The following is a 56,853-nucleotide window of genomic DNA, read 5'->3' on the forward strand; positions in this document are numbered from 1 at the left end:
CCCGGCCGCGGTGGGGAAATCCAGCTGACCGACGCCCTTGAGGTCCTGGCCGCCGGTGAAGGTGAAGGCTACGGCGTCTACGGCGTGGTCTTCCGTGGCCGTCGCTACGACACCGGCGACAAACTGAGCTACCTCAAGGCCTGCATTGAGCTGGCCTGCGACCGTGAGGACCTCGGTCCCGAGCTGCGTGAGTGGCTGCCGAACTTCACTGCCACGCTTCCCCAGTAACACGGATGTACGGCCCTGCGATCTGGCCGGTAACGCTGGAGTGCGGAGACCTGGCACTTCGGCCCATCCGCTATCGCGACAAGAGGGAATGGTCGGAAGTCCGTTCCCGGAACAGTGACTGGCTGGCGCCATGGGAGGCGTCCAACCCGGCCCCGGGTGGCCGCCTCCCCAGCTATCGCCAAATGGTGGGTTCCCTCAATGAACAGGCGCGCCAGTCCACTGCCCTGCCATTCGTGATCGTCGAACGCACTGCAGGAGCCCGCGAACCCGCAATCGTCGGGCAGCTTACTGTCTCCTCGATTCTCTGGGGATCGGCGATGATGGCCACATTGGGCTATTGGGTGGACAAGGACCGTGCTGGGCGCGGCATCGCGCCCACAGCCGTGGCCATGGCCACCGATCATTGCTTCAACGTGCTGGGCCTTCACCGGATGGAGATCAACATCCGTCCAGAAAACGGACCAAGCCTGCGGGTCGTGGAGAAGCTCGGATTCCGTGACGAGGGCTACCGGGAACGCTATTTGCACATCAATGGCCAGTGGGCTGATCACCGCTCTTTTGCCTTGACGTCGGAGGAAGTCCCGGAGGGTCTGCTGAACAGGTGGCTTAGAGGGCAAACGGGCAGGTCATAGGGCATTTCGGCCTTATCTCCAGTCATTTGCGGACTCGGCCACGACACACCGGCCGCAATGCCGCCACCCCCGGTGATTTGCTTCTACGGTTTTGAATGTGGACTTCCCTCTCAGCAGCTCAGTGATACTTGTGGTCACTGTCGCGCTGTGGATGGTCTGGGTGGCGCCGTACGTTCTGCGGAACAGGCGCCAACAAGTCCAAGCGGCCGCTGTTCCAGCAGAGGCTTTCGACGACGAACCAGACGAACCGCAGGCAGGGGTGGTACTGACTTTGGCACCTCAGCAGGAGAAACCGATGGAGACCATGCACAGCAAAGCACAGGCGTCGCCCCAGGAATCCCCCGTGGTCGAGTCGTCTCCGGGCAAGCCGCCCACAACCCCGTTTACCATCCGCTACGCGCGGCTCACGCTGGCTGTGTCCGGGCTGGTCCTGCTGGTGACAGCGCTGGTTTCCGGAATTCTGCGTCTTTTCGGCACCGGATCCGTCTGGTTGCCTTTGGTATCGCTGGTTGGTGCGGTGGTCGCCGTCGTGGTTTTGCGGAAGCTGGCCCTCCGCGACCTCCGTGAACGGCGCGCCCGTCGCGCTGCACAGGCGTCGCCCATCCCTACGCCTGCGCGCTACCTGCCCAAAGAGCCTCGTACTGAGGCGAAAGAGACTTCGGTTTTTGATGCCGAGGCCAGCAGCCGTGAAGCCGCCCGCTTGTCGGCGGCGGAACTGCGCCAGGCAGCGTTGGCCGTCGCGGTTGCCGCCGGAGACCAGTCAGCCCAGGTCGCCGAAGACTCGAGAGGTGCCAGCTGGCAGCCTGTTGAGGTTCCGAAGCCCACCTACGTGGACGCAGCGAAGGCCCAGCGTCCCGCGCCTGAACCGCTGGACTTGCCTGAGGCGCCGAAACCCGTGGGCAAGCCGGTCTTGAAGCAAGCTGCCGGACAAGCTGAAGCAGCGGCAGCTACGCCAAAGAGCCAAAGCGCCCTGAGCAACCTGGACGATGTCCTGCAGCGACGCCGCGCCTGAGGCGGCATGAATTCCATCTGTGTTGCCGGCGGTACGGGCCAGGTGGGACGCGAAGTCGTCCGGCTTGCGTTGGATGCCGGGCACCAGGTTTCGGTTCTTAGCCGCCATGTCCCGGGCGCCGGTTCTGCAGGCCATTACGACGGCGCCACTTACTTCGCCGGCGACGTCACCACAGGTGAGGGCCTGGCGGCCGCTGTGGCCGGTGCCGACGTCGTTATTGACTGCCTTGAGGGGCAGTTCGGGAAAGCCCAAAAGCAATTCGCCGACGGCGGCGCACGGCTTCTCGTGGCCGCTCACGCAGGCGGTGTCCGAAGGGCAGTGGCGCTGTCCATTATCAACTGTGATCTCAGCGACTTCGCCTATTACGCTTCGAAAGCGGACAAGGAAGCCAGGTACCTGGGCGCCCCACTGGAAACCGTGGTGGTCAGGGCAACACAGTTCCATAGCTTGGTTGCCGGGATCTTCGCTGCAGGTGCCCGTATCGGTCTGATCCCTGTCTTCAAGGGTGTCGGATTCCAGACGATCGCTCCGGCCGACGTCGCTGCCGTATTGCTGGAGGAAGCCTTGGCTGTCCAGCTCCCTTCGAGGCATCATGCACGGACGGTGGGCGGTCCAGAGGCGGTCCCCATGCGGGCAATGGCCGAGGCCTGGAAGGCTGTGACGGGTGCCCGGGGCATGATTGTCAGCGTGCCGCTGCCCGGGAGCATGGGGGCGTTCCTGCGCTCCGGCCATAACCTGAGTCCGGCCGACGCTGTTGGGACGGAGACGTTCGTGTCGTGGTTGGAAAAGCGCCGGGAAAGTTTGTAGCCTAGGGACACTGGCCGGGGCGGGATACCGGATCCAGGGGCTATAGCTCAGTTGGTAGAGCGCTTCGTTCGCATCGAAGAGGTCAGGAGTTCGAATCTCCTTAGCTCCACAATTTGTTCGACGTTCAAATCCGGTGCCCGACTGTCTCCACGGCCTCGCACGCCTCGTTCGACGCCAGCAGTTGAAGCGCCTCTGCCGCGGGAGATCCTGGGTCGGCTGCGTACATGAGAATCCGGTGGCCCGATTCGTCCGGAGGGGTGAGGACCTCGAAATGGAGTTCGAGGCGTCCGACCTCGGGGTGATGCATGTATTTCAGCCCGGACATGCAGTTTTCAACCGGATGGCGCGCCCAAAGTTTGGCGAATTCTTCGCTGGCCATGGTGAGCTCGCCCACCAACGAGGTCAATTCCGGGTCATCAGTGGACCGTCCGGCAACCAGCCGAAGCGATGACACAGCGCGGGCAGCTTCCTCGCGCCAGTGCGTGTACAGCTCGCGGGTGTGGGCGTCGAGGAACAAAAGCCGGGTCATGTTCGGCCGGGTGGATGGCGTTCGGGGCGCAGCGAAATCCAGATGACCGGCAACAAGCCGGTGACCGACCCGGTTCCATGCCAACACCTCACTCCGGCGCCCCAGAACGACCGCAGGTGTGTTGGGCATCGACTGGATCAGGCGCAGGGTCCCGGGCCGTGCTTTGTCCGGCTTCGTGGCCGCCCGCCGTTTGGCAGTGGCTGGACGTGCAAGGTTGAACAGATGCGCGCGCTCATCCGTGTTCAGGTTCAAGGCCCGGGCGATCGCGTCAATGATGGCCTCGGAGGCATTGTTGCTGTGGCCCTGCTCAAGGCGGGTGTAGTACGTGCTGCTGACCCCTGCGAGCATCGCCAGTTCTTCCCGGCGGAGTCCGGGGACGCGGCGGATTCCATAGTTGAGGAGGCCGACATCCTCCGGCTTCAGCGCAGCCCGCCGGACGCGAAGGAACTCCCCAAGTTCGCTTTGATTACCCATGGTCTCCATTCTGCCGGTCCTCAGGGGTGCTGTCCTGTCCCTGCCAGTGATAGGCAGGAGGGGGTGTGGTTGATGCCGGAGCGATCCGTGACAGTGGAGGTTCAGACGCTGCTCATGTCAGCGGGCACCACCACACAAGAGGACAACATCCATGACTTCGTACCAGGACGTCACCACTGGAACCGGCGGCCCACCGTCTGCCCAAACCATCCATGGAAGCCAATCCCCGGAACGCATGACCGTTCGGCAACGTTTTGCGCTCGTCGTCCTGCTGGCGGCCAGTTTCACGCTCGCAGTGGATTTCTCCATCCTCAACGTCGCACTCCCGGCGATTGGGGCCGATGTCGGCTTCAGCCTGGAGAACCTCCAATGGATCGCGACGGCGTTTGCCTTGTGCGCCGCCGGGCTCACGTTACTGTTTGGGCGTGTCGCAGATATTGCGGGACGCCGCAGGCTGTTCCTCCTTGGGATGGCCCTGCTCGGTGCAGCCTCGCTGGCCGGTGGTCTGGCGGCCGCGCCAGCGGTGCTGCTGATTGCCCGCGTGGGTCAAGGCATTGCGACTGCCATCGTGGTGCCGGCCGCGCTATCCCTGCTGCTTGCCTCGTTTCAGGAAGGACCGCTGAGGGACAAGGCGCTGGGCCTCAACGGTTCCCTTATGGCCGCAGGATTCACCACGGGTGCCATCCTTGGCGGGCTCCTGACCGACCTGCTCAGCTGGAGATGGGCTTTCCTGATCAATGTTCCGGTGGCCCTTGCGGTGCTCATCATCGGTCCGATGGTGCTGCGGGAGAGCAAGCCGGCCACCAAGCTGCGCTTGGATGTGCCGGGTGCCATCACGGTAACGCTGGGTCTTCTGGCTTTGGTCTTCGGACTCACCCACGCCGCTGAGCACTCGTGGAGCGATCCGCTGACGCTGGCTTCCCTTGGGACCGCCGTCGTGCTCTTTGGGGTGTTCGTGGCCGTCGAGCGCCGTGCCGCGTCACCCCTGGTGCCGCTGGACATCCTGAAGCGGTCCACTGTGGCGTGGGGGAATATCGCGGGCATCCTGGCGTTCGTCACGGAGACGTCCTTGGTTTTCCTCCTGACCCTGTACCTGCAGCAGGTCTTGGGCTATACGCCTCTCGGTGCTGGCCTGGCCTTCGCTGTCCTGGGTGTCGGTACTGTCTTGGGCGGCATCCTTGGGCCCAAGGTCATCGGCAAGTTCGGGAACAAGAAGGCGATCGTTTACGGATTCATTGTCCAAGCCATTGCCACGGGCCTGCTGGTGCTGCTCAGTACTGATCCTGCGTCCATCGGCCTGCTCTTGGTGGCAACGGTCATCGGGGGTGTCGCGAACCTCGTGGTCATTGTCGGTTTCATGGTCACGGCAACGTCCGGCCTGCCCGATGCCGAGCAGGGGTTGGCCACGGGACTGGCAACGATGAGCCAGCAGATAGGAATCACCATGGGCATACCGGTGATGAGCGCGATTTTCACCGCGCGTGTTCTTGTCCTCGGCAACCACGAAGCCCCTGCGGTGCTCAGCGGCGTGACCACCGCCATTTGGGTCAACGCCGGGCTGTGCCTGGTGACGGCCCTGTTGGTTGCAGTGTTCCTACCGAAACCGTCCCGGTTACCGGCGATCGGCTGACTTCCTCCTGCGCCTGACGCTCCGAACAACGAGCCAGCCCACGAAAACCGCCACGGCCGCGTACACCGCGTAATTGAGGAACCGCGAGTACTGGTCGATCAGGTGATACTGGGTGCCGAGCAATGCCCCCAGACCGATCAGCACGGCGTTCCAGAGGCCGGCTCCGGCAATTGTGAAGATGGAGAACGTCACGAGGTTCATCCGTTCCGCACCGGCGGGCAAGGAAATGAGACTGCGCACACCGGGCAGCAGCCTGCCAAAGAAGATCGCCGACTTGCCGTGGCGTTCGAACCATGAGGAGGCTTTCTCGAAGTCCTCCCTGTCAACCAGGGGTAGCTTCGATAGCAGCGTGATGGACCTCTCCAGGCCCACCTTTAAGCCGAGCCAGTACAAGAACAACGCGCCTGCGTATGCGCCGAGGGTGCTGGTGGCGAACACCAAGACGACGTTCATGCTTCCCTGCTGGGTGAGGAATCCCGCCAGTGGCAGTATTACCTCGCTGGGGATTGGGGGAAATACGGTCTCCAGGAACGTCATCAGGCCTACACCCCATTCGCCCAGGGCATCGATCACCTGGGCGGCGATCCCCACAAGGCCGGTCAATTCTTCGGTCGAACCTTGGGCTCTCAGTACACTGATCAACTCTTCGCCCTCTCATTGACTTCGCCACCGTAAACGCTATTGCCATGAGCCCTATCGGGCAAAGCAGCCCCATGTGCGCTGAGCCTTGCAGCCCGAATCCCAACGCCAAGCCATGCTCTTTGCGGGCCCCGGGGGATCGACAAGGATGAATAGGACACCCTGCCGTGCCAGAAGGAGCATCGAACATACCCTCAGACGACGCAGCTTGAAGGTGGCTATTCCGTCTTGGAGTTGCCCACTTACGACGCTGCGCTGGAATGGGCTGCCAGGATTGCCGCAGCCTGCCGTTGTGCGCAGGAGGTCAGGGCCTTTCAGTACGATCCTGCCAGCTGATTCCCATTGTCTTGGCTCCGAACCGGCTATATCGTTGACTATATCGTTCAGTATCGTTCGCAACCTCCAGAGGTGAGCTTGATGCACAATTCATTTCCTTCCAGCGGATTCATGGGCAACAACTTCGACGGCATGTGGCAAGCCGTGGAAGAGTTTCGATCACGGTTTGAGAAGCGCGCCGGCAGTAGGGCGGGCCGCGGCGAGTTGAGGACAGCCATTCTTGCCCTCCTGGCCGAACGCCCCATGCACGGCTACCAGATCATCCGGGAGATCGAGGAGCGCAGTGGCGGAAATTGGAAGCCCAGCGCGGGTTCGGTGTACCCCACGCTGCAACTGCTCTCGGATGAGGGGTTCGTCAGTTCGGAGGAATCCAGTGGACGCAAAATCTATTCACTGACCGAGGCCGGCAGGGAAGACGTGGCCAGTTCCGAGACGTCCGCGCCGTGGGGCTCAGTGGGTGCTTCGTCGGGGCCGGGGTTCGCGGCGTTGCCCAAGGCCGGGGTGGAACTCGCCCAGGCCGCAGCCCAGGTGGGCCGGACCGGGACGCCCCAGCAGGTGCAGGAAGCGGTGGCGGTGCTGGCCGAGGCCCGCCGTCGGCTGTACTCGATCCTCGCCAAGGACTAAAGGGTGACGTCGGTTCGACTCGATCAGGCACAGCACACCCCAGCCGCTGTGGGCGCCAGCGCCCGCTACCGCCGCATCCTCCGGTTCGCCGCTTGGCATCTTGCGGTGACATGGTGGTTTGAGCTTTTCCTGCCGCGGCTGGGCCTGCGGCGGCTTACTGAACGCAGTCGTTCCCGGCGCATGAGGCGTTTTGCCCAACGCTTCCACCAGCTGGCGGTCGAACTTGGCGGCCTGATGATCAAAGTGGGCCAGTTCATGTCCTCCCGGCTCGACGTCCTGCCTCCGGAAATCACCGCGGAGCTGGAAGGCCTGCAGGATGAAGTGCCACCCGTTCCGTTTCCGGCCATCCGCAAGCTTGCAGAGGCAGAATTGGGGGCGCCCCTGGAGTCGGTGTTTGCCTCGATTGAGGAGGCGCCCATTGCTGCCGCCTCCCTCGGGCAGGCCCACCGCGCCAAGCTCCTGCCGGGCAACGCGGAAGATACCGGCCTGAGCAGCGTGGTGTTCAAAGTCCAGCGGCCAGGTATCAACACCATTGTCGATACCGACCTGGCCGCGCTGCGGAAGGTTGGAGGGTGGCTTAGCCGAATCCGTATCGTGTCCAACCGGGCGGACGTCCCCGCGTTGATCAAGGAGTTCGCCCAGACCAGCCTGGAGGAGATCGATTACCTTAACGAAGCAGCGAATTCCGAGCGGTTCGCCGCCGACTTTGCCCACGACCCCCGGGTGACGGTACCGGGGGTGGTGTGGGAGCGGACCACGCGCCGTGTACTCACACTCGAAGACGTCACTGCCATCAAAATCACTGATGCTGACGCGCTGCGTTTGGCCGGTATCGATCCCTCGGCTGTCGCACCCGTCTTTGCGTCCGTGATGTTTGACCAGCTGTTCTCCAATGGCTTCTTCCACGCTGACCCGCACCCCGGCAACATCTTCGTCACGCCCAACGCCGGAACGTCGGAGCATCCTTGGAAATTGACCTTCATCGACTTCGGGATGATGGGTGAGGTTCCACCCAAGACCAGATCCGGACTTCGGAAGCTCCTGATCGCGGCAGCTGCCCGGGACGGAAAAGGACTGGTCTCCGCCATCAGCGATGTCGGAGTCCTGATGCCCTCGGCCGACACCGCCGAACTGGAACGGGCCATGACCCAGCTTTTTGCACGCTTTGGAGGCATGGGCTTTGCCGAGTTGCGTGATGTGGACCAACGGGAGTTCCGCGATTTCGCGGTTGAATTCGGAAGCGTCATCCGCTCACTGCCTTTCCAGCTACCCGAGAACTTCCTGCTTGTCATCCGTGCCATGTCCCTGACATCCGGAGTCTGCAGTTCCCTGGATGCCCGGTTCAATCTCTGGGATTCCGTAGAGCCGTATGCGGCACAGCTGCTTCGTGATGAGCGCGGCAACCTGGTCAGTGACATCACCGCCCAGGCAATCGACGCCGCGACGCTGGCTTTTCGCCTGCCAAAACGGGTTGATGCGCTGATCACCCGTGTAGAGGATGGCTCGCTGCAAGTATCCAACCGTCGGATGGAACGCCAATTGGCGCGCCTCATTCGGCTGGCACGGGCGGCAGTGGCGGCATTGATGTTCGGGGCCCTGCTGATCGCAGGTTCCGTGGTCCGGGGCGGCGACGAGGTGCTCGGCAATGTGCTGATGGTGGTCTCCTTGGTCCCTTTGCTTGGAGCGATGCTGACGGGACGCGGGCGCAGCCATTGAGTCGACGCGGCCATTGAGCGGACACAGCCATCGGGCGGAAGCAGCCATTGATCTGGGGCGCCGTAGAATTGCCCTGTGACTGAGACCCCCGCCCGCCGTGAGGTATCCGGCGGCATGAACGGACCGCTTCTGGTAGGAGTCATGCCGGGGCAGCACCCGGCAGTGGTGGAGCAAGCAGCGTTGGTGGCTGCCCGCGGGGAACTGCCTCTCGTGTTCGCCTACGCCGATGTCACTGTTTACCCTGTGGACGGAACCACTGGAGGACCGGCCGCTCCGATTGATCCTGACGGTCTTGACGGCGACGACGACCAAGCCGGCGAAACCCTCGAAAAGTTGTCCGAAACCATTGCCGGACAACTTCAGGGCACCGACCTCCAATGGACCGTAGTGCCGCTGGCGGGAGAGCCTGCCAAAGCCTTGGCCCGCGAGGCCCAGGAGATTGGTGCGTCCATGATTGTGGTGGGTACCCGAGGACATGGCTTAACGGCCACGCTCAAGGAAGTCACGGCCGGTTCCGTGGCACGCCATCTGTTTCACAGGCAGAGCCGCCCAGTGTTGGTGGTCCCCGTGAACCCACGGGTTCCGGAGAACGATGACGACGGGTAACGCCAAACGCCCGATACACCTGCACTGGGGATTCATGGGGATCGTTGCCGCAGGAGGAGTGCTGGGGGCGATGACACGTTACGGCATGGGGCTGGTGATTCCCGCACCTGATGCCTGGCCCCTGCCCACCTTGGTCATCAACCTTACCGGGGCGTTGGCGCTCGGCGCTGTTCTGGAGGGCCTCTCCCGCAGGGGGCCCGACGTCGGAAGTCGCCGGGTGGTGCGGCTCGCGTTGGGTACGGGGTTCCTGGGCGCCTACACCACCTACAGCACTTTGGCGGTGGACGCTGTGCACCTACTCGCTGCGAATGCGGTTCCTGCAGCTGTGGGCTACCTGGCCGCGAGCCTTCTGGGTGGTGCCGTTGCCACCATCACAGGAATATGGCTGGGAGCGTGGCATCACAGGTTCACCTCACGGAGGGTATCGTGACGGTACTCCTGCTGGGCCTGGCCGGGGGAGTGGGCGCAACCGCCAGGTTCATGCTGGATGGTTTCATCCGTTCCAAGCTGAAGACCGCACTTCCGTGGGCCACCATTCTCATCAATGTTTCCGGTTCCCTGGTCCTCGGTTTCCTGGCAGGGTTGATGATGCGCGGCGCGGCGCCCGAGTCAGCGTACCTTGTTCTGGGCACCGGTTTCCTTGGCGGCTACACAACGTTCAGCACTGCGAGCCTGGAGACTATCCGGTTGATCCAAAGCGGCAGGACGGGGCTGGCGCTCCTCAACGGATTGGGATCAATGGCCGCCAGCGTCTTCGCCGCCGCTGCCGGGATGGGGCTCACTGCTCTCCTGCCGTGAGCTGTGGCGAAGCTCACCAAGGGACGCATTGCCCCGGTTGTAGGATCGAGCCATGGCTAACAAGACTTTCAATGAACTGTTGTCCGCCCAGGTTGCCAATGAGTTTGCAGCCTCCCAGCAGTACATCGCCGTGGCTGTGTACTTTGACGGTGAAGACTTGCCGCAGCTTGCCCGGCACTTCTACCGGCAGTCCCTGGAGGAACGCAACCACGCCATGATGATGGTGCAGTACATGCTGGACCGCAACGTGCACGTGGAAATCCCGGGCATCGCACCTGTGCGGAACAACTTCACCAACGCCAAGGAGCCGATCGCGCTGGCCCTCGAGCAGGAGAAGGAAGTTACGCGCAACATTGAGGAGATGTTCCGTGCTGCCCGCGCCGAGGGCGACGCACTCGGTGAGCAGTTCATGCTGTGGTTCCTGAAGGAGCAGGTTGAAGAGGTCGCCTCCATGACCACATTGCTCAACATCACCGAGCGCGCTGAGAACTTGTTCGACATTGAAAACTATGTGGCACGCGAAGCAGTTGGCGACGGCGGACACGACGCCAGCGCCCCCTCCGCGGCCGGCGGCGCCATCTAGACGCAACAACTTCATCGAGAGGTCGTCGGAAGCTCAGCTTCCGGCGACCTCTTCGCGTGTCGGGTCGTCGTCCTGGTGGGAGCGGCCAAGCAAGGACAGGCGGCTTGCGATGCGGGCGAGGTCCACCGGGAGGCCGCTGCCCGCGGCCTCCACGTCCCAATCCAGGGGACCGCGGCCAATGAGGAACAAGGTGATGTCCTGATCGTGCAGCACGTCCACCACGTTGCTGAACCGTTGCCAGGCCGGCGCGGATGCTGCGGTGGCCTCCGCAGGTGAGGGGACGCCGTCGATCACCCAGGTAGTGAACGTTTCTGCCAACGCCAGATAGTCCGACGTCGACGTCAGGCCCCCGCACAACTCCTCGAAGGAAACCCAGAGGAGGTCGGGATCTGAGTTCTTGACGACGATCGGCTGGGTGGTGGGAGTCAGCACCCGGCTTTGTGAGGCTGACGGGATGAACAGGCCCAGGCGCCCAAGCTGCCGGGGCGTGCCGGGCGTCACGATGCGTCCTGCCCGGAAGGATTCGAAACCTTGGGGCGGGGTGGACCCTGCGGCGGGGAAGCGACGGAAATCCTCCGAACCATCGATCTTCACAATGTCCATCATCTCCTTGATCGCCTCGATGGTGGGCAGGAAATGGTCGTGCCAGAGGGGATTGGGCAGAAGATCGTCAGGGGCGTAGTTCGAGGTGACCGCCAAGGGAATGCGGCGCTGCGCGGCGGTGCGCAGGAGACGGGCAATGAACATGCCGTCACCAACATCATGGACGTGGAACTCGTCAAAGCAGAGGACATCGATGCCGTCCAGGAGCGCATCCACCGACTGCTGGATGGCCGTCGCGGTGCCAGCACTGGATTCATGGGTTCCCACGTGGAGCTTGCGGAAGAAGTCGTGGAAATGGACCCGCCGCTTGCGGACCTCCAGCTGCGCAAAGAAGCTGTCCATCAGCCAGGTCTTTCCGCGTCCCACCGGTCCGTGGAGATAGAGGCCCCGCGGTACTTTCCGGGAAAGAGTCCGACGCCGGACCGTCACCTCCGCGCCCAAGGCCGCCAACCGTGCGGCTGCTTGCTGCTGGCTGTCTTCGAGTACGAAACCTGAGTGCCCGGCGTCGTGGTTTATTCGTTGGAGCAATGCCCGGGCAGTGTCCCGGGCAGCCCGCGGAGTGGGCCTCAAGAGAGGCGTCACAGCCACCCTTTGCGCTTGAAGATCAGGTACATGAGCAGTGCCGCGCCTACCATGAGGCCAATGGCCATGGGGTAGCCGAAGGCCCAGTGGAGCTCGGGCATATGGTCGAAGTTCATCCCATAAACGCCGGCCACGAACGATGGCGCGAAGAGGATGGCAGCCCAGGAGGAGATCTTCTTGACCTGCTCATTTTGGGCGGCACTGGCCTCGTTTTGCCGGTTGGCGGTCAGCGTGCCATCCAACGTCAACGCGTTCTGCAGCAGGTCCCTGAAAGAGTTCACCCGGGAGATGACGCGCTGGACGTGGTCTTCGACATCGCGGAGCGAGCGCTGCAACTCGATGTCGACGCCATACTTCTCAAAGCCCTTCTCCAGAAGCGACATGACGTCGGGGAGGGGTTGGATGGCCCGCTGGAACTGGATCACTTCGCGGGCGAGTTCGTAGATCCTCCTGGATACGGTGCTGTCGCCGCTGAAGAGCTGGTCTTCGATTTCGTCGATGTCGTTCTCCAGGCCGGCCACGACTGGCGCGTAGTCGTCCACCACCTGGTCCAGGAGCGCGTAGAGCACTGCTTCCGGACCGTGGCACAGCAGATCCGGCCGGGCTTCCAACCTGTGGCGGACACGGGCGACTCCGCCGGTTTCAGCGTGGCGGATGGTCACCACGAAGTTGGCGCCAGTGAAGATGTGCAGTTCCCCGAACTCCACGGATTCGGTGTCATCCAGGTACCTCGCCGGCCGCAGGACGGTGAAGAGGTTGCTGTCGTAGCGTTCAATCTTGGGTCGCTGGTGAGCAGAGACGGCGTCCTCCACAGCGAGCCGGTGCAGGCCGAACTCCCGGGCCACCGCAGCCATCTCTTCCTGGGTGGGACGATAGAGGCCGATCCAGGCCATGCCGCCATGTTCGGCCAAGGTCTCGAAGGTTTGCTCGAGGCTGTGCGGGGTGGCTGTGCGGACGCCGTCCACGTAAACGGCGTTGTCGATAATGGTCACAGTTGAACGCTACTGCATGGCCCCGATGATGGCGCCCGCAACAGTCATGGCGACGATGTCGTGGCCCGAATCGATCACCGTCACGGCAGACGGGCGCCCTGCGAAGCCGTTGTGGATCACGTGGCCTCCTGCGCGGAACACCACCGACAGGATCAGGGCGAAGACGCCGGCTGCCCAGAAGGTGTTGAGCTCCAGCGCGCTGACCAGGATGGCCAGGAGGATGCTGGTCACTGCGGCTGCGAGCATCATGGGCACCCAGATCCCAGCGCCGCCTTCGATGTTCTTAAGATCGTCCTCGGTCTTGCCGATTGCCTGCATCCACCTGCGTCCAAGTACGGCCGGCATGTACCAGAGGAAACCGATCACCATGCTTGAAACGAAGGCCAGAAGTACGGCGATCCAGTTGATCTGCGAGATGTGTGAGAGCCAATCCATGCCTAAGATCCTAGTTCGTTCAGGCCTCCGCCCCGGGGCTCTGGGTATCGTTCCTGCTCCGTGTTGGCGCTGCGGCCATCCTGCCAATAAGTGGTTCCGTGCGGTACGGAATGTGCGTGTGGAGGGCCAGCACCGTTTCGGTCCTGATGACCCCCTTGGTCCTAAGGACAGAGCGCAGTGCGGACTGCAGGTTGTGGGTATCGGTCGCCACCACGCGGCACCACAGATCTCCGCGCCCTGAAATTTCATGCACTTCAAGGACCTGGGGGATGAGGCGCAAGGCGCCAATGACGCCGTCGAGTTCGCGGTGGGTGACTTCAATCGTGACGAAAGCGACGACGTCGTAACCCACCTTTTCGAGGTCCACCTCTCGCCCGGCGGCCTGGAGTACGCCGGTGCGGAGCAGGCGCTTAAGCCGGCTTTGGGCGGTATTCCGTGCGATGCCCAATGCGTCGCTCAATTCGGCGATCTGGATGCGGGGGTCCTTGATGAGCTCCAGAAGGATCTTAAGGTCCATGGAGTCGAGGGTGTTCAAATGGTCACTCCGGATCACTCGGTTGATGCATCTTTGAGTATTCTGCTCAATCCTCGCACCCTTTTGGCTCGCAATAATCAGTAGTCCTGCATTCTATTGCCATCAATACTTAGCCGGATCTGCGCTTCCCATAAGGAAACCGTGTCCGGAAACCGAGTCCGAAGGCATGGAAATGACTGTCTTGAGCGAACTCCGCATGCGTCCGGCCACCGCCGGGCGCTGGGGATGGGATGCCTCCACCACGGCCAGGCTGGTCCTGGCCGGAGTTGTGATCTTTACGTTGCTGGTTGGCGCAAACCTCGCCACCCCGCTGTACCCCCTGCTCCAGGCCAGGATCGGCCTGTCATCGCTGGACGTGACCGCGGCCTTTTCCAGCTACGTGCTGGCGCTGGTCGCGGTGCTGATGGTGGCGGGCCACTGGTCGGACCATATCGGGCGCCGTGCAGCGTTGGTGCTTGCAGTCCTGGTTGGCCTGGTGGGCGGAGCGATCTTCGCCAACGCAGATTCGCTGCTTTCCCTGTCCGCGGGCAGGGCCCTTCAGGGAGTCGCGGTAGGACTCGCCACGGGGGCCAGTTCCGCAGCTTTGCGCGAGTTGCTGCCCACGCGGCCTGAATGGGCCTCCCGGTTCACACTGCTTTCCTCAGCCGGAGGTGTGGCTGCGGGTCCCGCGATTGGTGGTCTTTTGTCCCTCTTGCCCGAACCCACCCGCTCGCCCTACTACGTCCATTCGGCAGTGCTGCTGGCAACGCTCATTCCACTGTGGCTGCTGAAAGCCCGGCCGGCGATCGCACCTGCGGAGGGGCCCAGGGCCCACAAGGTCCTTGCCCCTCGGAAGCCATCGATCTCCAAGGATGCCCGGGGCGCTTTTTGGATGGCCGCGGCCACTGGATTCCTGAGCTTTGCCGTGTTCGGTTTTTGCCTGTCGCTGGCGCCCGGATACTTCGCAACGGTGGTTCACGCAGACTCCCGGCCGTTGATCGGCCTTCTTGCCGGCGTCACTTTGGGTGCCTCGGCCCTTAGCCAGTTGCTGGGTGTCCGTGGCCGCTTTGTTGTCCCTGCTGCGCTCGCCGTCTTGGGCGTGTCCGTGGTCCTGGTGGGAGCTGCCGCGGCCTGGTCGAGTCCGGGGCTCCTGGTAGCTGCGAGCATCACGGCCGGTATGGGCCAGGGCATTGCTTTCCGGCAAGTATTCAATGAAGTGGCCGGAAAAGTGGAGGCCGCCCGCCACGCGCAAGTGATCAGCACGGTTTACGTCATCACGTACTTGGGAAGCGCAGTTCCGGTGATTGGGCTGGGAATCGCGGTCACGGCACTGGGCCTGCAGGCCGCCGTCGTAGGTTTCACCGTGCTGTGCGGGGTGGCGGCGCTCACGCTGGCCGCCGTGTCCATGAGGAGTGCCCTGCGGGCCTGATGGCCGCAGGGCCGCTGCAGCTTCTGTGGGGTTACTCGGGCAGCGGTCCCCGGTTGCCGGGGATGTGCTGGAACACCATGGTGGTCTCGGTGTGTCCCACCACCGGGTCCGTGGCGAGGTTGTCCAGGAGCCAGTTGCGGAGGTCGTCCGTATTGGCGACGGCGATGTGCAGCAGGTAGTCGACGGAACCGGTGGTGTGGAACGTCGAGATGACGGCCGGCAGCTTGGGGACGCGCGCTGTAAAGCGGTCGATCTGGTCCCGGTCGTGCGCCCGGAGACGCACAGCGATCAATGCCTGCACGGAGCGTCCAATAGCCGGCAGGCTCAGCACGGCTTCGAAACCTTCAATGATGCCGCGCTCGGACAGGGCCCGGGTGCGCATCAGAGCTGTGGACGGAGCGATCCCCACGAGCTCCGCCAGCTGTTTGTTGGAGATGCGGGCGTCATCGACCAAGGCTGCGAGGATTCGCTCATCGATCGCGTCCAACGGCTCTGCGCTGCCCGTGCTTGACCGAACATTCTTCGTGGGGTTGCTCACGGATCCTCCTGAAATTGCCTTTCACCCATCCTAAGCGGTGAATTCTTCAGGTGACTATCGTTTTGCGGGCTTGCTGTGGACCCTCCGCCGGTCCAACCGCTGGAGCGGCTCGCTGAGCAACATCAGCAGCAGGGGGAGGTTTCCCGCCGAGGGAACCACAAGGGCGACAAGCAGCGCAGCGAGGAAAAGCCCGGCGACGATGGCGCCCGCCCGGATTCCGGAACGCATCTCCTCAGGGTCCATGTCGTGGAGCTCCGGATGTGCCTTGAGGTAAACGCGTGCCAGGAGAAGGGTCAGGCTGGTGCCAAACAGCGTTCCGATGTAGACCAGGGGCTGGGACCAGTCGGCGTCCAGCTGGGTGGAGAGCGACGTGGACACGGGCATCACCACAATGAAGAACATCCAGGCCACGGTCAGCCACAACAAACCCGGATCGATCTGCCGGACGTTGCGGAAAAGCCTGTGGTGGTGCATCCAGAACACGGCAATAAGAAGGAAGCTGAGGCCAAAGCCCAGGAGCGCGTACTGCTCCTCGGCAAGCCATTGAGCCGTGGTTCCGTGATGGTCAGACAATTCCCCAACACTTTCCATGAGGGGAAGGATCAGCAGGGTCAGGGCAATCGCCACCACGGCGTCGGTAAACGCCTGCAAACGCTCAGGCGAGGACAACTGCCGTGATTTCGCGGGCTGCGTCATGCCTCCGATTGTAGGACCAGGGGGCCGGATCAGTGGGATTTGCCCGGCGGGCGGTGCACTGCCAAGGTGACGGCCGCCGTCGTGCAGGAAAGGGCGATGACCGCCAGGGCCAAAGCGGTCCAGCCGAACCCTTGAAATAGCAGGCCTCCAGCCCAGCCGATAACGCTGGAACCCAGGTAGTAGGAGAGGTTGTACAGCGAAGCCGCCTGTGCCCGACCGGTGGTGGCGATGGCACCGGTCCACCCGGAACCAACTGAGTGGGCCGCGAAGAAGCCACCGGTGAAAATGACCAGTCCGGCCAAGATGGCTGCGAGATTCTCCACCAAGGTCAGGGCCAGCCCTGCCGAGAGGATCACGATGCCGGCTACCAAAACGTTGCGCCGGCCAAATCTTGTGGTGAGCCCGGCTGCCCATCGGGAAGACACGGTGCCGGACAAGTACGCCAGGAAAATGAGGCTCACAGCGGTGGCGGGCAGGACAAACGGCGCAGCATGCAGCCTGAACCCAAGGTAGTTGTACACCGCAACGAAGCCGCCCATCAGCAGGAACGCCTGGAGGTACAAGGACACAAGTTTCGGATTTCGGGAGTGTCCGCCCAACGTACGGAGGGCGCCGCGGAAACCCATGGCCGGGGCAGGCGTAAAGCGGCGTTGCTTGGGAACAAGCACCAGGAACAGTACAGCCGAGACGGTGCCCAGGAGGGAGACGGCCAGCGCTGCCGCGCGCCAGCCCCACAATTCGCCAACCGGGCCCGCCACCAAACGGCCGGCGAGACCACCCAGTGTAGTGCCGGCAACGTAGCTCCCCGCAGCCAGGGCGGTGTGGATCTTGGTTACTTCCTCGTTGAGGTAGGCGATGGCGATGGCGGGAATGCCGCCCAGGGCCATGCCTTCCAGCATCCGCAGACCCAACAGGACGGGCACAGTCGGGGCCAGTGGAACCAGCAAACCCAGGAGTGTCGCAGCAGCAATGCCGATGGCCATGGCCCGGACCCTGCCGATCCTGTCGGCAACAAAGGACCACGGAAGCACAGTGGCCGCGAGTCCGACAGTCGCCAGCGAGATGCTCAGCGCGGCCTCTGCGGCCGTGATGTGGAGATCGACGGCCATGAGCGGCAGCACCGCCTGCGTGGAATAGAGCTGGGCGAATGTCGCGACGCCGGCAAGCGCCAACGCCGCAAGCACGCGACGGTAGCCGGGGGACCCTTTGGCGTGTCCGTCCCAGGTCTCGGTTGCCGGGTCAAGGCTCGTTCTGCTCACCGGCCCAGACTAGGGCTACCGCAACTATCCATTCCAATGCATGGGTTACCTATGATTGATGCAGAATTGCATGAGTAGGCACACTGATCAGGTCACTGATCAGACACACTGAGGGGAATCTTCGTGGAACCGGAGCACCAGCAGCTCGTCCAGCTCCTGCCGCTCCTTCCGGTCCTTGCGGAACTGGGGCGCACGGAACACATGACCGAAACCGCGGAGATACTCGGTGTGCCGCAGTCGACGGTCAGCCGTGCCGTGGCCAGGGCCAGTGCGATTGTGGGTATGGACCTGTTGGTACGCGATGGGCGCGGCATCCGGCTCACTGCCGCGGCAAAGGCCCTGCTTCCCTACATCGACGCCGCGCTGGAGGACTTCCAAGCAGGCCTGGACCGGGTACGCCACGAATCGGACGTCGTGCGCGGGCGGATCGGAATTTCGTTCCAGCACACCTTTGGGGAAGCCACCCTCCCTCTCCTGATCAGCGCGTTCCGCGGCCGCCATCCCCACGCAGCGTTCGATCTTTGGCAAGGGCCACGCGACGATTGCCTGCAGCAATTGGTCGGCGGAGAAATGGATTTCGCCTTGACCGCACCCATCGCGCCGGAGGGCAGGGGTATCCGCTCCCACCCGCTGTACCGTGAGCCGCTCAGGGCTGTCCTGCACTACCGGCATCCCTTCGCCGGCCGGAGCAGCGTGCACCTTTCGGAACTGCGGCACGATCCCTATGTGACGCTCCCGTCCGGAGTCGGCTTGCGGGCACTGGGGGAGGCCCTGCTCCGCGAAGCAGGATTCCGGCCACGGATTGCCTTCGAGGTCCAGGAATCCACCTCAGCCCGCGGGCTCGTCTCCGCAGGTCTGGGGTTCAGCATCCTTCCTCCGGCCGGGCCAGGGTCCGGCACGGGACAATTCCTGCCCGAGGCCGAACTGGGGCTCGTTGAAGTGCCTATCGAATCGGACCTGGCATTCCGGCAGATTGGCATTGCGTGGCGGGAGCGGAACTTCGAGCCCGATGCCGTCCGGTTGTTCCGCGAGCTGGTGGTTGCAGAAGGTGGGGAACTGCTGGCTGAGCTCGTCAGAGCCCGCTCAGGAACTCCATAACCACATCCCGTGCCGAACCCGTCCGCGCCTGGCGCCAGCCAGTGCCTGCCCACAAGTTGAGTCGGTGCGGGTCGCCGGCGGCCGAAGCGGCAGCGCGGACCGGAGCGGTGAGGTGGTGGATGGCAGGGTACCCCTCAGGCGCTTCCTGGTGATCCAGCACGAATTCGTTCACCAATGAGCGTGCCTGGCGACCCGTGAAAGCGCGGGTCAACGCGGTCCTGGTGAAAGCAGGATCTCCGAGGGCGTCCTTGTGGGTCTGCCGTGCTCCGCTCTCTTCGGTGCGGACCAGGGCAGTGCCAACCTGGGCGGCTATCGCGCCGGCGTCGAGCACCCCGCGCAGCGCGCTGCTGTCCATGATCGCGCCTGCTGCTATCAGCGGAAGCCCGACGGCGGCACGCACCTGGGCGACCAGCTCCGCCGTCGTACTGGCTGCCGGGGTAGTGGCCCCCGCGGTGCCCGCTGCCGCGGTGCCCGGTAGGAAGGCCGCACTGTGCGCCCCTGCCGAGGAGTGCTGGACGGTCAGGGCATCGGGTCCCTCCTCGGCGGCAGCCAGGGCTTCCTGGACGCTGGTGACGCTGGTGATGACGAGTGTTCCGGCCTTGTGCAGGGATTCAACCACTGCACGCCCTGGGAGGCCGAAGGCGAAGCTCACCACCTCCACAGGGTCTGTCACGAGTGCATCGATTTTGCCTTGCCAGGCGTCGTCGTCGTCGAGGCGAAGCGGAGGCAACGTCACGCCGTACCGGGCCGCTTCCGGCTCCAATTCCGCTCGGTACGCCTCCAGCCGCGCCCGCGTCCCGGGGCCCGGTGAGAGCGCACCGCGGTCAGGAACAAAGACGTTCATGCCGAACCGGACTCCCAAGGCCCTTGTGGCGGCGATCTCCGCGGCCATTGCCTCGGGACTCTTGTACCCGGCAGCGAGGAAACCCAGGCCTCCGGCCTCATCAACGGCTTGCACCAACGACGGCGTGGATGTTCCTCCAGCCATGGGGGCCGCAATAAACGGTGTGCCAAAAAGGGATTCGGGCATGGTCGGTTCCTCCTCCGGACGCTCCAAGCTAGTCTTTCACGGTGAACAATCATGACTCTGCCCTGCATTCCCATGCCCCCTCCGTGGCCGCGAGCGGCACCGTCATCGGGCTCGACATCGGCGGCACCAAAACCCGCGGTGTGAGGTTTGAAGACAATGAGCCGGTCCGCGACGAGACCGCAGGCAGTTCCAATGTCCAGAACGTCAGCCGGGAACAGGCCGCTGCCAACCTTGCCGAGTTATTCGGGAAAATCGGCGGGGGCAGGATCGACCAGGTGTATGCGGGTGCTGGTGGCATCGATACGGACGAAGACGCCCAGGCGCTCGCGGACCTGATCGCCCCGCACGTGCCGGGGGCGCGCATTACCGTCGTGCACGATTCGAGGCTGCTGTTGGCCGCCGGGGGAGCGAGCTCAGGCGTGGCCGTGATCGCCGGGACAGGTTCCGCGGCGTGGGGGAAGAACGACGCCGGCGAGGAAGCCAGGGCAGGTGGCTGGGGCTACCTCCTGGGAGATGAAGGAAGCGGCTACTGGCTCGGACGCGAGGCCGTACGCCACAGCTTGCGGCGGATGAACCAGGGCCTGGAGCCTGACCTTCTGAGCCGCTCGCTCCTTGACTCGTGCGGGGTGGACGAGCCGGGCAAGCTGATCGCGCTCTTCCACTCACCGGATACCGGCCGCCGCTTCTGGGCGCAGCAAGCCCGGCTCGTGGTGGAGGCAGCCGACGCAGGCGATGAAGCGAGCCAGGCCATGGTGGCGCAGGCGGGCCGGGACCTGGCCGATCTGGCCGGCCAGGCCGTCCGCCAGCTGGGCCTGGACGGCCCGGTGATTCTGGGCAGCGGGCTGGGAATGAACGTTGTCCGTTTGCAGGAGGCCTTCAAATCCTCGTTGGCTGAACAAGGGATCGCGGATGTCCGTATTCTCCAGCAGGACCCCGTGTTCGGCGTTCCCCGGCTGGTAGCTGAGCAGTCCCCCTGATGGAGTTTTTGTACACCTAATGACCTTTAGACGCCCTTTTAGGGGCATTAGGTGTACAAAAACTCAGGCGCGGGTCCGGGGGCGGAGCTTCACGCCCGGAAGCGGAGGAGCCGGGATCCGGCCGGCCTCCGGTCCGGCGTCGGGTCCGTGGCCGTGAACGAAGCCGAAACGTGAGCTGGCGGCGGCGTCGTCGTCGTCGAGCAGTCCTTCGGCTTCCCACTCTTCGCGGGCCTGTTCCACTTCCTCGTGGGTCCGGCCAACAAAGTTCCACCACATGAGCAGGTCTTCGCCGAAGGGCTCTCCACCCAGGAGCATGAAACGGGTGTCCGGTTGCGCCTGCACCACGAGGCTGGTCCGCCCGGCGCCAAGGTAGGCCAGTGGCCCTGCCTCAACGTCCTGGCCATCGATAACCAGGTGCCCGTCGAGGACCAGCACGGCGTGCTCAAAGTCCGGCCGCAACGGAAGTTCCAGCAGGCCCGAGCCCACGATGTCAGCGCCGACAATCGGGCTGAACATCGTGGCGGGGGAGCTCCGCCCCGCGAATTCGCCCACCATTACAGTTGCGGTGAAACCTTCGCCGACAGCCACGGGAAGGTCGCGGACCTGCTCAAAGGAAGGCGCGCGGTGGCGGTGCTCATCCGGAAGAGCAACCCAGAGCTGCAGTCCCCGTGAAACCGGCAATTCCTCAACCAGCGGCTGTGGGCCGTTTCCGGAGCTCGCCGGAAGGACTGAGAACTCCGAGTGGGAAATGCCATTGCCGGCAGTCATGATGTTCAGCTCGCCGGGCCGGACCACCACATCGCTGCCGACGCTGTCACGGTGCCGGACGGCGCCTTCCAGCGGCCAAGTGACTGTCTGCAAGCCACAATGCGGGTGGGGAAGGACGCTCATGGCCACCCGGTCCGGGCCGAAGCTGTCCAGGAAGCACCACGCGCCGACGGTCGGAAGTCCCCGCTGCGGCAATGTCCGCATGACGTTCATGGCCCGGACGCCACCCAAGGGAACTTCGCGCTCCGGCCACAGCTGGACGCACGGACCCTGGCCTTCGTGGGCCGCCGGGCAGACTTCCTGGGCGGGGGAAGTTTCAAGATTGGTCACGTGTCATCACCTGTGCATAAATGTTGGAAATTGAGCTAATCTGTTCCGTGTGAACAACGCCCTCTTGAGCTACCACGACGCTGTCCTTTACCGTTCGGGTGAACCGTATCGCATCTTCGCCGGGGCCATCCACTACTTCCGGGTTCACCCTGACCTATGGCGGGACCGGCTGCGCAAACTCAAGGCTATGGGCGCCAACACCGTTGACACCTACGTTGCCTGGAACTTCCACCAGCCCAGGCGCGAAGAAGCGCCGGACTTCACCGGATGGCGGGACGTAGGGCACTTTATCGACCTCGCAGCTGAGGAAGGCCTCGACGTCATCGTCCGCCCAGGCCCCTACATCTGCGCCGAATGGGACAACGGGGGCTTCCCATCATGGCTGACAGGTATTCCGGGCATCGGCCTGCGTTGCATGGACCCGGTCTTCACAGCCGCTATTGAGGAGTGGTTCGATCATCTCCTGCCGATTGTGGCTTCCCGGCAAGCCTCCGCGGGCGGCCCGGTGGTGGCGGTGCAGATCGAGAACGAATACGGCAGCTACGGCGATGACCACGACTACATCCGGTGGAACCGGCGGGTGCTCGAGGAGCGCGGCATCACGGAACTGCTGTTTACTGCCGACGGCGGCACGGACTACTTCCTCGACGGCGGCTCCGTGGAAGGCACCTGGGCCACCGCGACCCTGGGCAGCCGGGGCGATGAAGCCGTGGAAACCTGGAAGCGGCGCCGGCCGGACGAACCGTTCTTCAACGTGGAGTTCTGGGGTGGTTGGTTCGATCATTGGGGTGAACACCACCACCGCCGCGATGCCGCCGATGCCGCGCTCGAAGCACGCAAGATGCTTGACCTTGGCGGCTCGGTCTGTGTGTACATGGCCCACGGCGGAACCAACTTCGGCCTCGGCTCCGGCAGCAACCATGACGGCTCCCGACTGCAGCCCACCGTCACAAGCTATGACTCCGACGCTCCCATCGCCGAGAACGGCGCACTGACGCCGAAATTCCATGCGTTCCGCGAGGAATTCTTCCGTGCCCAGGGCATCAAGGACCTGCCCCAGCTCCCTGCAGAACTGCTCGCGGACCCACCTGTCATCCCAGCACAGTCGCTGCCGCTTTCCGCGGGTCCGGAACTGCTGGAGCTGGCCCGGAAGGCCGGCACTCCGGTCCGGAGCGTCAGGCCACTCACCTTCGAGCAGTTGGGGCTCGACGGCGGCATGGTCCTGTATGCGGCCGAGGCCATCCTGCCGGGACGCCGCGATGCCCCCGGCCAGAGCAAGCTGAAGATCCACGGTTTGAATGACCGTGCCTACATCTGGGTGGATGGGATCTTCGCTGGGGTCCTTGACGATGCCACCGGGGCCGACGGGTTGCCAGTGACAGGCACCGGAGCTCCCGCCAAGCTGGAGATCCTGGTGGAGAACCTTGGCCGCATCAACTACGGGCCCCTGACCGGCCAAGGCAAGGGCATCCTGGGTGGCGTCCTCATCAACCAGCGCTACACCTTCCACTGGACGCAGATCCCGGTAGCCCTCGCCGGGTGGGGGAGCGAAGAGCTGGAGCAGCTGGCCGGCGCTGACTTCGAAATCACGGAGCCGGCCGATACCTACATAGCCTTGCCCGACTCCGGGAAGGGCTTCGTGTGGCTCAATGGCTTCCTTCTGGGACGGTACTGGGACAAGGGACCGCAGGTAACCCTGTACGCTCCGGCGCCCTTGCTGAATCCGGGCCTCAACCGCATCAAGGTTCTTGAGCTCGGTAAGCCCGGCACCGTCGTCGAACTTCGTGAACAACCGGACCTTGGCCCCCAAGAGGCAGGACCCATTGCGGCGGCCGAGCTGCCGTAGGGACCAGGCCATGGGAATTATGCTGGCACGATGAGCCCGCAGTTCGATACCCGCCCCGCAGCTTACGCCGTCATCGTCAAGGAAGGGCGGATCCTGCTGGCCTACTGGAAGCAGGACGACAAGGAAGGCTGGACGCTGCCCGGCGGCGGGCTGGACTTTGGCGAACATCCCGTGGACGGGTGCCTGCGTGAAGTCATGGAGGAGACCGGTTATGAGGCGAGGATTGACCGGATGTTGGGGATCGACGTCGGACACTGGCTTGGTGAGGCGGGTCCGGACGGCTCCGTGAGGGGTTTCGAGGCCCTCCGTATCGTGTTTGAGGCCACCGTGGTGGGCGGAGAACTGACGTATGAGGTGGATGGCAGCACCACCCACGCTGCGTGGATCCCTTTGGAGGACATCGGGAAGCTCAACCGGGTGTCGTTGGTGGATACCGCCCTGCGCCTCCACAAGGAGCGGCCCGCGGATGGCAAGCCCAGCGCAGAGAGCTAACCGAGCAAAACTGGCAAAAGACAGCTAGCCAAGCTGCCCGCAGTTGGCTAGGCTGGGCATCGTTGCCGGCCACTCAGAGCCGGCCTGGATGCCCAAGGAGGTGGATTTGATGATTGCCATAACTTCGCGCGCCCCGCACGCGGCGGCGCACCCTCATCACACCACCCATCCTGTCCCGGCATCCGCCCGCCACTAGCAGGCAGCCGGGCCTCAGTAGAGGCATCCCATTTTGAACATTTACGCTTCTTCAAGCGACCCTTCAGCCAGCACCACCATGCCACTCCGCGGACCTGTGGAATACGGCTTTACAGAAAAAACAGCAGCACTCTTCAGCGCCAACACTGCGCCCGGCAACCAGCATGACGCCAGCCCGGGAAGGGTGGTCCGCCTGGACCGCAACCGGGTGCTCGTCGCAGCGGCTGACGGGCTCCTTCACTTGCCCTACCCTGCCCACGGACTGGTACCTGCCACAGGGGACTGGGTATGGCTCGGCCACAACGGCGCTGGTGAGCCGGCCGTCGTCGACGTCTTGCCTCGTTTTTCGGCGCTTAGCCGGAAGCGGGCCTTCGAAGCATCCTCCGAGGAACAAATCCTTGGCAGCAACATCGACATCGTGGCGGTTGTAGTCCCGGTGGACCGTCCACTCACCCACAACCGACTGGAACGGACCTTGGTAGCGGCGTGGGATTCCGGGGCCACGCCCTTGGTGGTCATCACCAAGGCAGACCTGGCCTACCTTGCGGACGACGTCGTGGGGGAGGTCATCAAGCAGGCGGCCGGCGTGGAGGTGGTCACCACCTCGGCCGAACACGGAGACGGCCTGGATGAACTCATGCTGCACGTCCCAGACGGGGCCACCCTGGTGTTCCTGGGACCCTCCGGGGCAGGAAAATCAACACTCATCAACGCCCTCGCTGGCCACGCTGTCCAGCAGACCGGCGCTGTCCGGGCCGGAGACGGCAAGGGCAAGCACACAACAACGGCCCGGGAACTGGTGCCGCTGGGCGGTGGAGCCGTCCTGATGGACACCCCCGGAGTGCGCGGGTTCGGACTTTTTGACGCAGAGGACGGGATGGAGGAGATGTTCGGCGACCTTGAGGAGCTCTTCGCCCATTGCCGCTTTGCCGACTGCGCCCACCAGGCGGAGCCGGGCTGCGCCGTGCAGCAGGCGCTCGCGGAGGAGGCCCTGGACCAGCGGCGATGGGCCAGCTACCTGAAACTGCAACGCGAACTGGCCGCGCTGAACCGGAAACACGACGCCGCGGCCCGCCGCGCCTACCAGCGCGAATGGCACCAGAAGGTCATGTCGGCAGACAGGGGACAACGCGCCGTCGAACGCTACAAGCACGACCAAGCTGCGGAACGGTCCGGCAAGGGAGGAAAACGACGGAAAATGTGAAACATTGCCGATTGATTACGGAAATCGTGCCACCGCTGACATCGTCGGCGGTGCTGGCTACGCTGGGTGAAGATTGCTTTGCAGCCACGTAATAAGAGTGCATATGATCATCAGGCTCTACCGATGTTCTCGACCACAGATAGGTAAGCCCGGGTATGGCCGAAGCCATGATTGAGTTCCAGAGCGTAACCAAGCAATACCAGGGCGGGCAACCGGCGGTGGACGCTCTCACCATGTCCATCGACAAGGGTGCAATCACCGTGTTCGTGGGGCCTTCGGGCTGCGGCAAGACCACATCCCTGCGCATGATCAACCGGATGGTGGAGCCCAGCAGCGGAACCATCACGGTCGACGGCGAGGACGTATCGCAGGTTCCGGCGGCCAAGCTTCGCCGCTCCATGGGATACGTCATGCAGTCATCGGGCCTGTTGCCGCATCGCTCGGTACTGGACAACATTGCCACCGTTCCCCGGCTTAACGGCGTGCCCAAGGCAGCGGCACGCAAACGCGCGGCGGAACTGCTCGACGTCGTCGGGCTGGCTTCGGTTCTCGGGAAGCGGTACCCGAGCCAACTCTCCGGTGGTCAGCAGCAGCGCGTCGGGGTTGCCCGGGCGCTTGCTGCTGATCCGCCTGTCCTGCTCATGGACGAGCCGTTCAGCGCAGTGGATCCCGTGGTCCGCGACGAACTGCAGCAAGAGTTGCTGCGCCTGCAGCGCGAACTGGCCAAGACCATCGTGTTCGTCACCCACGACATCGACGAAGCCACCGTGCTGGGCGACAAAGTGGCGGTGTTCGCCGTGGGCGGCAAGCTGGCCCAGTACGCGGCCCCGGAGGAGATCCTCAGGGCACCCGCGAATGACTTTGTTGCCTCGTTCGTGGGCCGTGACCGCGGATTCCGGCACCTTGCCTTCAACGCAGCAGACGCCGTGACCTTGCACCCGGTAACAATGGTCGGGCCCAACGACGGCCACAGTGCCGGCCGCAGCTCGGGCGAATGGGCTTTGGTGGTGGACGCGGACTCGCGTCCCTTGGGCTGGTCCTCGCCCCGGGATGGTGCGGGCCTTATTCCGGGCGGTTCCCTCTTCCGCAAGGGGGACACGCTGCGCCGTGCGCTGGATGCGGCGTTGTCGTCGCCGTCGGGCCTTGGGGTGGCAGTGGACGACGACGGCCGGGTAGCCGGAGTCCTGAAGGCGCCGGAGGTCCTGGCCCTGATTGAGGAAGTTCGCCACCACAGGGAGGACGCCACCTGATGGAGTGGTTCCTTGCCAACAGCGCAATGGTCCTGGGACTGGCCGGACAGCACCTGGTGCTTGCGATCATTCCCATGGTTCTCGGTTTGGTGATCTCTGTTCCCCTGGCGCAAGTTGCCCGGCGCAACAGCACACTCCGTTCGGTGGTGGCTACCGCAACGTCACTGCTTTACACCATTCCGTCGCTGGCCCTGTTCATCATCCTTCCCACCATCCTGGGGACGCGGATCCTGGATCCCCTCAACGTGGTGGTGGCCTTGACCATCTACGCGGTGGCCCTGTTGGTTCGCGCGGCCATGGATGCTTTCGACTCGGTGGACGATGACCTGCGGAACGCCGCGGTTGCCATGGGCTTCAAACCCCTGGCCCGGTTCTTCCAGGTTGACCTGCCGTTGTCCTTGCCCGTGATGTTCGCAGGTCTTCGCGTGGTGTCGGTCAGCAACATTTCCCTTGTGAGCGTCGCGGCGTTGCTTGGCGTTGGAAACCTGGGCGTTCTGTTCACTGACGGGCTGCAGCGGACTTTCGTTACCGAGGTAATAGTGGGCATCATAGCGATCCTGGTCCTGGCTTTGCTGATGGATGCCGTCCTTGTGGTGTTGGAACGGCTCCTGACACCTTGGACCCGTGCGGCAGGCGGCAAATCTTCCACAGCCGATGCCACCACCTTGATCACTGAGCCCAAGACCGCTCCCGGTCTCCAGCACACCGGCCCGCGTCCCGATCCGGGGGCGTCCGCATGAATATCTTTGCCGAGACCATCGCCTGGCTTGTCGACCCCAAACACTGGACCGGCAGCGGCGGCATTCCCACCCGGTTGCTTGAGCATCTTCAGTACAGCGGCCTGGTCCTGCTCATCGCCGCAGTCATTGCGGTGCCGGTAGGTCTCTTCATTGGCCACACGGGCCGGGGCCGCGTTGTTGCTGTCGCCGTGGCCGGCGCCCTCCGGGCCTTGCCCACCCTTGGCTTGTTGGTCCTCTTTGCGTTGCTGGCCGGCAGCGGACTCATGCCGCCGGTCTGGGCGCTGGTCATCCTTACTGTGCCGCCGCTTTTGGCGGGCACCTACGCCGGCATTTCCAGCGTTGACGCCAACGTCGTCGATGCCGCCAGGGCCGTGGGCATGACCGAACTGCAGATCCTCTTCCGGGTGGAACTTCCCAATGGCCTCCAAGTCATGTTCGGTGGCATCCGCACCGCCGTGCTCCAAGTCATCGCTACTGTTTCCGTTGTGGCCTACCTGCCGCTGGGCGGGCTGGGCCGCTACTTGTTCGATGGCCTGGTCCTTCAGGATTTTCCAAGGATGCTCGGCGGCTCGTTGTTGATCGCCGGACTGGCCATCGCCGTGGACCTGATCCTCGCCGCTGTGCAACAGCTGGTCCTCTCACCTGGGCTTACCCTCGACTCAAAAGGCAGCCACAAGGCTGCCGAAGATCTCACAGCCGCGGCTCCAGCCGGGGCTGCCGTTCAAGGAGGTACACCATGAAGAACCCCGTCCCCATGACCCTTACACGCCGTGGCCTCGGTGGCCTTGCAGCAGGTGTAGGTGTGGCCCTTGCCTTGAGCGCGTGCGGCGGCAGCCCCCTGGCCAGTCCCTCCTCCGCGGCGCCCAGTGGCTCCTCCGGAGGAGGTTCCCTGGTGGTCGGTTCCGCTGACTTCCCCGAGAGCCAGGTCATCGCCGAGATCTATGTTGGTGCCCTCAACGCAGCAGGACTAACGGCCACGTCCAAGCCGAACATCGGTTCGCGTGAGATCTACTTCAAGGCAGTGCAGGACGGCTCCATCGACCTCGTCCCGGACTACTCCGGCAACCTCCTTTCCTTCGTGGATACCGAGGCCACGGAGGTTTCAGCCGACGACGTCTACAAGGCCCTCCCTGGCAAGCTTCCCGATGGCCTGGCCGTCCTGGATGCTTCCAAGGCAGAGGACAAGGACGCCATGGTGGTCACCAAGGCCACGGCCGAGAAGTACCAGCTGAAGTCCATCGAGGACCTGGCCAAGGTGTGCAAGGACTTCACCATGGCTGCTCCGGCCACATTCGAGACCCGCTCCTACGGTTTCCCGGGACTGAAGAAGAACTACAACTGCGAGCTCAAGGGATTGCAGCCGTTCAGTGATGGCGGCGGCAACCTGACCCTGCAGGCATTGCTGGAGGACAAGGTCCAGGTGGCCGACATCTACACCACCACGCCCTCCATCGTCGACAACGACCTCGTGGTCCTTGAAGATCCCAAGAACAACTTCAAGGCGCAGCAAGTCCTGCCGCTCTACAGCAAGGCCAAGATGACGGATAAGGCCAAGGAAGCACTGAACAATGTTTCCAAGATCCTCACCACCGAGGACCTGATCAACCTGAACAGGGCCGTCAGCGGCGACCAGAAGCAGTCACCCAAGGACGCCGCAGCGGCGTGGCTCAAGGACAAGGGCATCGTCAAGTAGCACCCGGACAAAACCGCGTACGACGGCGGTGACGGACCCGCGCGGGCCCGTCACCGCCGTCGTCTTTTATGTGAGTCAAGTCTCAGCTGAAGTACATCACCCGTGTGGCATATTTGAGGAATGGCGAATTTCAAGCAGTCCACCAAGCTTCATAATGTCCTCTACGACATCCGTGGACCGATTCTTCAGGCCGCCCAGCAGATGGAGGCGGAGGGTCACAGGATCCTTAAACTGAACATCGGAAACCCGGCACCGTTCGGTTTTGAAGCGCCTGACGCCATTTTGGTGGACATGATCCGCCACCTGCCCAACGCCCAGGGCTACAGCGACTCACGCGGCATTTTCTCCGCGCGGACCGCGGTATCGCAGTACTACCAGACCCGCGGCATTCAGAACATCCACGTGGACGACATCTACTTGGGCAACGGTGTCAGCGAGCTGATCACCATGTCCCTCATGGCCCTGCTGGAAGACGGCGACGAGGTGCTGATCCCTACGCCCGACTACCCGCTCTGGACGGCGTCCGTTTCGCTGGCCGGCGGCCGCCCCGTGCACTACCTCTGCGACGAGGACTCCGGCTGGCAGCCCGATCTCGAGGACCTCGAATCGAAGATCACGCCCCGGACCAAGGGCATCGTGGTGATCAACCCCAACAACCCCACAGGCGCCGTTTACCCGGAAGAGACACTCAAACGGATGGTGGCGCTGGCCGAAAAGCACGGTTTGGTGCTGTTCGCCGATGAGATCTACGAGAAGATCCTTTACGAAGACGCCGTCCACACCAACCTCGCTGCCCTGACGGGCGACGACGTCCTGTGCCTGACGTTCAGTGGATTGTCCAAGGCCTACCGGGTCTGCGGTTACCGCGCGGGCTGGATGGCCATCTCAGGCCCGAAGAAGGACGCTGCTGACTACCTCGAAGGCATCAACCTCCTGGCCAACATGCGGCTGTGCGCCAACGTACCTGCCCAGCACGCCATCCAGACTGCGCTCGGTGGCTACCAGAGCATCAACGACCTCATCCTGCCGGGCGGCAGGCTGCTGGAGCAGCGCAACAAAGCCTACGATCTCCTCAACGCGATCCCCGGAGTCAGCACCCAGCAGGCCAGGGGCGCCCTGTATTTGTTCCCGAAGCTGGACCCCGAGGTCTACCACATCAGGGATGACGAGAAATTTGTCCTTGACCTGTTGAAGGAACAGAAGATCCTGGTCTCGCATGGACGCGCATTCAACTGGGTTCGTCCCGACCACTTCCGGATGGTGACCTTGCCCAACGTCAAGGACATAGAAGAAGCGATTGGTCGCATGGCGGACTTCCTGTCCAGGTACCCGGGCAACTAGCCTGAGGTCATCGCAGCGCCATGAGGGCGCGGCGGGACAGGAGGGTATGCCACATGGCTGCTGCAGTTGAGTTCGCCAAAAGTCCGGCCGAGGTCCTGAAGGTAGGGCCCGGTTTTTCGCTGGCAAGCGTCGATCCCCAATCCACTCCCGGGTACACCGGCGCCAAAGCGGACGGCAAGGCTTTGCTTGCCGCCCAGGACGAGCGTCTGGCCGAACTGCAGGAGCAGCTCTTCGCCGAGGGCAAGTTCGGGAGCCCCAAGAGGCTCCTGCTGATCCTGCAAGCCATGGATACGGCGGGCAAGGGCGGCATCGTGAGTCACGTGGTGGGTGCGATGGACCCACAAGGTGTTCACCTGGCCGCTTTCAAGGCGCCTACGGATGAGGAAAAGTCGCATGACTTCCTGTGGCGGATCGAGAAGCAGGTGCCGGCAGCTGGAATGGTGGGGGTTTTCGACCGCTCCCACTACGAGGACGTCCTGATCCACCGTGTGCATGCCTGGGCAGATGGCAAAGAGCTGGAGCGGCGGTATGCCGCCATCAACGACTTTGAGGCACGCCTGGCCGAGGAGGGGACCACTATCGTCAAGGTCATGCTCAACATCAGCAAGGACGAGCAGAAAGAGCGTCTCATAGCCCGGCTGGACGATCCCGCCAAGCACTGGAAGTACAGCCGGGGCGACCTCGCCGAACGCGCCTACTGGGACGACTACATGGCGGCCTACAGCATCGCCTTTGAGAAGACCTCAACGGATGTGGCGCCATGGCATGTGGTGCCGGCAAACAAGAAGTGGTACGCAAGGATCGCTGTTCAACAGCTGCTGCTGGATGCCTTGGAAGGCCTGGATTTGAAGTGGCCCAAGGCCGATTTCGACGTTGCTGCCGAACGTGCGCTCGTGGCGGAATCCTAGGGATTACGACTGCTGGCCGGCTCCCGGGGCCGTGCCGGCGTCGTTTTCTGCGTCCCGGGCGGTGGCCAAGCGCTTGCGGGCGCCTTCCAGCCATTCCTCACAGCGTTTGGCGAGGGCCTCGCCGCGCTCCCAGAGGGCCAGGGATTCCTCGAGGCTGGCTCCTCCGGCCTCGAGCCGGCTGACCACGGCCACCAGTTGTTCGCGGGCTTCCTCGTAGCTCAAGGAGTCGAGTGATTCCGGCCCGCCGGGTGCTGGGTTGGTGTCGGTCATGATGTCCTTTACGTGTCTGTTGGGTGGTTGGCGGGCTCAGGGATCGAGGAGTTCCCCGTGCCCTGCGGAGAGGGCTTTGAACCGTCCGTGGGCTACCCGAATGGCGAGTGCTGTTCCGTCCGGTGCCTCGTCAGGGCTGCTGACGACGTGGTGCCCTGTCTGGTCCTCGCCAATGAGCTGGACTACGGCATAGCCGCGGTCCAGTGTCTTCTGCGGTGACAGTGCGCGGACCTGGGCGCGGAGGTGGTGCACCTGATCCAAGGCGCGGACCACGGCTGTGCTGACCGCCGAGTGGGTCCTGCGTTGGAGCCTGTGAATGTCTTCCGCGCGGGCGTCCACCATGGAGGCTGGTGCCGCCAGGACGGGCCGGGATTTCAAGGAATGGAGCCTGTCAGTTTCCCGGTCCACCAGGCGGCTGATCCCACGGCGGAGGTGTTCCCTTGCTTGCCGGACCATGGCCAATTCTTCGGCGACATCCGGGACGATGCGTTTGGCGGCATCCGTGGGGGTAGATGCCCGGAGGTCCGCCACATCATCCAGGATGGGACGATCGGCTTCGTGTCCGATGGCGCTGACCACGGGCGTGGTGGCTGCCGATACAGCCCTGATCAGGTCCTCATTGCTGAACGGGAGTAGATCTTCCAAGGCCCCACCGCCGCGGGCGAGCACAATGACGTCCACATGCGGGTCAGCATCAAGCTTCTTCAAGGCGGCGATGATTTGGGAAACGGCTGTGTTGCCCTGGACAGCGACTTCGCGGACGTCGAAGTCAACTGCAGGCCATCTCAAGGCAGCGTTCCGCATGACGTCCTTCTTGGCGTCGGAGTCCCTGCCTGTGATCAAGCCAATGCGGTGGGGGAGCAGGGGCAGTTTCCGCTTCCGTGAGTCGGCGAACAAACCCTCTGCGGCCAGCGCCTGGCGCAGCCTCTCGATCCTTACCAGCAGGTCGCCCAGCCCCACCGGGCGGATGTCCTTGACCGACATGTTCAGGCGTCCCGTTTTGACCCAGAAGTCCGCCTTGACCAGTGCCACCACGCGGGATCCCCGTTCCAAAGGAATCTTCTGCCGGTCAAGCACCGTGGACCATACAGACGCGGGAAGGGAAATTTCGGCGTCGACATCCCGCAGTGTGAGGAAGGCGTTGCCGCCCCTGCGGTTCATTTCAATGACCTGGCCCTCGATCCACGCAGCCGGTGCGCGTTCGATATGGGCCTTGAGTTTGCGCGACAACAGCTGCAGTGGCCAGGGATTATCCGGGCTGGTTTCGGCAGCGGTCCCGGGAAGGGTTGATTTCGGCGTCGCTTCAGCGGACATGGCTGATCCTTACCTGTCCCGGTCGCTGCGGTTGTGGCTGCATTTCTTGTTGTCCTCGTTCAGGGGTGCGGCCTTGCATGCCGGCCGCCTTCCAACTCTATCCATAGCTTTATCCCCGGCCCCGACATTTTTCCTATCATGTGGACAGACCTAGGATGGTGGCACAGCCCCCAACCTCAAGGATGGCCTTGCGTACTTTTGTCTCAGTAGTGGGAGTGGTCCTCGCCGTGCTCCTCACGGCCGTCGCCGTTCCCACCGCGTGGGTGGACCAGAACATAGTCAAGGAAGAAGGGTTCGTCCGTATCGCCGGATCCTTGGGAAACGACTCCGGATTCCAAAGCAGGCTGGCCGCAGCGGCCGTGGGAACCTTTGAGTCCTCGGTGGACCTGCCGGACCCCATTCAGTCCCTGGCCGCCGACGCCCTGCGGAAAGCAACCTCGGGGATGCAGTCCTGGAGCGACTATCCGCAGGCTTGGGAGGATACAGTCCGGAAAAGTCACAAGCTCAACTTTGGAACGGTCAATCAACCGGAAGAGGCCGGTGCCAGCACGGCCTTGGTCCTGGACATCGGCCCCATGGTCAAGCTGATCCGTGACCACTTCGCCGAGGCCACCAAGATCCGTATTGATGTTCCGGAGCAGAGCCTGGTTTCCTTGGGGCAGCCCTCACACCGGCAACTTGTGGAGCGCGTTGCTGCCTTCGCTCCCTTGTGGTGGGTGCCGGCGCTTGGCGCTGTGGTCTCAGCCCTCCTGGCACTTGTTGCATCACGCCGGCGTTCACTGGTGATGGTGTTCCTTGGACTCGGCGGGTTGGCACTCGCTGCCCTCTGGTCTGCGGGGGCTGACCTGGCAGGGGGAGTGGTCGGGAACCTCGACAGTGCCAACGGCGTGGCGGAGTTGTTCAAGGACGAGTTCCTCACGGCAGCCAGGACCGGGTTCGGGCAATGGGTTCAGATCGCCCTGGTGGTTTCGGGTGCAGTTCTGGTGGTGGGCATCATCGCCGCAGTGCTGTCAGGGCGACAACGGTCACGTTCTGCCCGCAGCTAAAGGCCGGGCCGGTAGCATGGAAGCATGACCAGCACAGCAGTCTCCATTCCTATGCCCACGGTGCCCCGCAGACGGCGATCTCCGGAAGAGGTACAGGCGGCGGCCCCCGTTACGAGTCCCAAGAAGGTCCTGCTGGCAGCTCCGCGCGGCTACTGCGCCGGTGTTGACCGGGCGGTCATTGCTGTTGAGAAGGCCCTTGAGCACTACGGACCTCCGGTCTACGTCCGGAAACAGATCGTCCACAACGTCCACGTGGTCAGTTCCTTGGAAGAACAAGGCGCCATCTTTGTGGAGGAAACCGACGAGGTTCCCGAGGGCGCCCTGGTGATTTTCTCTGCGCACGGCGTTTCCCCAGCGGTAGTCCAGTCGGCTGAGGACCGTGGACTTCGCACCATCGATGCCACGTGCCCCTTGGTCACCAAGGTTCACCGTGAAGCTGTGCGGTTCGCCAAGGACGACTATGACATCCTGCTAATCGGCCACGAAGGCCATGAAGAGGTCGAAGGAACGGCCGGCGAAGCGCCCGAGCACATCCAGATCATCAACGGGCCGCACGAGGTCGATAAGGTCACCGTCCGCGACCCTGAGAAGACCATCTGGCTCTCGCAGACAACGCTCAGCGTGGACGAGACCATGGAAACTGTGCGCCTGTTAAAGGACCGGTTCCCAACGTTGCAGGATCCGCCCAGCGACGATATCTGCTACGCCACCACCAACCGTCAGGTGGCCATCAAGAAGATTGCTCCCCAGGCTGACCTGGTGATCGTGGTGGGTTCAGCAAACTCCTCCAATTCGGTGCGCCTGGTTGAAGTTGCCCTCGAATATGGAGCCAAGAGTTCGTATCGTGTGGACTTCGCCAACGAAGTGGACGAAGCATGGTTCGAGGGCGTGGCCACCGTTGGTGTCACGTCCGGTGCCTCGGTTCCGGAGGTCCTGGTGCAGGACGTCCTGCGACTGCTCGCCGACTACGGCTACGGCGAGGTGCAGGAAGTTGTTACGGCGGAGGAAGACCTCCTCTTCTCGCTGCCCAAGGAACTGCGGGCAACCCTCAAGAAGGCCGGCGATGTGAGCCGCGCACTCGGCGGCCGGGGAAACCGGCCTACGTCCTAGCGCCGGGCTCAATGGCTGCCGCCAACGCAGCTGGAACCAAACGTTGACCCGTAGCGGGCCGTCCACCGGGCGGCCCGCTACGGGTCTGTTCGATTAAGCTGCAGAGTCGTGGTCTTCCCTGTCTTCAAGCAGTTCAGGCGCTGCCAAGGCCCGGGGGACGGCTTCAACTGATGGCGAGGCTATGAGGCCAGCGTCGTCCATGGTGTTCAGTTTGCGGGCTGTCGGGAGGACTCGGGCCTCCAGGGTTCCCACCATGGCGTTGTAGCGATCCACCGATGTCTTAAGGGAGCTTCCCAGCTTGCTGACATTTTCGCCGAGGGTACCCATGCGCTCGTAGAGCTGCTTGGCGAGTTCGAAGAGCTCGTGGGCGCTGTCAGTAAGGACATCCTGCCGCCAGGTAAAGGCCACGGATTTGAGGACGGCCAGCAGTGTTCCGGGCGAGGCCAGCACCACGTTCCGGGACAAGGCATGCTCCAGCAGTGCGGGGTCTGCTTCAAGGGCAGATGCCAGGATGGATTCCGCCGGGAGGAAACAGATCACCAGCTCGGGGGAGTTCCCCGGAATATCCCAATACTTCTTGGCGGCCAAAGCATCAATGTGGGCCTTTAGTGCCTTGGCGTGCAGTGTCAGGAGCGTTTTGGAGTCCTGATTGCTGGCAGGGGTTACCGATTCTCCGAAGGACCCGTCGCCATGGAGCTGTTCCTGGGCGGCAAGGTAGGAACCCAGCGGGACCTTGGCATCCACCACCAGTTGCTTGCCTCCGGGCAGCTGAACGACGAGGTCCGGCCGCAGCGAGTTCTCGGTCTTGCCCGAATGCACCTGTTCGTGGAAGTCCACGTGCCGCAGCATCCCCGATGCCTCCACAACCCGACGGAGTTGGACTTCGCCCCACTGGCCGCGAGCACTGTTGGAACGGAGGGCTGAGGCCAGTGCGTGCGTTGACCTGAGGAGCTGTTCATCCGAAAGGCGTGCGTCCTGAAGCTGCTGGGCAAGCTGACCGTATTGCTCTACGCGGTCGCGTTCCAGCAAGGACACTTGCTGCTGCACCGCTGTCAGTTTCTCCGCGACGGGGGCGAGGGCACGCAGGACACTGCCATCGGAGTTCCTGGCCGCAGTCAGCTCGCGGTTCTGCGTAAACAAAAGCCGCCGCTCGGCGTCGGCGGCTGCCAACTGCGCCGTCACCTCTGAAAGCCGTGACGAAACGGCGTCGAAGTCTTCTTCCAACCCGGCGCCCCGGCGTCGGAACACAACATAGCCAGCGGCGAGACCCACCGCGGCACCAATCAGCAGCATCAGAAGTGCCAAAACCAATCCAAATCCATCCATGAGGCAACCCTGTCACAGGGGTACGACAGTTTTAGCGAGGCGCCCGGTACCGGCCCTGCCGGCAGACCTGGACAAGCGGGGAGGCGCTTCCAACGGGTAGAATCAATGCTCGTGGCTCTTACTATTGGCATCGTCGGACTGCCCAACGTCGGCAAATCAACCCTTTTCAACGCACTGACCCGCAACCAGGTGCTCGCTGCGAACTACCCGTTCGCTACGATCGAGCCCAACGTTGGCGTCGTGAATCTTCCGGACCCCCGGCTGGCCAAGCTGGCTGAGATCTTCGGTTCGCAGAAGTTGCTGCCCGCTCCGGTGTCCTTCGTGGACATCGCCGGCATCGTGAAGGGTGCGTCCGAGGGTGAGGGCCTGGGCAACAAGTTCCTGGCCAACATCCGCGAGGCCGAAGCCATCGCCCAGGTTGTCCGCGTCTTTGACGACCCCGACGTCATCCACGTCGACGGCAAGGTGGATCCGCGCTCGGACATGGAGACCATCAACACCGAGCTGATTCTGGCTGACCTTCAGACCATCGAAAACGCCATCCCGCGCATCGAAAAAGAAGTCAAGATCAAGAAGCGCGAAGCAGCGGAGCTGGCTGCCATCAAGGCCGCGCAGGCCGTGCTGGAACGTGGCGACACCATCTTCTCCTCCATCAAGAGCGACAAGCTCGAAATGGGCCACCTCAAGGAGCTGGGACTCCTGACGGCCAAGCCGTTCATCTACGTCTTCAACGCGGATGAGGGCATCCTTGGCGACCCCGCGAAGCAGGAGGAACTGCGTGCGCTCGTGGCCCCCGCCGACGCCGTCTTCCTGGACGCCAAGCTCGAATCCGACCTCGTGGAACTGGACGAGGAAGAAGCCCGCGAGATGCTGGAGATGAACGGCCAGTCCGAATCCGGCCTTGATCAGCTGGCACGCGTCGGTTTCCACACCCTGGGCCTGCAGACCTACCTCACGGCCGGTCCCAAGGAAACCCGTGCATGGACCATCCGGCAGGGCGATACTGCGCCCCAGGCCGCCGGCGTGATCCACTCGGACTTCCAGCGCGGATTCATCAAGGCCGAAGTCGTCTCCTTCGATGATCTCATTGATGCCGGTTCCATGGCCGAGGCAAAGGCCCGCGGCAAGGTCCGCATCGAAGGCAAAGAGTACGTGATGGCCGACGGCGATGTGGTGGAGTTCCGCTTCAACGTCTAGATTTTTATATGGAAGAGTGCCGCGCCAACTAAACGGAGGGCGGCATTTTTCATGGTGTTTTCCCGAGGCATTCCGCGCGATATGACAACGGCATGGGATGCGTCGGGCCATGGCATCATGAGCAGCATAAAAACAATAGGGGGAAATTGTTATGACCGAATCGAATCACCCACCTGCCGCGCATGGTGGTCCGCCGCAAAATACCGACCCGAACAATCCTGGGCCTTACAGCCCATCGACCCCTGACACGGAGAAGACCGGCCACAACGAGTCCGGGGCTAAGAATTCGGCGGTATCCACTCTTGCCACTTCTTTTGACTTCAAGACACTGATTCCCGGGGCCTTGGTGGGAGCTGTTTCCTATGTGGCCCTTCTCATCACGGCACTGCTCTTTCTGATTCTGGCTTTGATAGGTATAGCCGTTAGCAACGGCGGCAACACCGAAATACCGTCCAATTCGATGGTGTCGGGAGACAGCACAATGCCGTCCCTGTGGTCCCTGATGGGCCAATTAGCTGTTCAGTTGGTGGTCATGAGCCAGCTTGGCGCGCTTGGCTCGAGCATCGACGCGACCATCCCGTTCATCGGAAGTGTGCACGGATCGGCGTCATTCTTTGCTGTTCCACTCTTGCTGACGGCCATCTCGGGTGCGGTCCTGTTTTTTGCCGCACGGTTTTCAGCCAAGCGCTCCGCAGCTCGATCCACAGCCGGATTCTGGGTCGAGGCAGCGACAGCAGGCCTTGTCTTCACTCTCTTGGTCAATATCATCGGGGCGATATCGGCCGTAAACCTGCCAATTCCCAATGTGAAGATCAGCCCGATCGGAGCCGTGACCTTTGGCTCTGTGGCGTTTGCGCTGATCTTGGGAACTCTTGCTGCATATTTCGGGCGCGCGTCAGGTACCCCACGTGCCTCCGGCCGCAGTGGTCTGCGTGCTGCAATTGGCCGGGCCTTTGAAACTGTGGCCGTTCATTATGGTGTATTCCTCGCCATTGCGATTCCCGTTTTGGTAATTGCCATTGGCATCAAGTCCGGATGGCAGGCCTCGCTCTCATCGCCTTTGTGGGCGCCAACGGCAGGCTTTTTCATGTTCGGCTTGGGCCATCTGAGTGCCGTCAGCCGCACTTGGAGTTCCGGTTCAAGCATGTCCTCTTCGTCCAATTCTTCAGGTTCGGACATCAGCTTTGGATTTGGAAATGCACTCACCCAGTTCGGCGTCCCGGGATGGGCAGGGTGGTTGATGCTTCTGCTGGCGCTGATTTCCGTCGTGGTGGCTTCCGTCTTCTGGTACCTGCGGCGGGGACCGGTGGTGAGCACCAAGATCACCGACTGGGTGATGCTCCCTGCAGCCTTCCTCGTTGTTGGGACACTGATGACGTGGCTCACTGGCGTGACAGGGACGTTCGACGCCGGGTCTTTGGCTTCGGCCGCCGTCAGCATGACGCTGGCCTGGTGGACGCCGTTCTTCCTGTTGCTGTGGGGCGTCGCGACGGAAGTTTCGGCGCGCTATCTGGCACCTCAATTGTCCAGGTACGTCCCATTGCCCTTGGCTTACAAGATCGCTCCTGTCCAGCGAGCCGTTGGTGAACCGGTTGCCGGTGTATCCGTTGACGAACCAACCGGGACGGCTGCCGCTGGAGCCCACCCCGCACTGGCACCGAGAGAGCCCATGACCGCCCAGGCGAAGCGCAAGCTTGGCCTGATTTTGGGGGCAGCCGGTCTCGCCGTTGTACTGATTGTCGGTGGATTTATCGCTGTCGAGGTGATCAAGGGCAACAATGGACCCGACAAAGCCGTAGCCAACTACCTCCAGGCACTGCAGAGCGGCGAGGCGTCCAAAGCGATGGCCATCGCCGATCCCGGCGTTGCCAATGATCAGCGGGTTCTTCTCTCCGACGAGATCTATTCCAAGGCGGGCAAGCGCATCGACAGGTTCGACATCGTGTCGACGAATATCTCCGATGACAAAGCCACCGTGGTTGCCGATACGTACCAGGACGGCCGGAAACAGCAAACGACCTATCGTTTGCGTAAGTCCAACCCGGAGTTTTTGGATGACCACTGGGTTATGGAGTCTGCGCCTCCACGGAACCTGCGCATCTCCTCGGACACCCCAGTGAAGACGGTCTTGATCAACGGACAGTCAGTTGATGTCAACCTTTCCGACAGCCGCTCCGTTACCTACCCCGCGTGGCCCGGCGAGTACACGGTGGAGTTGCCTCCCTCGGAGAAATACCTGACGGCCCAGAAGCAGACGGCGACGGTGAGTATCGGCGCCGTTTCAACTTCATCTGTGGCCGACCTTAAGGTGGAAGCTTCCGAGGCCTTGAAGTCGGAGGTGATGGCCCAAATCGACGCCTATCTGGCTGAGTGCGTAAAGTCCACCGAGGCCAGGCCGGCCAACTGCCCGTTGGACAGCTACAGTTCATCGCGCTATACAAAGAACTTCCGCTGGGCACTCACCACCAAGCCCACGTTTGTTGTGAGCAAGGGCTACGGCACTTCGCCTTGGCGTGTCCGCACAGAGACTCCCGGTAAAGCGACCGTCACCTATGAAAAGGACAACTCCTATGGGTTCGGAACGTCGGATTGGAAAACCACAACGGACACCACCTCAGTGTCCCTGAGCGCCAATGTCAGCCTGGAAGATGGCAAAGTAAAGCTGTCATTCAACAATTACTAAGCCCGTGGAACCCTGGCGGTCTCTGACACGACAGAAGTTCCGCTTCAACGTCCAGTAAAGAGCCAAAGCCGGACCCGCATCCCATCAGGCCGTACGCCATGAAGTACCACCACTTCATGGCGTGCGGCCTTTGCTGTTGACCCGGGGCCGTGGCCGCGTGGTGTCTAGGAGCCGTTGGGCTTCTCGGCCGAGGTTTCATTCTCATCCGGGACGTCGTGGACCTTCTTGGGAATTTTTCCCTCGACGTCGGCCGGTACAGGAGGGTCCTTCTCTTCATCAGTAGACATGCGCCAAGCCTAATGGGCCCTCTGCGCACGGGTGATGCACGCCCAAAACTCCTCCTGTCCTGCTGTCAGACAGCGAATGCTACCACCGAGTAACGTTTGACTTGAAATTCCCGGCGTTTTAGGCATCTAGAGGTTGCGGAACGGTTACAGTTTGGCCAGCATGTTCCAACATCCGGACGCAATGTGGGTAGGCTTACACTCACATGTAGGCAACGTCACAGTAGGAAACTGTGCTGTGCCTGGGGGAAACCACGAACCTTCCCCTGCTCAACTCCCTGACTCATAGGAGGCGGAATGCGTTTCTCGCGCACTTCCAAAGCTCTAGGCGTAGCGGCGATCATCGCCCTCGCAGTGACCGGTTGCGGCGGCGGCGGCAACAACGACTCCGGCGCATCCGGAGGAAACCCCAACAAGGTCATCATCGCTGACGGTTCAGAACCGCAGCGGCCGCTGATGCCGGCGGACATCAACGAGGTCGGCGGAGGAAAGATCGCGACGTTGATCTTCTCCGGTCTCGTCAGCTACGACCCCTCCGGCAAGCCGGTTAACGAACTGGCTGAGTCCATTGAGGCGCCTGACGCGAAGAACTTCACCATCAAGATCAAGAAGGACCAGAAATTCACGAACGGCGAAGCCATTACGGCCAAGACGTTTGTTGACTCCTGGAACTATGGTGCCGCGGCAAAGAACGCTCAGCTGAGCGCAACGTTCTTTGAGAGCATCAAGGGCTACGACGAGACCAGCGCGAAAGGTTCAACGGTCGACACCATGTCGGGCCTGAAAGTTGTCGACGACACCACTTTCACTGTTGAGCTCAAGCAGCCCGAATCCGACTGGCCGTTGCGACTTGGCTACACAGCCTTCATGCCGGTCCCTGCCGCAGCACTTGCAGATCCGAAGACCTACGGCGAAAAGCCTGTAGGCAACGGCCCGTACAAGATGGCCGAGAATGGCTGGCAGCACAACGTGCAGATCCAGCTCGTTCCGAACGCCGACTACAACGGTCCGCGCAAGGCAAAGAACGGTGGCGTGACGTTCAAGATTTTCCAGAACGATGATGCCGCGTACCAGGACCTCCTGGGCAACAACCTGGACATCCTCCAGACGATCCCGACCAGCGCCCTCGCGAACTTCAAGTCGGACCTCGGCGATCGCTTCATCGAGAAGCCGTACGCCGGCAACCAGACCATCGCCATCCCGGAATACCTCCCTGAGTGGAGCGGTGAAGCTGGCAAGCTGCGCCGCCAGGCGATCTCCATGGCCATGAACCGTGAAGAGATCACCAAGGTGATCTTCAGCGGTGGCCGCCAGCCCGCCAAGGACTTCACGGCTCCGGTTCTGGACGGCTACAGCGACAGCATCCCAGGTTCCGATAACCTCAAGTTCGACGCCGCCAAGGCCAAGGATCTCTGGGCCAAGGCAGACGCTATTCAGAAGTGGGACCCGAACACTGTCTTCACCATCGCGTACAACGCTGACAAGGGTGGCCACAAGGCATGGGTTGAGGCTGTTACCAACCAGCTGAAGAACAACCTCGGCATCAAGGCAGAGGGTCTCCCGTTCGCTACCTTCAAGGAAGCCCGCGACCTCGCAACGTCCGGTAAGTTGACCGGTTCAATCCGTGCAGGTTGGCAGGCAGACTACCCGTCGCTGTACAACTTCCTGGGACCGATCTACAAGACCGGTGCCGGATCGAACGATGCTCGTTACGAGAACCCGGCCTTTGACAAGGCCATCTCCGACGGCCTCTCCGCTCCTTCGGTTGCAGAGGGCAACAAGGCCATGAACAAGGCGCAGGAAATTCTCCTTCAGGACCTGCCGGCTATCCCGCTGTGGTACCAGGTGTCACAGGGTGGCTGGAGCACTGGCGTCACGAATGTTGACTACGGCTGGGACGGCGTCCCGCTGTACTACAACATCACTGGCAAGTAAATGACGATCGGCGGCGGGGGCGCTCATTGAGCGTTGCCGCCGCCGTATCGCGTTTCACATCAATGACGCCCAACTCCGGTTGGGCGTCCTTGTGCAGAGATCCTTGGACCTTGATCGGGAACTCCTGCACATCGAACGAAAAGGTTCTTCGATGAACAACTCCGCTGCACCCTTGGATCGGGTGCCCGTTGTCCGGGAGGTATCGCGGTAATGGCCACATACATCCTGAAACGATTCCTCCAGCTGATTCCCGTTTTCCTGGGGGCGACGCTCCTTGTGTACTTCCTGGTCTTCAGCCTCCCGGGTGACCCTATTGCTGCACTTTTTGGGGACAAACCCGTCAATGAAGCAGTTGCGGCGAAACTCAGGGCCCAATACAACCTTGACCAGCCGTTTATCGTTCAATACTTGCTCTACCTCAAGAGCATCTTTACTTTTGATCTCGGCCAAGACTTCTCCGGCCGCCCGATCGCTGCGGTCCTGGGTGAGGTGTTCCCGGTAACGGCCCGCTTGGCGATCATGGCGCTCATCTTTGAAGGCGTCTTCGGGATTGCTTTTGGTCTTATTGCTGGACTCCGTAAGGGGAAGCTTTTTGACGGAACTGTACTGATCGCCTCGCTGATCGTCATCGGTATTCCGATCTTCGTTCTCGGGTTCCTTCTTCAGTTTTTCATCGGCGTCCAATTGGGGTGGGCCAAACCTACCGTTAGTTCAGCCGCGACCGTTCAAGACCTCATCCTTCCTGCGATCGTCCTCGGTCTGGCGTCGTTCGCCTACGTCCTCCGGCTAACCAGGACCAGCGTCATAGAGAACATGAATGCTGATTACGTTCGGACAGCCACGGCCAAAGGGCTCTCACGCTTTCGAGTCGTCAACGTACACATCCTGCGAAATTCCTTGATCCCGGTCGTCACGTTCCTTGGTGCCGACCTGGGCGCCCTTATGGGTGGTGCCATCGTTACCGAGGGCATTTTCAATGTTCCCGGTGTTGGCAACAGGTTGTACCGGGCAGTTCTCTCCGGGGAAGGACCTACCGTGGTATCCATCGTCACAGTTTTGGTCCTTGTTTACTGTGTCTCGAACCTGATTGTTGACCTTCTGTATGCCTGGCTTGACCCGAGGATCCGCTATGACTCCTGATAACAACCTGACGGGGCAGGGTACAGCCCCGCGTCACATCGAGCACTTCGTTGCGGACCTCGAAGAGACGCCCCTGCAAGCGACCGACAAGGTGAAAGAGGACCAGGCGCCATCCAGCCTTTGGGGAGAGGCGTGGAAGAACCTGCGCAAGCAGCCGCTCTTCATTATTTCGGCCATCATGATTCTCGCCGTTGTCGTCGTCTCACTGTTTCCCGGTCTGTTCTCCCCGATTGACCCTTCCGGTGAAGCCTGCCAGCTGGCCAACTCAAACGGCGGACCAGTCAGTGGCCACCCTCTCGGCTTCAACAAGCAGGGCTGTGACGTCTATGCGCGCGTGATCTTCGGAACACGATCCTCTGTGACGGTCGGCCTGTTCACCACCCTGGGAGTAGTCGTTTTCGGTGGAACCGTTGGTGCACTCGCTGGCTACTACGGTGGTTGGGCCGACGCACTGCTGGCTCGGCTGACTGACATCTTCTTTGCCCTGCCGCTGATCCTCGGCGCAATTGTCATGATGCAGCTCCCCGTTTTCCGTGCCAACCGGACTGTCTGGACGCTTATTCTCATTTTGATCACTTTCGGGTGGCCGCAAATTGCGCGCATCACCAGGGGCGCCGTTATCGAGGTACGAAACGCGGACTTCGTGATGGCGGCCAGGTCCTTGGGCGTTTCGCGCTTCCGGTCTTTGCTCCGCCATGTGCTGCCCAACTCTCTGGCTCCAATCATCGTGGTGGCCACCATCTCACTGGGTACCTTCATCGTGGCAGAATCCACCCTGTCGTTCCTCGGCATCGGTCTCCCACCGAGCGTGATGTCGTGGGGCAACGACATCCAGGCAGCACAGGCATCGTTGCGCTCCAACCCCATGCCGTTGCTGTACCCGGCAATCGCTCTTTCGATTACTGTCTTGAGTTTCATCATGCTGGGCGATGCCCTCCGTGATGCCCTGGACCCGAAAGCGCGCAAACGATGAAAGGCCAAGCAATGAACTCTGCAGTTCACATCAAGGAAGAACCAGCTGGCTTTGATCGTCCGTTGCTGGAGATCAAGAATCTGGCCATCAACTTCGCCACCAGCAACGGTGAGGTGAACGCTGTTCGAAATGCGCACTTCACCGTCATGCCCGGTGAAACGGTGGCGATTGTGGGAGAGTCCGGTTCGGGCAAGTCGACGTCGGCTCTGGCCGCCATTGGTCTGTTGCCGGGCAACGGACGCGTAGCCGCCGGAGAGATCCTTTTCGACGGTGAGGACATTGCCCACGCCAGCGAAAAGCGGATGATTGAGCTCCGCGGAAACTCCATCGGTATGGTTCCGCAGGACCCCATGTCCAACCTGAATCCTGTATGGAAGATCGGTTTTCAGGTCAAGGAGACGTTGAAGGCCAATGGTCTTCCTTCCGGACCGGACGATGTCGCCAAGGTGTTGTCCGAGGCTGGACTCCCGGATGCCTCACGACGGGCCAAGCAGTACCCGCACGAGTTCTCGGGTGGTATGCGCCAGCGCGCGCTCATCGCAATCGGCCTCTCCTGCCAGCCGCGTCTGCTGATCGCGGATGAACCCACGTCTGCCCTGGACGTGACAGTCCAGCGCCAGATCCTGGATCACTTGGACAAGATGACTTCGGAACTGGGTACCGCCGTACTGCTGATCACCCACGACCTCGGCCTTGCCGCCGAGCGTGCCAACAAGGTAGTGGTGATGTACAAGGGACAAGTCGTGGAGGCCGGTCCGTCGCTGGAGCTGCTCCGCAACCCGAGGCACCCCTACACCAAGCGTTTGGTTTCGTCTGCGCCGTCTCTGGCTTCACGACGAATCCAGGTTGCGAAGGAACAGGGCATCGAGTCTGATGAGCTATTGGCTCCCTCCGAGCCGGTCACGGTCGAGAAGGCGCTTCCCGAGGAAGTCCTCAAGGTGGAGAACCTCACCAAGGTCTTCAAGCTGCGTGGAGGCATTGGCAAGACTACGGATTTCAAGGCTGTGGACTCAGTGTCCTTCTCCGTCAAGCGCGGCACCACCACGGCGATCGTGGGGGAGTCCGGCTCCGGCAAGTCCACTGTGGCACAGATGGTGCTCAACCTATTGGAGCCGACGTCCGGCAAGATCATTTTCGATGGCGTGGACACGTCCACGTTGAACAGTAAGGATCTGTTCAAGTTCCGCCGAAGGGTGCAGCCGATCTTCCAGGACCCCTACGGTTCCTTGGACCCGATGTACAACATCTTCCGGACCATCGAAGAGCCGCTGCGGACCCACAAGATCGGGACCAAAGCCAGCCGCGAGAAGAAGGTACGCGAGTTGCTGGACCAAGTTGCCTTGCCGCAGTCCACCATGCGCCGGTACCCGAATGAACTTTCGGGGGGCCAGCGTCAGCGGATTGCCATCGCGCGCGCACTCGCTCTGGACCCTGAAGTGATTATTTGCGATGAGGCCGTATCCGCGCTGGACGTTCTCGTCCAGGCCCAGGTGCTGAACCTGTTGGCTGACCTCCAGGACAACCTGGGCCTGACCTACTTGTTCATCACCCACGACCTTGCTGTGGTCCGACAGATCGCTGACCACGTCTGCGTTATGCAGAAGGGCAAGCTGGTGGAGACGGGCAGCACGGACGACGTCTTCGACAACCCGCGGGAGGCCTACACACAGGCACTGCTGGACGCCATTCCCGGCGGCTCTTTGCTGCTTCCTCCCGAGGTGGCCTGACCGGCGTCGTAGTTTTTCAACGCCCGGACAGCAGAAGAGCCGGTGGTTCCCGAAAGGAACCACCGGCTCTCGCCGTTTAAGGGTCCGTTTGCCTACTTAGCTGGCTGGGCGCCGTCAGGGCGGGCCGTGAGGCCCAACGCGGTCAGTTCCCGCGCCAGGGCAACGCCCAGCTTTGCGTGCCCGGTGGGCCTCAAGTGCACGCCGTCCTGAAGGTCCCCAATGGCGTCGTAGCGTGTCAGCCAATCGCCGGCGCTGACGAAGGGAATACCATGCTTGGCGGCGATCCGGCCCAGGAGTGTGTCCACTTCCGTGCGGCGACCGCCACCGTTGCTGATGCCGCGCGAGAGGGTACCGATCATGGCGAGGCGCGAGCCCGGGTAACGGGTTTCCAGGGCGGCGATCAATCGCTCGGCGTTGCTGGTGATCTGCGCATCCGTGGCACGCTGGGTGGCATCGTTACCGCCGCCTTCCACCACAATCAGGGGCGGTTCGCCGTAGGGAAGAATCCAGTCCCCGCGTTGCAGGGCGTCGATGTAGTTCCCGGTCTTACCGTTGGTTGCCACGTATCCGGTACCGCCCATGCCCACAACATGCAGTTTGTATCCGAGGGCAGCGATGCCTTGCTGCGGCCAGGAACCTGCCGGCATGGCCTGTGAGTCGCCAATCAGCACGGCGGTGTGGCGGACGTCGGCCAGGACCAGTTCGTTGCGGTTGTTCGTCGGGTTTTTGTAGATGGAGCCGGCCGGGAGGTTCAGGGCGCTGGGCGCAGGAGCCACCCTCAGGGGCTTATCCGACGCCGCCGTCTGGGCGGGCGCGGGCGCGACGGATGAAGAGGGGGCACTGTTGGGCACTGGGCTTGGTCCGCAACCGACCACGAGGACGCCGACGGCGATCAATGGTGCGATCATGCGGAACACGGCCGAAGATTGACGCATTGATTGGTCTCCGTGGGGCACTGGTTCTGCTGCAATCATGGGGCACCCGGCCGGTAAAATCCAGCATCTTGACTTGTGTTTACGAACACGTGACCTGCTGTGACCGCCGCCACAATCCATGGGCTGATGGCTTGCTTTTTAGGCTCAGAAATGCATCTGCGTTTAGACTGGATGCAGGTGCCCTGTGTCCCGGGGTCTTTTCGCTGTGTGTTCCGATCAAGTGATCAGGTATGCGCGCGGATACAAACAGCTGACTTCACCACTGAATCGAGTCATTACCGCATGTCTGAAACCATCACCAACACTGCGTCGCGGAGCGATCTGCGCAACGTCGCGATCGTCGCACACGTTGACCACGGTAAGACCACCCTGGTCGACGCCATGCTCAAGCAGACCAACTCCTTCGCTTCCCACGGTGAGGTTGAGGACCGCGTCATGGACTCCGGTGACCTGGAGCGCGAAAAGGGCATCACCATCCTCGCGAAGAACACCACGGTTGCCTACAACGGCCCGTCGTCCAACGGCGAGACCATCACCATCAACGTGATCGACACCCCCGGCCACGCGGACTTCGGTGGCGAGGTGGAGCGCGGCCTGTCCATGGTTGACGGCGTCGTCCTTCTGGTTGACTCTTCCGAGGGACCCCTGCCCCAGACCCGCTTCGTCCTCCGCAAGGCCCTTGCCGCACACCTGCCGGTCATCCTCCTGGTCAACAAGACCGACCGGCCTGACGCCCGCATCGACGAGGTTGTCCATGAGTCCATGGACCTGCTCCTTGGCCTGGCTTCGGACCTCGCGGACGAAGTTCCGGACCTCGACCTCGACAAGGTTCTTGAAGTTCCCGTTGTTTACGCCGCCGCCAAGGTTGGCCGCGCTTCCTTGGACCAGCCGGCCAACGGCTCGGCCCCGGAGAACGAGGACCTTGAGCCCCTGTTCAAGACCATCATCGAGCACATCCCCGCTCCCACGTACAACCCGGAGGGCGTGCTGCAGGCACACGTGACCAACCTGGACGCATCGCCGTTCCTTGGCCGCCTCGCCCTGCTCCGTATCTACAACGGCACGCTCCGCAAGGGCCAGACCGTTGCTTGGGCACGCGCCAATGGTGAGCTCAAGAACGTCAAGATCACCGAACTGCTGGCCACCAAGGCACTCACCCGCGTTCCGGCCGAAGAAGCCGGTCCGGGTGAAATCGTTGCAGTCGCAGGTATCGAGGACATCACCATTGGTGAAACCCTCACGGATGCCGAGAACCCGCAGCCGCTGCCGCTCATCACGGTGGACGATCCCGCGATCTCCATGACCATCGGGATCAACACCTCGCCGCTTGCCGGCAAGGTCAAGGGTGCCAAGGTCACCGCCCGCCAGGTGAAGGACCGCCTGGACAAGGAACTCATCGGTAACGTCTCCATCAAGGTTCTTCCCACCGAGCGTCCCGACGCCTGGGAAGTCCAGGGTCGTGGCGAGCTCGCCCTGGCCATCCTGGTGGAGCAGATGCGTCGCGAAGGCTTCGAGCTGACCGTCGGCAAGCCGCAGGTTGTTACCAAGACCATCGACGGCAAGCTCCACGAGCCGATGGAACACATGACCATCGACGTGCCGGAAGAATACCTCGGTGCTGTCACCCAGCTCATGGCTGCCCGCAAGGGTCGCATGACCAACATGGCAAACCACGGCACCGGTTGGTGCCGCATGGAGTTCATCGTGCCTGCGCGTGGCCTCATCGGCTTCCGCACACGCTTCCTCACCGACACCCGCGGTGCCGGTATCGCTGCCTCCATCTCTGAAGGCTACGAGCCGTGGGCCGGCCCCATCGAATACCGCACCAACGGTTCGATGATCGCTGACCGTGCCGGTGTCGTGACGCCGTTCGCCATGATCAACCTGCAGGAGCGCGGTTCCTTCTTCGTGAAGCCCACCTCCGAGGTCTACGAGGGCATGATCGTGGGCGAGAACTCCCGCGCAGACGACATGGACGTCAACATCACCAAGGAAAAGAAGCTCACCAACATGCGTGCAGCTTCCTCTGACTCCTTCGAGAACCTGACGCCGCCGCGCGAGCTCACCCTTGAGGAATCCCTGGAATTCGCCCGTGAAGACGAGTGCGTTGAGGTGACCCCGGATGCCATCCGTATCCGCAAGGTCATCCTGGACTCCAACGAGCGCGCAAAGGCCAACCGCGCCCGCGCCAAGTCCTAGCGCCCACTGGTTCTGAACCGGTCCGGAACAGCTGAATGAAGAGGGGAGCCGCCAGTACGGTCCGTGGCATTGCTGCGGCCGTACCGGCGGCTCTTTTCGTTGCTGCGGCAGGAACTGCCCTGCACCGGCAGTCACTGTCCTGGTCCGGCGTCGAACTCCCATGGGGCGTTGCTGCCGCCTTGCTGCTGCTGGCCTCGGTCCAGTTGTGGCTTGCGGCGTGGTCCCGCTCCATTGTCCCGGCTGCGGTGGCAGGCGTGGTGGGCTATGCCGCCGTCGGCCTCTTGTCCTCTGCCGGCCCCGCCAAGCAGCTGGTGTTGGGCGACGCGGTGGGAAACGTCTGGGTCTTTGGGATCGGCGCAGTGACGCTGGTCATGCTTGTGGCGGCAAGCCGGCTTCGGGCTGTGAGGCCTGTCGCCGCGGCGGCGGTGGCGGAACCTCTTTCGCGGCGATGACCATCGCAAGGGGGATTTCGACGTCGGACGTCCGCGTCCGTACGGTGCAGCTGGTTTCGCTGGCGTCCAGCAGGTATCCCAAGGCGTCCGTGAGGCCTTCCTGGATCTTGTAGCGCACCACTACCCGAATGCCCGGTGTTGCGTTGAGCAGGAATTGTCGGGGAGGCAAGTGTGGCGGATTCACCGTTTCATACTAAGACGCGAGCTAGGTTGGCGTGATCGCACTGTTGGATAATAGGCTCAGAAGTTGAGTGCCCGGCATGATGCCGGCAGTATTACCCGGCCATCGCCGGGACAAACCGTGGAGAGGTCTGGGACGTGACGTACGTAATCGCGCAACCGTGTGTGGATGTCAAGGACAAGGCATGTATTGAAGAGTGCCCTGTCGACTGCATTTACGAAGGTGAGCGTTCCCTCTACATCCACCCTGACGAATGTGTCGACTGTGGTGCCTGCGAACCTGTGTGCCCGGTAGAGGCCATCTACTACGAGGATGACACCCCGGAAGAGTGGGCCGACTACTACAAGGCCAACGTCGAGTTCTTTGACGACCTCGGATCCCCGGGCGGCGCGGCCAAGATCGGGAACACCGGCAAGGACCACCCGTTCATCGCAGCCCTGCCTCCGCAGAACCAAGACCACTAGGACGGTTGCCAGGTGATTTCAGCGGCACCGGCTTTTGGCCTGAACCTGCCTGACTACCCTTGGGAAGCCATGGCGCCGTATGTCGCCAAGGCGGCCCAACACCCCGGCGGTGCGGTGAACCTGTCCATCGGAACGCCGGTGGATCCGACGCCCGGGCTGATCAGGGACGCGCTGGCCAACGCTGCGGACGCCCACGGTTATCCGACCGTCCACGGCACCGAGGCACTCCGCCAAGCGGTCGTGGACTGGTTTGCCGCCAGGCGCGGAGTGCCGGGCCTGGATCCGAAGGACGTCCTGCCGACAGTTGGTTCCAAGGAGCTTGTGGCCTGGCTGCCGTTCCTGCTCGGACTGACCGCCGGCGATGTCGTGGTCCGTCCTACTGTCGCCTACCCGACTTACGACATCGGCGCCTCGTTGGCAGGTGCCACAGCGGTTGCAGCCGATGACCTGGATGAATTGGATCCGGCCACCCGTGCGAAGGTCCGCCTCATCTGGATCAACTCCCCGGGGAACCCCACAGGCAGTGTCCGTGACGTTGAGTCGCTCCGCCGGATCGTTGGGCAGGCCCGCGAACTGGGTGCGGTGCTGGCTTCGGACGAATGCTACGCAGAATTGGGCTGGGGCGAATGGGATGCCCAACGCGGGGGAGAAGCTGTCCCCAGCATCCTGGACCCGCGCGTCACTGGCGGCTCCACGGATGGCCTGCTGTGTGTCTACTCCTTGAGCAAGCAATCCAACCTCGCCGGCTACCGGGCGGCCTTTGTTGCCGGTGACTCCGCAATCATCGCCAACCTGGTCAACAGCCGCAAGCATGCGGGCATGATTGTTCCCTTCCCGGTCCAGGAGGCAATGCGTGTCGCTTTGGGCGACGCCGGCCACGTCCTTGCGCAGAAGGATCTGTACAGGGGCCGACGCGAGCGGATTGTTCCTGCCCTCGAGAAATTCGGGCTGCAGATTCACCAGTCCAAGGCCGGGCTCTACCTGTGGTCCACGGCCGGCGAAGCCACATGGGACACCGTTTCCCGGTTCGCTGACCTCGGCATTGTGGTGGGCCCCGGGGTTTTCTACGGCGACGCCGGGAACGGGTTCATCCGGGTTGCCCTGACCGGCAGCGACGAGCGGATCGATGCCGCCGTCGAGAGGCTTGCTTCCAACGCATAACAATGCTGTGACTTGCGCCACTAACAGCGTCATTCCGCCAGTAACCCGAGGCTACGGATTAGTTCCGGAGGGTTACTGGCGGTAGCTTTTAACTGACTATCAATGGTGGCCTTCTCTAAGAATGCACTCCGGCCGTTGGAGCCCTGCAACAGCAGGGCCGAACAAGGCCGCACCAGAAGGTGGTTGGACAAGCGTTCGATAGAGGCCCAAAGGCCTCATGAAGGGGACTCCATGACTGAGACCACCAGCGCGACACTGCGCCATGCCGGCGGCGAACTCGAACTGCCGCGCATCAAGGTTGTAGAAGGAAACGAAGGCTACGACGTTTCCAAGCTGCTGAAGCAGACGGGCGCCGTTGCCTATGACCCCGGCTTCATGAACACAGCGGCCACCACCTCGGCCATCACGTACATCGACGGCGACGCAGGCATCCTGCGCTACCGCGGTTACCCCATCGAGCAGCTCGCGCAGCACTCGAGCTTCCTCGAAGTTTCCTACCTGCTGATCTACGGCAACCTTCCTACCCCCACGGAGTTGGAAGAGTTCGACCAGAAGATCCGCCGTCACACGCTCCTGCACGAAGAGCTCAAGGGTTTCTTCGGCGGGTTCCCGCGCGACGCCCACCCCATGCCGGTTCTTTCCTCGGCTGTTTCGGCGCTGTCCACGTTCTACCAGGACTCGCTGGATCCCTTTAACGCGGAGCACGTGGAAGTTTCCACCATCCGCCTCATGGCCAAGCTGCCCGTTATCGCGGCCTACGCACACAAGAAGTCCATCGGCCAGCCGATGCTGTACCCGGACAACTCCATGAACCTGGTGGAGAACTTCCTGCGGCTGAGCTTCGGCCTGCCGGCTGAGCAGTACGAAATGGATCCGGTGGTCGTCAAGGCCCTGGACCTGCTGCTCATCCTGCACGCCGACCACGAGCAGAACTGTTCCACCTCCACGGTGCGACTGGTGGGCTCGTCCAACGCGAACCTCTTCGCTTCGGTTTCGGCCGGCATCAACGCCCTCTTCGGTCCTGCCCACGGTGGCGCCAACGAGGCCGTGCTGAAGATGCTCCGCCAGATCCAGGCCGACGGCATCAAGCCCGAGGACTACATGGAGAAGGTCAAGAACAAGGAAGACGGCGTCCGCCTCATGGGCTTCGGGCACCGCGTCTACAAGAACTACGACCCTCGCGCCAAGATCATCAAGGCAACGGCACACGAGGTCCTTGGCAAGCTCGGCGGTAACGACGAACTGCTGGACATCGCCATGCGCCTTGAAGAGAAGGCCCTCGCGGACGACTACTTCATCCAGCGCAAGCTGTACCCGAACGTCGACTTCTACACCGGCCTGATCTACAAGGCCATGGGTTTCCCGGAGAAGATGTTCACGGTCCTCTTCGCCATCGGCCGCCTCCCGGGCTGGATTGCCCAGTGGCGCGAAATGATCAACGATCCCCAGACCAAGATCGGCCGCCCGCGGCAGCTCTACACAGGGGAGCCGGAGCGCAACTACCCGGCCAACTGATACCGGTAAAAGCGTCAACAACGACGGCGGCCGCCCACCTCGCCCGAGGTGGGCGGCCGCCGTCGTTTCCGCCCGTTATAAAGCAACGCGGGGTCACTTATGGCCCATAAAGCAGGCCGAAATGGGCCCTAAGTGACCCCGCGTTGTTACTAGGAAGCGTTGTACCCGTAGGGGTTGTTCTTCTGCCAGCGCCAGTGGTCCTCGCACATCTGGTCCACGGTCTTGGTGGTGGACCAGCCCAGATCGGCCAGCGCAGAGGATGCGTCGGCCCAGAACGCGGGGAGGTCCCCGGCGCGGCGGCCGGTGATTTCGTAGGGAATCGGCTGGCCCACGGCCTTCTCGAAGGACCGGAGCACCTCCAGCACGGAAGATCCACGGCCGGAGCCGAGGTTCCAGCGCCGGACGCCGGCGCGGTCTGCGATGTAGTTCAGGGCTGCCACGTGGCCGTCCGCGAGATCCACCACGTGGATGTAATCGCGCTGCGCCGTGCCGTCCGGGGTGTCGTAGTCGCCACCGAAGACCATCAGCTTCTCGCGGCGTCCAACCGCTACTTGCGCGATGAACGGGACAAGGTTGTTCGGGATGCCCTGAGGGTCCTCGCCGATGCGGCCTGACGGGTGCGCGCCCACCGGGTTGAAATAGCGCAGCAGTGCGATATGCCAGCGGTCGTCGGCATTGCCAAGGTCGGAGAGGATGTCCTCGATCTGTTCCTTGGTGCGGCCGTACGGGTTGTTGGCGCCGATCTCCATCTTCTCGATGTAGGGGATCGGGTTGTGCTCGCCATAGACGGTGGCCGAAGAGCTGAAGACGATGGAACGGACATCGTGCTTGTCCATGGCGCGGAGCAGGTTCAGGGTGCCCACGATGTTGTTGTAGTAGTAGGCCAAGGGCTCCTGGACGGATTCTCCTACTGCCTTCAGTCCGGCGAAGTGGATCACGGCATCGATCTGGTGCTGGTCAAACACGGCCTCGACGGCGGGCTGGTCCACCAGGTCAACCTTGTGGAAGGCTGCAGTCTTACCGGTGAGCTCGGACACCCGGCGCAGGGATTCCTCGCTGGAGTTCACCAGATTATCGAGCACGACGACGTCGTGGCCGGCTTCCTGAAGGGACAAGACGGTGTGGGAGCCGATGTAGCCGGTGCCACCCGTGACAAGAATTTTCATGGTCCCTACGCTATCGGAAATCGGAGCCACGCCGCTCTGTGTTGAGCGGTGTTGAAGCACGTTCGTGCTAAAAACAACTGGTGCCCAAAATTGTTGATGCCGAAGCCCGGCGCCAGGAAGTCGTCCAAGCCGTTTTCAGGATCATCGCCAGTGACGGACTGGAGCGGGCATCACTGAGGGAAGTCGCAGATGAGGCGGGGTTGGCCGTGGGCTCCGTGCGCCACTACTTCGCCAGCAGCGACGAACTCCTGGTCTTCTCCTTCGGAACAGTAATAGACCGCATTGCAGGGCGGCTTGAATCCGCACTGTCCGAGGTGGAAGAAGAAGTCCCTGGCAGTGCGGGACAACACACGGCAGTCCTGAATTTCCTTGGCCAGTTCCTGCCCTTGGACGAGGAACTTGCAGTGGATGCCTGTGTGTGGATGGCGTTCCGCCACGCAGCTCGGATCAAGCCAGTCCTGGCCGCCGAAGCCGAGCGCAGCCACCGCACCGTGGCGGCCCTGGTGGGTCGCTTGATACTGCTTCTGAGCCCGGCCCAGGCCGATGCCCAGCAGAGGCTGGTCACCGAGGCAGAGCGTCTTCTGGCCACGATGGACGGGCTTTGCATGCACGCGTTGCTGCAGCCCGAGTGGATGACTGCCGAAGTGTGCAGCGATGTCCTCACAGCGCATCTGCGGTCTTTGCAGGAGCTGGCAGCGCCCTGATACGGGCATGGGACAGAGCCGCTCATCAGGAATAGACTTGGAGATGTCGGTATCCTGCCACGGGAGGTATTGGGATGCACGTATCAGACGGCCCGGGGTGGCGCATCACCATGGACACCTCCGGGCCGATGCTCATCGCCTTGTACCTACGTGATGTTGCGGGCCTGGACGGCGTCGGAAGACCAAGCCTCTCGCATGCGGACCCCAAGGTCCGGCACGCAGACCACAGCCATCTCACCTCGGACGTGGGCGGCATCAATGCCCTGAAGACCGAGTGGGAAGCCTGGTGGGAGAGCTTGCTGAAGTCCTACCCCAAACCGGTCTCGGAACTGGCGCCCCCAAGCTTCAAGGCTTTTGGGAACTCACCGGCCCTCCAGCGGGTCCTGCAAGCCCATTTCGGCTCGGCCTTGGGATGGGCTACAGACAGGATTGACGAGTACGCCCGCCTTGAAGCCGAACGGGCAGCCAGCGGCATGACCGGGCTGTTGAACGAGCTGGTGGAGGACCGGTTGCTGGAAGTCGGGCGGAGTTCCCGCGACTTTGAGTTGACCATCATTGAGTTGCCGCTCAACGAGCCACGTGCCTGGTACCTGGAACCGGACACCATGATCATGAGCCACCGGCTGATGTCCGAGCCCGAAGCGTTCCGCAGCTACGTCCAGCCGGTGGTGGAGATGCTCGCCTAATGGAGTTTTTGTACAGCTAATGCCCTTATGAGCGCTTCTTAAGGGCATTAGCTGTACAAAAACTCAGGTGGGGGGAGCGGAAACCGTGATGGTGACGGTCTCCGACGGCGCCGCGGCCGGCTGCCAGCCATCGCGCTTTTCCCTGTTCCATGTCTGACCTGCAACATCAACCTGGGTGATGGAGAGGGCCTTGGCATTCGCCACGGCCCAATGCGCCACTGCCCACGCCTGGGTTCCAGTGATCTCCAGCTGCACCGAGCGTCCCTGGACCGTCGCGGACTGGGTGCCGAACGCCGTCGTCAGTTCATCAACGACGACGGCGGGGTCACCTGCCGCCTCGGGCATGCGCAGTTCGCAGTTCAGCGACGATTCCGAGTGGCCCGTCAGGGCCGATGCAAAAGCGCGGCCCATGGGTTCGTGCTGGGCGTAGGCGCGGGGGAAGGCGGAACGTTGGACCGCTTGGGCGGCTTGGGTAATTTCCATGGTCTCGTAGCCGGGGATCTTGACCAGGCCGTCGTAGAACGCGTTGCTGGCGTACACGGGGTCCATCACTTGGGCTTCCGTGCCCCACCCCTGTGATGGCCTTTGCTGGAACAGCCCGCGCGAGTCGGGACCGGCCTCGTCGCCATAGTTGATGTTGCGCAGCCTGGACTCCTGCATGGCAGTTGCCAACGCAATGCTCGCTGCGCGGGGAGGCAGCCCGCGACGCACGGAGATGGCCGTGATGAGCGATGCGTTCGCTGCCTGGTCCGTGGCCAGCTCATGGCTTTCGGAACCGACGACGGCGACGCAGCGCTCCGTGACCAGGGTCTCGGAGCGCTGCAGTACAGCGACGATCGCGTAGATGGCGC

56 protein-coding genes, 1 tRNA gene and 1 pseudogene (2 of these 58 only partly in view) are annotated in these 56,853 nt (G+C 62.6%); 40 read left to right on the forward strand and 18 right to left on the reverse strand.

Annotation, left to right across the window (positions count from 1 at the left end; translation table 11 throughout):
• From galU to AB0N72_RS10870, 5 genes are all read left to right on the forward strand, one after another.
• A protein-coding gene (galU, locus tag AB0N72_RS10850; protein ID WP_363930421.1) for a UTP--glucose-1-phosphate uridylyltransferase GalU crosses the window boundary here: on the forward strand, positions 1-228 show its final stretch. 678 nt of this gene lie to the left of the window's left edge; 228 of the gene's 906 nt are visible here — the last part of the coding sequence; its start codon lies beyond the left edge, outside the window; the stop codon is at positions 226-228.
• Between the two features lie 5 nt (positions 229-233).
• Positions 234-860, forward strand: coding sequence for a GNAT family protein (locus AB0N72_RS10855; RefSeq protein ID WP_363930422.1), 627 nt, complete (start codon positions 234-236; stop codon positions 858-860).
• Positions 861-990: 130 nt separating this feature from the next.
• Positions 991-1,872 (forward strand): hypothetical protein, encoded by an 882-nt coding sequence (locus tag AB0N72_RS10860; protein ID WP_363930756.1) that lies wholly within the window; start codon positions 991-993, stop codon positions 1,870-1,872.
• Between the two features lie 6 nt (positions 1,873-1,878).
• Complete coding sequence (locus AB0N72_RS10865; protein WP_363930423.1) at positions 1,879-2,679, forward strand: NAD(P)H-binding protein; 801 nt, start codon at positions 1,879-1,881, stop codon at positions 2,677-2,679.
• Positions 2,680-2,715: 36 nt separating this feature from the next.
• Positions 2,716-2,788, forward strand: a tRNA-Ala gene (locus AB0N72_RS10870).
• A 15-nt stretch (positions 2,789-2,803) separates the two neighbouring features.
• On the opposite strand, the gene AB0N72_RS10875 is transcribed toward AB0N72_RS10870, so the two are convergent.
• Positions 2,804-3,682, reverse strand: a complete 879-nt coding sequence (locus AB0N72_RS10875) for a helix-turn-helix transcriptional regulator (protein ID WP_363930424.1) — start codon at positions 3,680-3,682, stop codon at positions 2,804-2,806.
• 235 nt (positions 3,683-3,917) lie between these two features.
• Between AB0N72_RS10875 and AB0N72_RS10880 the strand changes: the two genes are divergently transcribed.
• The gene (locus AB0N72_RS10880) at positions 3,918-5,312 is read left to right on the forward strand and encodes an MFS transporter (RefSeq protein ID WP_363930757.1); all 1,395 of its coding nucleotides are present in this window, start codon (positions 3,918-3,920) and stop codon (positions 5,310-5,312) included.
• Here AB0N72_RS10880 and AB0N72_RS10885 read toward each other — a convergent pair.
• A complete protein-coding gene (locus tag AB0N72_RS10885) occupies positions 5,295-5,954 on the reverse strand; it encodes a DedA family protein (RefSeq protein ID WP_363930425.1) in 660 nt (219 codons plus the stop codon). The genes AB0N72_RS10880 and AB0N72_RS10885 overlap by 18 nt on opposite strands.
• A 183-nt stretch (positions 5,955-6,137) precedes the next feature.
• Between AB0N72_RS10885 and AB0N72_RS10890 the strand changes: the two are divergent.
• The 7 genes and pseudogenes from AB0N72_RS10890 to AB0N72_RS10920 form a co-directional block, all read left to right on the forward strand.
• Positions 6,138-6,287 (forward strand): annotated as a pseudogene (locus AB0N72_RS10890) (transcription initiation protein); the annotation flags it as partial.
• An 81-nt stretch (positions 6,288-6,368) separates the two neighbouring features.
• The gene (locus AB0N72_RS10895) at positions 6,369-6,911 is read left to right on the forward strand and encodes a PadR family transcriptional regulator (protein WP_363930426.1); all 543 of its coding nucleotides are present in this window, start codon (positions 6,369-6,371) and stop codon (positions 6,909-6,911) included.
• A gap of 3 nt (positions 6,912-6,914) precedes the next feature.
• A complete protein-coding gene (locus tag AB0N72_RS10900) occupies positions 6,915-8,627 on the forward strand; it encodes an AarF/UbiB family protein (protein ID WP_363930427.1) in 1,713 nt (570 codons plus the stop codon).
• A gap of 75 nt (positions 8,628-8,702) precedes the next feature.
• On the forward strand, positions 8,703-9,233 hold the full coding sequence (locus AB0N72_RS10905) for a universal stress protein (protein WP_363930428.1): 531 nt from the start codon (positions 8,703-8,705) through the stop codon (positions 9,231-9,233).
• Positions 9,220-9,663 (forward strand): CrcB family protein, encoded by a 444-nt coding sequence (locus AB0N72_RS10910; protein ID WP_363930429.1) that lies wholly within the window; start codon positions 9,220-9,222, stop codon positions 9,661-9,663. Before AB0N72_RS10905 ends, AB0N72_RS10910 begins: the two co-directional genes overlap by 14 nt.
• Complete coding sequence (gene crcB / locus AB0N72_RS10915; protein WP_363930430.1) at positions 9,660-10,031, forward strand: fluoride efflux transporter CrcB; 372 nt, start codon at positions 9,660-9,662, stop codon at positions 10,029-10,031. The genes AB0N72_RS10910 and crcB overlap by 4 nt, the downstream gene beginning before the upstream one ends.
• A 52-nt stretch (positions 10,032-10,083) precedes the next feature.
• The gene (locus AB0N72_RS10920) at positions 10,084-10,614 is read left to right on the forward strand and encodes a ferritin (protein WP_363930431.1); all 531 of its coding nucleotides are present in this window, start codon (positions 10,084-10,086) and stop codon (positions 10,612-10,614) included.
• A gap of 33 nt (positions 10,615-10,647) precedes the next feature.
• Here AB0N72_RS10920 and zapE read toward each other — a convergent pair whose 3' ends face one another.
• From zapE to AB0N72_RS10940, 4 genes are read right to left on the reverse strand one after another with little or no spacing between them, the layout of a single operon-like run.
• Positions 10,648-11,799, reverse strand: coding sequence for a cell division protein ZapE (gene zapE, locus AB0N72_RS10925; protein ID WP_363930432.1), 1,152 nt, complete (start codon positions 11,797-11,799; stop codon positions 10,648-10,650).
• A complete protein-coding gene (corA, locus tag AB0N72_RS10930; protein WP_363930433.1) occupies positions 11,796-12,791 on the reverse strand; it encodes a magnesium/cobalt transporter CorA in 996 nt (331 codons plus the stop codon). Before corA ends, zapE begins: the two co-directional genes overlap by 4 nt.
• A gap of 9 nt (positions 12,792-12,800) precedes the next feature.
• On the reverse strand, positions 12,801-13,226 hold the full coding sequence (locus tag AB0N72_RS10935) for a DUF1761 domain-containing protein (RefSeq protein WP_363930434.1): 426 nt from the start codon (positions 13,224-13,226) through the stop codon (positions 12,801-12,803).
• 19 nt (positions 13,227-13,245) lie between these two features.
• Positions 13,246-13,761, reverse strand: coding sequence for an Lrp/AsnC family transcriptional regulator (locus tag AB0N72_RS10940; RefSeq protein ID WP_363930435.1), 516 nt, complete (start codon positions 13,759-13,761; stop codon positions 13,246-13,248).
• Positions 13,762-13,933: 172 nt separating this feature from the next.
• Between AB0N72_RS10940 and AB0N72_RS10945 the strand changes: the two genes are divergently transcribed.
• Positions 13,934-15,169, forward strand: a complete 1,236-nt coding sequence (locus AB0N72_RS10945; RefSeq protein WP_363930436.1) for an MFS transporter — start codon at positions 13,934-13,936, stop codon at positions 15,167-15,169.
• Between the two features lie 31 nt (positions 15,170-15,200).
• On the opposite strand, the gene AB0N72_RS10950 is transcribed toward AB0N72_RS10945, so the two are convergent.
• The 3 genes from AB0N72_RS10950 to AB0N72_RS10960 are packed head-to-tail and all read right to left on the reverse strand — an operon-like array spanning position 15,201 to position 17,662.
• On the reverse strand, positions 15,201-15,707 hold the full coding sequence (locus tag AB0N72_RS10950) for an Lrp/AsnC family transcriptional regulator (RefSeq protein ID WP_011775479.1): 507 nt from the start codon (positions 15,705-15,707) through the stop codon (positions 15,201-15,203).
• A gap of 54 nt (positions 15,708-15,761) precedes the next feature.
• Positions 15,762-16,403: a TMEM175 family protein gene (locus AB0N72_RS10955; RefSeq protein WP_363930437.1), complete on the reverse strand. Its 642-nt coding sequence runs from the start codon at positions 16,401-16,403 to the stop codon at positions 15,762-15,764.
• A gap of 29 nt (positions 16,404-16,432) precedes the next feature.
• Positions 16,433-17,662, reverse strand: a complete 1,230-nt coding sequence (locus AB0N72_RS10960) for an MFS transporter (protein WP_363930438.1) — start codon at positions 17,660-17,662, stop codon at positions 16,433-16,435.
• Positions 17,663-17,785: 123 nt separating this feature from the next.
• Here AB0N72_RS10960 and AB0N72_RS10965 point away from each other — a divergent pair, with 123 nt between their 5' ends.
• Positions 17,786-18,760, forward strand: a complete 975-nt coding sequence (locus AB0N72_RS10965; protein WP_363930439.1) for a LysR substrate-binding domain-containing protein — start codon at positions 17,786-17,788, stop codon at positions 18,758-18,760.
• Here AB0N72_RS10965 and AB0N72_RS10970 read toward each other — a convergent pair.
• Positions 18,735-19,790: a nitronate monooxygenase gene (locus AB0N72_RS10970; RefSeq protein ID WP_363930440.1), complete on the reverse strand. Its 1,056-nt coding sequence runs from the start codon at positions 19,788-19,790 to the stop codon at positions 18,735-18,737. The two genes, AB0N72_RS10965 and AB0N72_RS10970, sit on opposite strands and share 26 nt — an antisense overlap.
• Before the next feature lie 41 nt (positions 19,791-19,831).
• Between AB0N72_RS10970 and AB0N72_RS10975 the strand changes: the two genes are divergently transcribed.
• On the forward strand, positions 19,832-20,767 hold the full coding sequence (locus AB0N72_RS10975) for a BadF/BadG/BcrA/BcrD ATPase family protein (protein WP_363930441.1): 936 nt from the start codon (positions 19,832-19,834) through the stop codon (positions 20,765-20,767).
• A 63-nt stretch (positions 20,768-20,830) separates the two neighbouring features.
• Here AB0N72_RS10975 and AB0N72_RS10980 read toward each other — a convergent pair whose 3' ends face one another.
• Positions 20,831-21,865, reverse strand: coding sequence for a pirin family protein (locus AB0N72_RS10980; protein WP_363930442.1), 1,035 nt, complete (start codon positions 21,863-21,865; stop codon positions 20,831-20,833).
• 49 nt (positions 21,866-21,914) lie between these two features.
• On the opposite strand from AB0N72_RS10980, the gene AB0N72_RS10985 reads away from it, so the two are divergent.
• From AB0N72_RS10985 to AB0N72_RS11025, 9 genes are all read left to right on the forward strand, one after another.
• The gene (locus AB0N72_RS10985) at positions 21,915-23,711 is read left to right on the forward strand and encodes a beta-galactosidase family protein (RefSeq protein ID WP_363930443.1); all 1,797 of its coding nucleotides are present in this window, start codon (positions 21,915-21,917) and stop codon (positions 23,709-23,711) included.
• 30 nt (positions 23,712-23,741) lie between these two features.
• Positions 23,742-24,203, forward strand: a complete 462-nt coding sequence (locus tag AB0N72_RS10990; protein WP_363930444.1) for an NUDIX hydrolase — start codon at positions 23,742-23,744, stop codon at positions 24,201-24,203.
• A gap of 229 nt (positions 24,204-24,432) precedes the next feature.
• Positions 24,433-25,602, forward strand: coding sequence for a ribosome small subunit-dependent GTPase A (gene rsgA / locus AB0N72_RS10995; protein WP_363930445.1), 1,170 nt, complete (start codon positions 24,433-24,435; stop codon positions 25,600-25,602).
• A 155-nt stretch (positions 25,603-25,757) separates the two neighbouring features.
• A complete protein-coding gene (locus AB0N72_RS11000) occupies positions 25,758-26,852 on the forward strand; it encodes an ABC transporter ATP-binding protein (RefSeq protein ID WP_363930446.1) in 1,095 nt (364 codons plus the stop codon).
• Positions 26,852-27,592: an ABC transporter permease gene (locus AB0N72_RS11005; protein WP_363930447.1), complete on the forward strand. Its 741-nt coding sequence runs from the start codon at positions 26,852-26,854 to the stop codon at positions 27,590-27,592. Before AB0N72_RS11000 ends, AB0N72_RS11005 begins: the two co-directional genes overlap by 1 nt.
• Positions 27,589-28,332: an ABC transporter permease gene (locus AB0N72_RS11010; RefSeq protein ID WP_363930448.1), complete on the forward strand. Its 744-nt coding sequence runs from the start codon at positions 27,589-27,591 to the stop codon at positions 28,330-28,332. Before AB0N72_RS11005 ends, AB0N72_RS11010 begins: the two co-directional genes overlap by 4 nt.
• Positions 28,329-29,285, forward strand: a complete 957-nt coding sequence (locus AB0N72_RS11015) for an ABC transporter substrate-binding protein (protein WP_363930449.1) — start codon at positions 28,329-28,331, stop codon at positions 29,283-29,285. The genes AB0N72_RS11010 and AB0N72_RS11015 overlap by 4 nt, the downstream gene beginning before the upstream one ends.
• Before the next feature lie 120 nt (positions 29,286-29,405).
• The gene (locus tag AB0N72_RS11020; RefSeq protein ID WP_363930450.1) at positions 29,406-30,626 is read left to right on the forward strand and encodes a pyridoxal phosphate-dependent aminotransferase; all 1,221 of its coding nucleotides are present in this window, start codon (positions 29,406-29,408) and stop codon (positions 30,624-30,626) included.
• A gap of 53 nt (positions 30,627-30,679) precedes the next feature.
• Entirely contained in the window at positions 30,680-31,534 is an 855-nt protein-coding gene (locus AB0N72_RS11025) for a polyphosphate kinase 2 family protein (RefSeq protein WP_363930451.1), read from the forward strand.
• Positions 31,535-31,537: 3 nt separating this feature from the next.
• Here AB0N72_RS11025 and AB0N72_RS11030 read toward each other — a convergent pair whose 3' ends face one another.
• Both AB0N72_RS11030 and xseA read right to left on the reverse strand, forming a co-directional pair.
• On the reverse strand, positions 31,538-31,804 hold the full coding sequence (locus AB0N72_RS11030; protein WP_363930452.1) for an exodeoxyribonuclease VII small subunit: 267 nt from the start codon (positions 31,802-31,804) through the stop codon (positions 31,538-31,540).
• A gap of 36 nt (positions 31,805-31,840) precedes the next feature.
• Positions 31,841-33,118: an exodeoxyribonuclease VII large subunit gene (xseA, locus tag AB0N72_RS11035; protein ID WP_363930453.1), complete on the reverse strand. Its 1,278-nt coding sequence runs from the start codon at positions 33,116-33,118 to the stop codon at positions 31,841-31,843.
• 182 nt (positions 33,119-33,300) lie between these two features.
• Here xseA and AB0N72_RS11040 point away from each other — a divergent pair, with 182 nt between their 5' ends.
• Together AB0N72_RS11040 and AB0N72_RS11045 are read left to right on the forward strand one after the other, a co-directional pair.
• Positions 33,301-34,164 carry a hypothetical protein gene (locus AB0N72_RS11040; protein ID WP_363930758.1) on the forward strand — a complete coding sequence of 288 codons (864 nt, stop codon included), beginning with the start codon at positions 33,301-33,303 and terminating at the stop codon, positions 34,162-34,164.
• A 24-nt stretch (positions 34,165-34,188) separates the two neighbouring features.
• A complete protein-coding gene (locus AB0N72_RS11045; protein ID WP_363930454.1) occupies positions 34,189-35,274 on the forward strand; it encodes a 4-hydroxy-3-methylbut-2-enyl diphosphate reductase in 1,086 nt (361 codons plus the stop codon).
• A 93-nt stretch (positions 35,275-35,367) separates the two neighbouring features.
• Here AB0N72_RS11045 and AB0N72_RS11050 read toward each other — a convergent pair whose 3' ends face one another.
• A complete protein-coding gene (locus tag AB0N72_RS11050) occupies positions 35,368-36,600 on the reverse strand; it encodes a DNA recombination protein RmuC (protein WP_363930455.1) in 1,233 nt (410 codons plus the stop codon).
• A 111-nt stretch (positions 36,601-36,711) separates the two neighbouring features.
• On the opposite strand from AB0N72_RS11050, the gene ychF reads away from it, so the two are divergent.
• Complete coding sequence (ychF, locus tag AB0N72_RS11055) at positions 36,712-37,797, forward strand: redox-regulated ATPase YchF (protein WP_363930456.1); 1,086 nt, start codon at positions 36,712-36,714, stop codon at positions 37,795-37,797.
• A 151-nt stretch (positions 37,798-37,948) separates the two neighbouring features.
• Positions 37,949-40,480: a hypothetical protein gene (locus AB0N72_RS11060; RefSeq protein WP_363930457.1), complete on the forward strand. Its 2,532-nt coding sequence runs from the start codon at positions 37,949-37,951 to the stop codon at positions 40,478-40,480.
• Between the two features lie 164 nt (positions 40,481-40,644).
• Here AB0N72_RS11060 and AB0N72_RS11065 read toward each other — a convergent pair whose 3' ends face one another.
• Positions 40,645-40,767 (reverse strand): hypothetical protein, encoded by a 123-nt coding sequence (locus AB0N72_RS11065; protein WP_363930458.1) that lies wholly within the window; start codon positions 40,765-40,767, stop codon positions 40,645-40,647.
• Between the two features lie 294 nt (positions 40,768-41,061).
• Here AB0N72_RS11065 and AB0N72_RS11070 point away from each other — a divergent pair, with 294 nt between their 5' ends.
• From AB0N72_RS11070 to AB0N72_RS11085, 4 genes are all read left to right on the forward strand, one after another.
• Positions 41,062-42,699, forward strand: a complete 1,638-nt coding sequence (locus AB0N72_RS11070) for an ABC transporter substrate-binding protein (protein WP_363930459.1) — start codon at positions 41,062-41,064, stop codon at positions 42,697-42,699.
• Positions 42,700-42,909: 210 nt separating this feature from the next.
• Entirely contained in the window at positions 42,910-43,839 is a 930-nt protein-coding gene (locus tag AB0N72_RS11075) for an ABC transporter permease (RefSeq protein WP_363930460.1), read from the forward strand.
• Positions 43,829-44,812 (forward strand): ABC transporter permease, encoded by a 984-nt coding sequence (locus tag AB0N72_RS11080; RefSeq protein WP_363930461.1) that lies wholly within the window; start codon positions 43,829-43,831, stop codon positions 44,810-44,812. Before AB0N72_RS11075 ends, AB0N72_RS11080 begins: the two co-directional genes overlap by 11 nt.
• 11 nt (positions 44,813-44,823) lie before the next feature.
• Positions 44,824-46,539 (forward strand): ABC transporter ATP-binding protein, encoded by a 1,716-nt coding sequence (locus tag AB0N72_RS11085; RefSeq protein WP_363930462.1) that lies wholly within the window; start codon positions 44,824-44,826, stop codon positions 46,537-46,539.
• A 92-nt stretch (positions 46,540-46,631) separates the two neighbouring features.
• Here AB0N72_RS11085 and AB0N72_RS11090 read toward each other — a convergent pair whose 3' ends face one another.
• Entirely contained in the window at positions 46,632-47,474 is an 843-nt protein-coding gene (locus AB0N72_RS11090) for an SGNH/GDSL hydrolase family protein (RefSeq protein ID WP_363930463.1), read from the reverse strand.
• A gap of 282 nt (positions 47,475-47,756) precedes the next feature.
• Between AB0N72_RS11090 and typA the strand changes: the two genes are divergently transcribed.
• The 5 genes from typA (at position 47,757) to AB0N72_RS11115 (ending at position 53,446) form a co-directional block, all read left to right on the forward strand.
• Positions 47,757-49,673 (forward strand): translational GTPase TypA, encoded by a 1,917-nt coding sequence (gene typA / locus AB0N72_RS11095; protein WP_363930464.1) that lies wholly within the window; start codon positions 47,757-47,759, stop codon positions 49,671-49,673.
• Between the two features lie 35 nt (positions 49,674-49,708).
• Positions 49,709-50,125, forward strand: coding sequence for a hypothetical protein (locus AB0N72_RS11100; protein WP_363930465.1), 417 nt, complete (start codon positions 49,709-49,711; stop codon positions 50,123-50,125).
• A gap of 318 nt (positions 50,126-50,443) precedes the next feature.
• On the forward strand, positions 50,444-50,770 hold the full coding sequence (gene fdxA, locus AB0N72_RS11105; protein ID WP_018776555.1) for a ferredoxin: 327 nt from the start codon (positions 50,444-50,446) through the stop codon (positions 50,768-50,770).
• 12 nt (positions 50,771-50,782) lie between these two features.
• Positions 50,783-51,931, forward strand: a complete 1,149-nt coding sequence (dapC, locus tag AB0N72_RS11110; RefSeq protein WP_363930466.1) for a succinyldiaminopimelate transaminase — start codon at positions 50,783-50,785, stop codon at positions 51,929-51,931.
• Between the two features lie 231 nt (positions 51,932-52,162).
• The gene (locus tag AB0N72_RS11115; RefSeq protein WP_024817462.1) at positions 52,163-53,446 is read left to right on the forward strand and encodes a citrate synthase; all 1,284 of its coding nucleotides are present in this window, start codon (positions 52,163-52,165) and stop codon (positions 53,444-53,446) included.
• A gap of 149 nt (positions 53,447-53,595) precedes the next feature.
• Here AB0N72_RS11115 and galE read toward each other — a convergent pair whose 3' ends face one another.
• A complete protein-coding gene (gene galE / locus AB0N72_RS11120; protein WP_363930467.1) occupies positions 53,596-54,612 on the reverse strand; it encodes a UDP-glucose 4-epimerase GalE in 1,017 nt (338 codons plus the stop codon).
• Between the two features lie 80 nt (positions 54,613-54,692).
• Between galE and AB0N72_RS11125 the strand changes: the two genes are divergently transcribed.
• Complete coding sequence (locus AB0N72_RS11125; protein WP_363930468.1) at positions 54,693-55,316, forward strand: TetR family transcriptional regulator C-terminal domain-containing protein; 624 nt, start codon at positions 54,693-54,695, stop codon at positions 55,314-55,316.
• 74 nt (positions 55,317-55,390) lie between these two features.
• Complete coding sequence (locus AB0N72_RS11130) at positions 55,391-56,002, forward strand: hypothetical protein (RefSeq protein WP_363930469.1); 612 nt, start codon at positions 55,391-55,393, stop codon at positions 56,000-56,002.
• A gap of 63 nt (positions 56,003-56,065) precedes the next feature.
• On the opposite strand, the gene AB0N72_RS11135 is transcribed toward AB0N72_RS11130, so the two are convergent.
• Positions 56,066-56,853, reverse strand: partial view of a hypothetical protein gene (locus AB0N72_RS11135; protein ID WP_363930470.1) — the 3' portion only. The gene runs 55 nt beyond the window's last position; the window shows 788 of its 843 coding nt (coding positions 56-843); its start codon lies off the right edge, out of view — the gene reads right to left on this strand; the stop codon is at positions 56,066-56,068.

Origin of the sequence: Paenarthrobacter sp. NPDC089307 (assembly GCF_040685055.1) — a bacterium.
Lineage (GTDB): Bacteria > Actinomycetota > Actinomycetes > Actinomycetales > Micrococcaceae > Arthrobacter.

Coding starts and splice junctions, on each gene's coding strand:
- AB0N72_RS10855 (WP_363930422.1), top strand. CDS start 234: ATGTACGGCCCTGCGATCTGGCCGGTAACGCTGGAGTGCGGAGACCTG.
- AB0N72_RS10865 (WP_363930423.1), top strand. CDS start 1,879: ATGAATTCCATCTGTGTTGCCGGCGGTACGGGCCAGGTGGGACGCGAA.
- AB0N72_RS10875 (WP_363930424.1), bottom strand. CDS start 3,682: ATGGGTAATCAAAGCGAACTTGGGGAGTTCCTTCGCGTCCGGCGGGCT.
- AB0N72_RS10880 (WP_363930757.1), top strand. CDS start 3,918: ATGACCGTTCGGCAACGTTTTGCGCTCGTCGTCCTGCTGGCGGCCAGT.
- AB0N72_RS10895 (WP_363930426.1), top strand. CDS start 6,369: ATGCACAATTCATTTCCTTCCAGCGGATTCATGGGCAACAACTTCGAC.
- AB0N72_RS10910 (WP_363930429.1), top strand. CDS start 9,220: ATGACGACGGGTAACGCCAAACGCCCGATACACCTGCACTGGGGATTC.
- AB0N72_RS10920 (WP_363930431.1), top strand. CDS start 10,084: ATGGCTAACAAGACTTTCAATGAACTGTTGTCCGCCCAGGTTGCCAAT.
- AB0N72_RS10935 (WP_363930434.1), bottom strand. CDS start 13,226: ATGGATTGGCTCTCACACATCTCGCAGATCAACTGGATCGCCGTACTT.
- AB0N72_RS10945 (WP_363930436.1), top strand. CDS start 13,934: ATGACTGTCTTGAGCGAACTCCGCATGCGTCCGGCCACCGCCGGGCGC.
- AB0N72_RS10955 (WP_363930437.1), bottom strand. CDS start 16,403: ATGACGCAGCCCGCGAAATCACGGCAGTTGTCCTCGCCTGAGCGTTTG.
- AB0N72_RS10970 (WP_363930440.1), bottom strand. CDS start 19,790: ATGCCCGAATCCCTTTTTGGCACACCGTTTATTGCGGCCCCCATGGCT.
- AB0N72_RS10990 (WP_363930444.1), top strand. CDS start 23,742: ATGAGCCCGCAGTTCGATACCCGCCCCGCAGCTTACGCCGTCATCGTC.
- AB0N72_RS11000 (WP_363930446.1), top strand. CDS start 25,758: ATGGCCGAAGCCATGATTGAGTTCCAGAGCGTAACCAAGCAATACCAG.
- AB0N72_RS11005 (WP_363930447.1), top strand. CDS start 26,852: ATGGAGTGGTTCCTTGCCAACAGCGCAATGGTCCTGGGACTGGCCGGA.
- AB0N72_RS11010 (WP_363930448.1), top strand. CDS start 27,589: ATGAATATCTTTGCCGAGACCATCGCCTGGCTTGTCGACCCCAAACAC.
- AB0N72_RS11015 (WP_363930449.1), top strand. CDS start 28,329: ATGAAGAACCCCGTCCCCATGACCCTTACACGCCGTGGCCTCGGTGGC.
- AB0N72_RS11020 (WP_363930450.1), top strand. CDS start 29,406: ATGGCGAATTTCAAGCAGTCCACCAAGCTTCATAATGTCCTCTACGAC.
- AB0N72_RS11025 (WP_363930451.1), top strand. CDS start 30,680: ATGGCTGCTGCAGTTGAGTTCGCCAAAAGTCCGGCCGAGGTCCTGAAG.
- AB0N72_RS11030 (WP_363930452.1), bottom strand. CDS start 31,804: ATGACCGACACCAACCCAGCACCCGGCGGGCCGGAATCACTCGACTCC.
- xseA (WP_363930453.1), bottom strand. CDS start 33,118: ATGTCCGCTGAAGCGACGCCGAAATCAACCCTTCCCGGGACCGCTGCC.
- AB0N72_RS11040 (WP_363930758.1), top strand. CDS start 33,301: ATGGCCTTGCGTACTTTTGTCTCAGTAGTGGGAGTGGTCCTCGCCGTG.
- AB0N72_RS11045 (WP_363930454.1), top strand. CDS start 34,189: ATGACCAGCACAGCAGTCTCCATTCCTATGCCCACGGTGCCCCGCAGA.
- AB0N72_RS11050 (WP_363930455.1), bottom strand. CDS start 36,600: ATGGATGGATTTGGATTGGTTTTGGCACTTCTGATGCTGCTGATTGGT.
- AB0N72_RS11060 (WP_363930457.1), top strand. CDS start 37,949: ATGACCGAATCGAATCACCCACCTGCCGCGCATGGTGGTCCGCCGCAA.
- AB0N72_RS11065 (WP_363930458.1), bottom strand. CDS start 40,767: ATGTCTACTGATGAAGAGAAGGACCCTCCTGTACCGGCCGACGTCGAG.
- AB0N72_RS11070 (WP_363930459.1), top strand. CDS start 41,062: ATGCGTTTCTCGCGCACTTCCAAAGCTCTAGGCGTAGCGGCGATCATC.
- AB0N72_RS11075 (WP_363930460.1), top strand. CDS start 42,910: ATGGCCACATACATCCTGAAACGATTCCTCCAGCTGATTCCCGTTTTC.
- AB0N72_RS11080 (WP_363930461.1), top strand. CDS start 43,829: ATGACTCCTGATAACAACCTGACGGGGCAGGGTACAGCCCCGCGTCAC.
- AB0N72_RS11085 (WP_363930462.1), top strand. CDS start 44,824: ATGAACTCTGCAGTTCACATCAAGGAAGAACCAGCTGGCTTTGATCGT.
- AB0N72_RS11090 (WP_363930463.1), bottom strand. CDS start 47,474: ATGCGTCAATCTTCGGCCGTGTTCCGCATGATCGCACCATTGATCGCC.
- typA (WP_363930464.1), top strand. CDS start 47,757: ATGTCTGAAACCATCACCAACACTGCGTCGCGGAGCGATCTGCGCAAC.
- AB0N72_RS11100 (WP_363930465.1), top strand. CDS start 49,709: ATGAAGAGGGGAGCCGCCAGTACGGTCCGTGGCATTGCTGCGGCCGTA.
- AB0N72_RS11115 (WP_024817462.1), top strand. CDS start 52,163: ATGACTGAGACCACCAGCGCGACACTGCGCCATGCCGGCGGCGAACTC.
- galE (WP_363930467.1), bottom strand. CDS start 54,612: ATGAAAATTCTTGTCACGGGTGGCACCGGCTACATCGGCTCCCACACC.
- AB0N72_RS11130 (WP_363930469.1), top strand. CDS start 55,391: ATGCACGTATCAGACGGCCCGGGGTGGCGCATCACCATGGACACCTCC.